Below are 55,438 nucleotides of genomic sequence, written 5' to 3'. Positions count from 1 at the left end.
TCGCGCAGGCTGCGGCGGATGGCGGATTTCGCCCGCCCGGTCTGCACTATTTCCAGCCACGCCGCCTGCGGGCGCTGGCCGGCGGCGGTGATGATCTCGACCAGCTGACCGTTCTTGAGCCGCGTCCAGAGCGGCACGCGGATGCCATCGACCTTCGCGCCGACCGTGGAATTTCCGATCCGCGTGTGGATCGCATAGGCGAAGTCGATCGGGGTTGCCCCCTTGGGAAGCTGGATCACATCGCCCTTGGGGGTGAAGATGAAGACCTGGTCGGAATACATCTCGAGCTTCACATGTTCGAGAAACTCGTCGTGATCCTCGCCACCCAGCCGTTCGTTCAGCTGCGCGATCCACTCGGCCGGGTCGACCGCAAAGGGGTTGGTCGAGCGCACGCCGTCGCGATAGGCCCAATGCGCGGCGACCCCGGCCTCGGCCACCTCATGCATCTGGCGGGTGCGGATCTGCACCTCGACCCGCTTGCCGTCGCGCCCGGTCACCGTGGTATGGATCGAGCGATAGCCGTTGGCCTTGGGCTGGCTGATATAATCCTTGAACCGCCCCGGCACTGCCCGCCAGCGACGATGGATCAGGCCAAGCGCGCGGTAGCATTCGCTTTCCGTGCCGACGATCACCCGGAAGCCGTAGATATCCGACAGCCGCGAGAAGGTGAGCTGCTTTTCCTGCATCTTGCGCCAGACGCTGAACGGGCGCTTGGCGCGGCCATAGACATTGGCCTCGATCCCCTCGCGGTCGAGCTCGGTGCGGATATCGGCGGTGATCTTGGCGATCACATCGCCGGATTCCTTCTGCAGCGTCAGGAAGCGCCGTATGATGGAATTGCGGGCCTCGGGATTGATGACCTTGAAGGCCAGATCCTCCAGCTCCTCGCGCATCCACTGCATCCCCATGCGCCCGGCGAGAGGTGCATAGATATCCATCGTCTCGCGCGCCTTTTTGGCCTGTTTCTCGGGCCGCATGGCGCGGATCGTGCGCATATTGTGCAGACGGTCGGCCAGTTTCACCAGGATCACGCGAAGATCGCGCGTCATCGCCATGAAAAGCTTGCGAAAATTCTCGGCCTGCTTCGAGTGGCTGCCCGAGAGCTGGAGATTGGTCAGCTTGGTGACGCCATCGACCAGATCGGCAATGTCGCGGCCGAATTTCTCGGCCACCTCGGACCAGGTCGAACGGGTATCCTCGATCGTGTCGTGCAGAAGCGCCGTCACCAGCGTTGCATCGTCGAGCCGCATCTCGGTGAGAATGGCGGCGACGGCAACAGGATGGGTGAAATAGGGTTCGCCGGAATGACGGAACTGGCCATCATGCATCCGCTGACCATAGCTGAAGGCCCGGCGGATCAGATCTTCGTCGGTGCGCGGATTATAGTTGCGGATCAGCGCGAGAAGGTCTTCGACGTCGAATTTTTCCACTCGAAGACCCCGTTACTGTCAGCCGCGCTCGTTCGCTTCCAGCATCATCCGCAGCATCTTTTCTTCGGATTCTTCGTCGGCGGGCTTGGGACGCTCGACCTCGGCCCCGAGGATCAGCGCCATCGCATCCTCTTCGGGCTCGTCAACCTCGATCTGGGTCTGATTGCCCTCGATCATGCGCTCTCGCAGCTCGTCGACCTGCTGGGTTTCATCCGCGATTTCGCGCAGGGCGACGACGGGGTTCTTGTCGTTGTCACGCTCGACGGTGAGCGGGCTGCCGGTTGCGATCTCGCGGGCGCGATGGGCCGAGAGCATCACCAGGTCGAAGCGGTTTGGAACCTTGTCAACGCAGTCTTCGACGGTCACGCGAGCCATGAATCACCTATCGGTTCGAATCAGTTACAGAGGCGGAAAACGCTTTGTGATCAGAAGGGCCACCAATGTCAAGCAAAAGCCCGGATTTCGGCGCGTGCAGCGGCGGGCAGGGCGGCCAGCATCTGTCGCACCGTCAGCCCGCTGCGCGGATGCCGCCAGCCGGGCGCGATATCGGCCAGCGGGACCAGCACGAAACCGCGATCCTGAATGCGCGGATGCGGCAGGATCATCCGATCCGGCGTTTCAACCCGCTGTCGCTCGGGCGAAAGACGCCTCCATTTGTCAAATGTCTGTGTGTCAGGAGTTACCATTTCGCCTCTCGCGAGCAAATCGAGATCGATTCCACGCGCGCTCCAACGCCCGTTTTCCCGCGTCCGGCCAAGCCGCGCCTCGATCGAATGAAGATTTTCCAGCAAATCGGCAGGATCGATGCAGCTCTGTAAGCCAGCGCAACAATTGACAAATTCCGGACCGCTACCGGCCGGAAAGGCAGGGGTCCTGTAAAAACGTGAGACGGATTTAAGCTGGACGCCGTCAATGGCCGATATCAACCTAATGGCGAATCGAATTGTCTGCTCCGGCGAACCTGCCAAAGAAGACAAGTTTGCCCCAAGAGCGATGAGCGATAATTTGGTCGGCATTCTGGTTTCGACTGTCGTTTCCAGCAGTTGCAATTATCATTTGACGCACCGCAAGAGGCGTGTCGAGGAGATTACGTGTTCTATAAAGACGATCGGCTGGCGCTGTTCATTGATGGTGCTAATCTTTACGCCGCCGCCAAGTCCCTCGGGTTTGACATTGATTACAAGCTGTTACGGCAGGAATTTGAGCGCCGCGGAAAGCTGCTTCGCGCTTATTACTACACCGCGTTGCTGGAGAATGAAGAATATTCTCCCATCCGTCCGCTTGTCGACTGGCTGCAATATAACGGCTTCGCCCTCGTGACGAAGGCCGCAAAGGAATACACCGATGCCGTCGGGCGCCGGAAGATCAAGGGCAACATGGATATCGAGCTGACCGTGGACGCGATGGAACTCGCGCCGCGGTTGGATCACGCCGTGCTGTTCTCGGGCGACGGGGATTTCCGCCCGCTCGTCGATGCGTTGCAGCGTCAGGGGGTGCGGGTGTCGGTGGTGTCGACCACGCGCAGCCAGCCGCCCATGATCGCCGACGAGCTTCGCCGTCAGGCCGATAATTTCATCGAGCTGGATGCGCTGCGCGAGGTGATCGGCCGACCTCCGCGCGAATATGCGCCGCGCGAGGAGCAGACCGTAGAAACCTGAGAACGCACAGAAATCGGCGTTTCAGGGGCCGGATGCGGGCCGGCCCCTTCGTGTTCAGCCTTCGGGCGACAGGCGGTAAAGCCCGCCATCATCTTCGTCCGTCACCACCCACAGCGTGCCGTCCGGTGCTTCCTGTACGTCGCGGATGCGGCCGATGCCGGGTTCGAAACGTTCTTCCCCGGTAACGCGGTCGCCCTCGATGGTCAGCCGTACCAAGGCAGGCGGGTTCATTGCCCCGATCAGCAGATCGCCCTGCCAGCCGCTGAACAGATTGCCCTGATAGAATTCGGCCCCCGACGGCGCGATCACCGGGTCCCAGTAATAGATCGGCTCGGCGAAGCCCTCTTTCGAGGACTCGCCGCTGCCGACCCGCGTGCCGTCGTAATTATAGCCGTAAGAGACGGTGGGCCAGCCGTAATTCTCACCCGATTGCGGCTTGTTGACCTCGTCGCCGCCAAGCGGGCCATGCTCGATGGTCCAAAGCTCGCCGTTGCCGTCCAGCGTCGCCGCCTGCACGTTGCGCAGCCCGCTGGCATAGATCTCGGGCAGCGCCTGCTGTCCGTCGGAATAGGGGTTATCCGAGGGAATATTCCCGTCCGGCGTGATGCGGATCAGCTTGCCCAGATGGTTCTGCATATCCTGCGCCGTGTCGCGGATCGGCACGTCGGAACGCTCGCCAAGGGTGATGAACAGCGTCCCGTCGGGCGCCGGCACGATGCGACTGCCAAAATGCTTGTCGCCGTCATAGGTCGGTGTCTGGCGGAAAATCACCTGCACATCGCTGACCGACATGCCGTCCTCGGCCAGCACCATGCGCGCGACCGAGGTGCCATTGCCGCCATCGCGCGGTTCAGCATAGCTGAGGAAAATAACACGGTTATCCGCGAAATCCGGCGAGAGCGCCACGTCCAGAAGACCGCCCTGGCCGCCGGCCGAAACCTCCGGGATGCCCGTGACGTCATGCACCTCGCTGCCGGTATAATATTTCAGCCGCCCGGGCCGTTCGGTGATCAATGCGCCGCCATCGGGCAGCAGCTCGACCGCCCAGGGATGGACGAGACCCTGCACGACAGGTTCGGATTTCAGGGTGATGCCGCTGTCCATCGCCTCGGCCCGCGTCTGCTCGGGGAAGGCGGGCTGGAAATCGGTGTTCGGCTCGCCCTGTGGCCAGGGCGCGGCAGAGGCGCCGCTGGCGATCAGAACAGCGGTGGCGGTGGTGAGGATTGGATGGGTCACGTCACAACTCCTTTTCGTTGGCGTTCCTGATCACAACGCAGGGCCCGCGCTACGGGTCCACTGGATTTTCCCGCGTCGGCAGGTTACGTCCCGCCTATGGACAACGCGCTTCCCCCCCTGACCCTCTATCTTGCCGCGCCTCGCGGCTTTTGCGCCGGTGTGGACCGGGCGATCAAGATCGTCGAGATGGCGCTGCAGAAATGGGGCGCGCCGGTCTATGTGCGTCACGAAATCGTGCATAACAAATTCGTGGTCGACAGCCTGCGCGAGAAGGGCGCGGTCTTTGTCGAAGAGCTGGATGAATGCCCCGATGACCGCCCGGTCATCTTTTCGGCTCATGGCGTGCCGAAGGCCGTCCCAGCCGAGGCGCAGCGGCGCGAGATGATCTATGTCGATGCGACCTGTCCGCTGGTCAGCAAGGTCCATGTCGAGGCCGAGCGCCACCATGCCGACGGGCTGCAAATGGTGATGATCGGCCATGCCGGCCACCCCGAGGTGCTTGGTACGATGGGCCAGTTGCCGCCCGGCGAGGTTCTGCTGGTCGAAACCGTCGAGGACGTGGCCGGGATCGAACCGCGCGATCCCGAGCGGCTGGCTTTCATCACCCAGACCACGCTTTCGGTCGATGACACCGCGGCCATCGTCCGGGCGCTTCAGGCGCGGTTCCCCTCGATCATCGGGCCGGCCAAGGAAGACATCTGCTATGCCACCACCAACCGTCAGGCGGCGGTCAAGGAAGTCGCGCCCAGGATCGACGCGCTGTTGGTGATCGGGGCGCCGAACTCGTCCAACTCGCGCCGTCTGGTCGAAGTCGGAAAGGCGGCGGGCTGCGACTATGCCCAGCTGGTCATGCGCGCCGACCAGATCGACTGGCGGGCGATGGAAGGGGTCCGCTCGGTCGGCGTCACCGCCGGGGCGAGCGCGCCGGAAGTGCTGGTGAACGAGGTGATCGACGCCTTCCGCGACCGCTTCGATGTCGACGTGCAGATCGTTGAAACCGCGCAGGAAAATGTCGAATTCAAGGTGCCCCGCATTCTGCGTCAACCTGGCTGAGCCGCCGGACCGGGGGCGCGTCGCCCCCCGGAGCCCCCAGAGGATATTTGCGTCAGGATGAAGCGATGAAACTCTATTCGATGCCGTCCTCCGGCAATTCCTACAAGGTGCGGCTGTTGCTCTCGTTGCTGGGCCGCGAGATCGAGATCGTCGATGTCGAGGACAGCTCGACCGAGATCCTCGAGGCGAAGGCGCAGGGGCGGCTGCCCTTTGGCAAGGCTCCGGTGCTGGAGCTGGAGGGCGGGCGGCTGTTGCCCGAATCGAATGCGATCCTCTGCTATCTGGGTGAGGGAAGCGCGTTCATGCCCGAGGATGGGTTTGCCCGTGCCCAGATGCTGGGCTGGATGTTCTGGGAACAGAACGCGCATGAGGGTGTCATCGCCGTGCGTGCCGCGTTGCAAAGCTATAAGAACCGCCGCCATCTGGCCACGCCCGAACGGATGGCCGAGTTGCTGGAGCGAGGCCACGCGCTGTTGCAGGTCATGGAGGACCGGCTTTCGGCGCATGACTGGCTGGCGGGCGATGCGGTGAGCCTCGCCGATCTCTGTCTTTACGGCTACACCCATAGCGCAGGAAGCAAGGGCGGGTTTGACATGGCGCGGTTTCCCGGCATCAATCGCTGGATTGCGCGCGTCGCCGCGCTGCCGGGTTATAAGGGGCTTGCCGCATGAGCCGGGACGATCTGCTGACCGCCTCCTTCACCTGCCGCGCCGCGGCGCGGGGCTGAGCCGTAGGAGACCGAGCCGATGCAAATTCCCGCCATCCCCCTGATTCTCGGCCTTGCCGGCACGCTGCCCTTTCTCGGCGCGGCGCTTTCGTTGTGGCTGGGGACGCGGCTCGTGCCCTTCTCGCCCGCGCCGGTTTCGGTGGCGATCATCTATGGCCAGATCATCCTGTCCTTCATGTCGGGCGTCATCTGGGGATTCGCCGCCAAGGCCAGTGGCGCGCGGGCGATGGTGGGCTATGTGCTGTCGGTGATCCCGGCGCTCTGGGTGCTGTTCACCGCTTGGGCGGACCCGGCGGAAGTGATCTGGTCCCTGATGGCAGGCTTTGCCGCGCTGTTGCTGATCGACGCGCTGTTCTGGTCCTGGGGGCTCGCGCCCCGCTGGTGGATGCGGCTGCGCCTGCTGCTGAGCGGCATCGTCATTGCGGCGCTGATCGTGGTGCTGCTGCATGTCTGATCTCTATGCCTGGACCGACGGCGCCTGTTCGGGCAATCCCGGCCCCGGAGGCTGGGGCGTGCTGATGCGCGCAATGCGCGGCGACGAGGTGGTGAAAGAGCGCGAGCTTAAGGGCGGCGAGCCGGACACCACCAATAACCGGATGGAGCTGATGGCCGCGATCGCCGCGCTCGAGGCGCTGACAAGGCCATCGGACATCACCATCACCACCGATTCGGCCTATGTGAAGAACGGCGTGACCGGCTGGATCCACGGCTGGAAGAAGAACGGCTGGAAGACGGCCGCGAAGAAGCCGGTGAAGAATGTCGATCTGTGGCAGAGGCTGGATGCCGCGCAGACACGGCATCGGGTCCGCTGGGAATGGATCAAGGGCCATGCCGGCCATGCCGAGAACGAACGCGCCGACGAGCTGGCGCGCGCCGGGATGAAGCCTTTCAAACCGCGCGAAAGCGCCGGTGACGCGGCGTCGGGCTAGTCGTTTTTTTTCATCATCTCGGCCAGCCCGGCAAAGGGTTTTGGCCGTTCGTCCTCTGCATCGTCATCGTCGGTCGCGGTGTCGGGAAGCTCGGCGCCCGCGGCACGCGGATGCGTCGGAAGCGTCAGCGACAACGCCTCGATGGCGATCGCGCCGAGGTCGATCGACTGTCCGAGAGGTTCGATCGTGTCGTCGCCCATCTCGATCTCGTCTTCCTCCGGCGCGGTCACATGGGGCGAAAAGATCAGCGCGACCTCCTCGGAGATCTCGCTTTGCACCGGCTCCAGCGTGACCACGCAGGGCTGAACCACGGTGGCGCTGAGCGTGCCGTTCAACGCCCATTCGTCCGCGCCCGAGGCACGTATCGCGCCGGTGAACCGCATCCGGGGCAGTTCCAGCAATTCCAGCCTGCCGGCGATGCGGTTGCGGGCGTCGGCGTCGGGTTCGAGATCGAACGCATTGTCGCGGCTTGGCGACAGATGCGCCACCCGCAGCCTTTCCGAAAGAGGGTTGCGCATATCACGGGCCTTTCCAATGGATTGAGACCACGGGCAGTGATCTTCTTGAGCGGGCTGTCCGAGTTTGCTAAGCCATGCGAGCGGCGTCAACCGGCGGCGCGTGTCAAGCGGGAAAGACCAGTTATGAAATTGTTGATCCGCAGCATGTTTGTGTTCACGACGCTGCTCATCACCGCTTGTTCCCCGGTCTATCGGAATCACGGCTATATCCCGCCCGCCGAGGATCTGGCGCTCGTCCAGCCCGGTCAGACAAGCCGGCTCGAACTGGACAGCCTGATCGGGCGGCCCACCGCCGAAGGGCTGCTGCAAGGCTCCGGCTGGTACTACGTCGGCTCGCGCTGGCGTCACTATGGTCCGCTTCAGCCGCAGGAGATCAGCCGCGAAGTCGTGGCGATCAGCTTTGCTCCTGACGGTGTCGTCACCAATGTCGAACGGTTTGGGCTCGAAGACGGGCGCGTTGTGGTGCTGTCGCGCCGCGTGACAGATTCGAATGTCACTTCGGTGGGGCTGATCCGCCAGATCGTCGGCAATATCGGCAATTTCAACCCCGGATCGGTTCTCGACTGATCCGCCCGGCACGGCGTTCGCACGGCGCCGCAGCCGCCGCGACCGCCGACAGGAGCCCGCCATGCCCGCCCCGCGCCAGATGCCGCCCCGTGATGAGGATGACGGCGCGCTGCGCATCTCGCGCCGCCCGGTGCCGGTGCCGACGATTTTGACCACTTTCGCCGTGGCGCTGACGTTGGCGCTGCTGTGGAAATTATCCTTCGTGCTGTTGATGGGCTTCGCCGCGATCCTTCTCGGCATCGCTCTGCGCAAGACCGCGAATTATCTGATGCGTTATCTGCACCTCTCGTCAGGCGTGGCGGTGCTTGTGGTCCTGGCCGTTGCGCTGCTGGCCTTCGGATTGCTGGCAATGATTGCCGGGCCGCAGATCACCCAGCAGATGCGCCAGCTTTTCGCCGCCATTCCGCAGGCCTGGTCGCAGGTGATGGACTGGCTCAACAGCTCGGCCATCGGAAATTTCCTGCTCGAACGCGCCCCGCCCCCTGCCGATGCCGCCATCGAAGGCGGGCAGGGCGGCAGCCCGGCTGGCGGTGCAGGCTCTGGCTCTGGCAGCAGCGGCATGGGCCCTTTCGCCGGCTCGGTGATGAGCGTCTTCGGAGTGCTGCGGGGCACCGTGAACGCAGTGATCGGCGGCATCGCCAATTTGGTGCTGATCATCACCGTGGCGATTTTTCTGGCGCTGCACCCTCAGCCCTATATCCATGGCTTGCTGCGCCTGGTGCCCATCGTCCATCGCGACCACGCCGCCGAGATCCTGCGCGAGATCGGCGACAAGCTGTGGAGCTGGCTCGCCGGGCAGTCGCTGGACATGCTGATCGTCGCCGTTCTGACCGGCGGCGGGCTGTGGCTGCTTGATATTCCGCTGGCGCTCGTGCTCGGCATCATTGCCGGGCTGACCAACGCCATCCCCTTTATCGGCCCGTTTCTCTCGGGCGTGCCGGCGGTGCTGTTCTCGCTGACCCAGGGGCCGCGCGATGCGTTCTATGTGCTGCTGCTCTTCATCGCCATTCAGCAGCTTGAGGGTAATGTCATCATGCCGCTGATCCAGCGGCGCGCGGCGGGGCTGCCGCCGGTGATGACGATTTTCGGCGTGATCGTGTTCGGCGTGCTGTTCGGCCTGCCGGGCATCCTTGTCGCCGCGCCGCTGATGGTGGTGGCGATGGTGCTGGTACAGCGGCTCTATATCGAGGGCGTGCTCGGCGACGATCTGCCCGATCACGTGCCGGACGACAAGCCGGAGGACGGCGACGGCGCGGCGCAGGGCTAAAACCGCGCCGCGCCCGCGCCTCGTCAGGTTTCGATCTCGTTGGCGACCTGACCGTAAGCCAGCAACGCGAACAGCCCGGTGCCACCGGCGATATTGCCCGCCAATGTCGCGAACAGCACCGCCGCCGCATGGCCCGCGCCCAGCTTGCCCGCCAGCATCAGCAAGAACAGCTCGCCCGATCCGGCGATGACATGGGTGAACCCGCCCATCGCGATCAAATAGGTGAACATCATGATGACGAAGATCGCCGAGGCTCGTGCCGAAGGCAGCATCCACACGATAGCCGCGACGAAAAATCCGGCGGGGATGCCGCGCACAAAGGAGTCATAGGCGCTCAGCTCGCCGTAATGCTCCGAGATCGCGATCATGCCCTCGACATATTCCGGCGGCACCACCCCGACCCGATAGGCGAGCAGGACCGAAGCGAAGGTGCCGGCCATATTGGCAAGGAAAACCACGCTCCACAGCCGCGCCGTGCACCACAGCATCTCGCCCGAGCGCCGCGACAGAAGCGGCAGGATCGCGGTCAGCGTGTTCTCGGTGAACAGCTGCAAGCGCCCGAGGATCACCAGCACGAAGCCGACCGTATAACCCCAGTTCTCGATCGCCGCGCGATAGGCGTGGCCGGCAAAGGTGGTGTGCAGAATTCCTTCGGCAAGAACCGAGGCAGAAATCCCGATCCCGGCCGCGACCCCTGACCACCAGAGCGACATGGCCGGGCGGTTCAGCTCTTCCAACCCCTCTTCATGAACGACCAGATAAACCGAGACGGCGCTCAGCGCGTGGCTTTGCTCGGCATCCTCCTTTTCGTCCGAGCTGACCTCCAGATCAGCGCCGGTGTCCTCCTCGGTATCATGCTGCGGCATCGGCCCCACTCCTTCTTGTCAGGCGTCGATGCTAGCCTGCGGCAAAACCGGATGCATCAGCAATCGCCCCGCTCCGCGATCCACGCCTCAAGGCGCCACTCGTCGCAGCGACGGCGACGCGGGGATTGTCCTCTGGCCGTGATAAAATGCCGGGGGAGGCGCGTGTTCGAGACGTTCCGCGACATTCTCCTGTTGCGCCATCGTCACATGATGAGATTATGAATCGACCGACAACCGGGCCGTCCGGGCCGCGAGGTAAGGAAATGATGCTGAGCAAGGGTCGCTACCGCGTCCGTCTGGCAGAGAGTGCGGATGATCTGCGCGCCGCGCAGCGCCTTCGCTGGCTGGCCTTCATCGGCAAGCGCGGCGCTGCGGATGACGGGGCGTCGGTCGATGCGGATGGCTTCGACGCGGCCTGCCGCCACGTGCTGATCGAGGATCAGCGCAGCGGACAACTTCTGGCGACCTTCCGCTTCATGTTTCTTGAAAGCGGGGCCGAGATCGGTCGCAGCTACGCGGCCAGCCATTACGATCTGGAACGTCTGCGCGATTTTTCCGGCCCCATGGTCGAGATGGGCCGCTTCTGTCTTCATCCCGAACATGCCGATCCCGATCTGCTCCGCGTCGCCTGGGGCGCGATGACACGATTCGTCGACGAGAACGGGATCGAGCTGCTGTTTGGCTGTTCCTCTTTCACCGGCACCGACACGCAAGGCTATGCCGATACCTTCGCCTTGCTGAAAGAGCGCCACCTCGCGCCGCGCCGCTGGCTGCCGCGCGTCAAGGCGCCAAAGGTGTTCCGCTTCGCCCGCGCGCTGCGCCGTCAAAAGCCCGATCTGAAACGCGCGCAGGCAGGGCTGCCGCCGCTTCTGCGCAGCTATCTGATGATGGGTGGCTGGGTCAGCGATCACGCCGTGGTCGATGACGAACTCGGCACGCTGCATGTCTTCACCGGCCTCGAAATCGCCACTATCCCGGCTGGCCGCCAGAAGCTCCTGCGCGGCGTGGCGGGGTAGGGAAGCGCGGGTTTCATCCCCGGCCGTCCCGCGACGGCCCTAGACTTTCAGACCGCGCCGAAACGCCCTTATCGGCGCCGTGATCCGCCAGGATTTGCTGGTTTCCATATCCTTGATCTGCCGCTTCAGCTGTTCGACGCGCTGTTGCTGGGATTTAAGCTGTTCTGCCTGGGTTTTCGCAAGCTCGTCGCGCGCTTTGAGAGACTCCTCGAGCGCAGAGATCCGATCCGGCTTGGCTTCCATATCCTGGATCTGCCGCTTCAGTTCTTCGATGCGTTGTTGCAGAGACGAGAGTTGCTTTCCCTGGGTTGTCTCACGCTCGTCGCGCGCTTTAAGAGACCCCTCAAGGGCGGAGATCTGCTCCAGCTTGGCTTCCAGCATCTTCGTCAGCGCCGCGGTCTCGTCAAACCGGGTTTTCCGCTCACGTTCCGCTGCTTCCTGATGGCGGAGGAGCTGCGGCTCGGTCTGTTCCAGCTTGAGCGCAAACGAGCTGACTTCCTTCTCCTTAGCGAACAGGTCAAGCTGTGACCGCGCGAGCTTGGCGGCTCTTGCATCATATGCCAATCTGAGCGTGCTCAGCTCGGCGTTAAGCTCTTTCGCCCGCGTATCGGCCGCTTTAAGCCGCGTTTCGATCGGCTGCAGCCGCGCCGTGGCGCGCCGCGCTTGAAAAGACAGCGAGGCTGCCTGACCCAGACGGCGCAACAGGCACTGCATGTCGCCTGCGAGACGCCCGTTCTCGGAAAGATCCTCGAGCATTTTCAGCGATGCGGGCAAGCCGTCGCCCTTGCCGAGGATCACCATGCCCGACCCGGTATCGACCCAAACGCCGCTTTTCCCCGTCACTGAACGATCGGCACCATGCAGCAGCAACGCCCCATCAGGCGCAAGCCGCTCGCGTAATGTCGAGATCAGCGCGCTGATATCGTTCTCACTGTCGAACTCCGTGAGATCGGCAAAGATCAGATTTTGCGATTCGGCCCCGAGACCTGCCGCCGCTTCCTCCAGCACTTCGCAATCCGTTATCACCGCGATCTCGGGATAGGTGGCTGCCTGCCGTTCAATGCCGACGGGGACAGTGCCTGACCAGACCCCGAACCCCTCGCAAACCCCGCCCGTCCCGCTGCGATCAACAGACTGACAAATGGCGAATGTTGCCGTCCCCGCGCCGACACCCAGCACCACGCTGCGCGCGGGGCGCAAACGGTCTACGATCCAGAAAATCAGAGGAACATGCAGCGCGACGGTTTCGTCGCCGATGAATAGCGGGCTCCATAGCAGGGAGGGGGGCAGGGCCCCAGCGGCGTCCGGCTCAGTTGCGACTGTCTTTTCATCCATCTGGTTCAACCTTCGAAATTCTCTGGCGTGGAGAACAGCTTTGCCAATGCAAATTCTTGTTGGTGCGCGTCAACAATCAGCAGCTTGTCCGTTCCATCGCCGCAAGGCGTGTCTTTTTGCGCAATCACGTGGTCCATCGTCGCGCCCCGCAGAATGATGCGGTCGGGTGCCAGCGCGTCCACCACGCGGGCGCCGGTCGCCACAGTCACCTCCGGTCCGAAAGAGACCAGATCCGGGCTCTCCAGCCCGACCGATTCCAGGGCGCTGCGCAGCTCGTCGAAAAGCTCCATCGGCATGGCGACGAAACGTGCTGGCCAATGCAGCCTATCGATGCGTTTCTGCATCGCATAGGCCGCGTCTTCACCGCTCAGCAGCAGCACGACCAAGCAATTGCGCTGACATGCGCAAAGCATTGCGATATCGGCAGAATCGACATGGACCGTGAGGTTCCGATCCGCCAGCGCCGAGCGCAGTGCCCCAAGGTCGCCAGCGGCGAAATTCAGTGGCGAAAATTCGGGCTTCTGTTCGGCGCGCGCGATGACGTCCGAGGCATGACAGAGCGATTCGAAGAAAAGCTCCTCTGTCTGATCGGATTGCATATCATGTTGGGCCACGGCCCGTGCCGGCTGTGTCGATCCGCCGGTGATCGGATCGTCCATGATCCCCTCATCGACCAGCTGCCGGTTGCCGGCCTCGATGATATCAAGATGATGTTCCGAAAGCTCGATCCTGATCGGCTGCGCCGTGACTTCGGACAGCAGCCGCTTGCCCGACAGCCGCATAAGATGCTCGATTTCCAGCCGGTCGGCGACGCTGCATCCGTCCTGAAGGAGAAGGTTCAGAACACGCTTTGTCTCGACAAGCTGGTGTGACTTTTCCCGTTGATTGGCGTGCATGGCTGCGGCGAGATCGGGGTCCGTGACAGGCAATCCCAGCTCGTCGAGAAAGCGGAGCACCAGCGGCTTTTCATGGTGGTCGAAAACGATCGCCCGCAGCTTTTCTGCGTTGAAAATTGTTCCCAATTCCCGCAGCCGCTTCGGATAGTTCAGGAAACCGCGCGACAAGGACTCGTCGACGAAGGCGGCCAGCGTCATGGGCGACGAGCGAAAGCCGCTCATGATGTTTTCTGTATAGCGCGATCTCAGCCAGTCCTGCTGGCTTCTGAGCACCGCGATGATCTCGACATCCCAGTCTTCGAAATATTCTGCCGCGGCCAGAAGCGTTTTCTCGGGGACGTCGGAGAAGATGTTTTCGACGCTGAGCAAAACCGTCGCGTTCTGATCTTGCGCCAGTTCCGATTCGAATTCGGACGTGTCGCCAGTTCTTATCTGCGACAAAAGCCTAAGGTGGCCCGGCGTGCGATCTTGATCGTAGGGGTTCTGTCGCGCCATGCCGCTCTTTGGAAACAACACGGCGTGTCCGCGTAACGCCTCTCGCTGCGACTCCAGATAATTCTGGATAGAGGTGCTGCCGGCCTTTGTCTGACCGACATGCAGGATAAGACGACGGCGCTGGCTCATGACCGGACGACCCGGCGCTTGGGGAAATCAGGACGCATCCAGCCGCGCCTCATCACAGATCAGTTCCGGTTCCTGCAACGGCTTCTCGACCTCTCCTCCGAATTCCTCTGCCAGCGGACCCGAGAAGAAATGCTTCATCACGAGATCGACGCCGAACATGTTCACATTACGCAAATCAGGCTCGAAGAACATACCGCGCGCAGGATGGGAGGAGATGACCTCGAATGAGGGGAAATAATGGATGCCGTCGTAATCCTCGCTCAACTCGCCGGCAACCGATCGCAGAATGGATTTCGACTGGATGGTCGCGACAAGCACATGGTTCTGTGTCGCTGTGGCGGCAAGCGGCACCGGAGAAACGGTCAGCAGCATACGCGCAGCGGGGTTCACGCTGCGCAGCCGGTCCCAGAATTCCAGCATGTCGCGGCTGACCTCGTGGTGGCGCAGATTATGCAGCCGGTAATCCTCAGGCCGATAGGTCCCGGCGATGGTGCCGGGCGCGACCGGGAACATCGTCCCATCAGAGACCGACTCCCATCCCTCGGTCAGCCCCATCGTGAACACGAACACATCGAGCTCGGCGAACATGCGCCGCACGGCCTCCAGATGGCGGTTGCGCATTTGCAGAACGTCTTCGGGGGATTCCTGCCCGACCGGGTCCAGACCGGGGCGCAGCGCATCGAAGAAGCGGCCATCCTTTTCCCAGACCCGTTCGCCCGGAATGCGCTGGCCATGCGCCTCATCGAAAAGCTGCACGAGCTGGCGCGAGGTGTAGATATTGCCGTAGCGGCACGAGAAGACGCCATAGCCCCAGCGCCGCGCCTCGGTCTCGTTGGCGAAGACGGGCGGCGCCGGTTCCATATCCATGAACGCGGCGCCGCGGCGGGCGAGGTTATTGCCGATATGCTGCGCAAAGCAGCTGCCTGCGGTCGCCACGCGATCCGCACGCTTCAGCGCCATCGGCTCCCAGAGGTTTTCCATATCCGCATAGTGGCGCGTCCCGACAGAGGCGCGCCAGAAGGCTTTCTCGGGCTGGATCTTATAGGGATTCTTCGGTGCTTCAGCCATTGCTGGCCTCCTTCTTCGCGCCGCGCAGTGTATGGTCGCGCAGCAGTTTGCCGAACGCGATATCAGATTCTGAAAAGCTTACCGACTTCAGATCTTTTCCGCGCAACCTCGCCGGGGGCGGGGCGCTGCCGGGATGGAGGCGGTATTTCGTCTCGATCAGCTCCACCGCATCCCAGGACGGCGCGGCCACGGCGGCGCGCAGCCACGGAGAGAAGACCGACCAGACGGGGCCATGACCGGTGCGCCCGGGATAGGTGCACTCGAAAACGACACGCTTTCGGTCGGCAGCACTCTCGATCCCGGCGATGAATGGCGTGCAATGATTGAACATATGGAAGGTATCAGTCGGATTCTGGCAATAGATCACGTAATTGGGCACATTTTTCGCATAGAGTGCGCAGACATCTGTCACGATCTTTTCGTCTAGCGCCGAAATGTCTTTTGCAGTGGGCCAGCAACTCTCTAGGTATCTTGCGATATGTCTAGGATAATATTTCTCGAGGTTCGTCTGTGCGTTTCCGACCAATGCAAGACTGCCCGGATGTATCCACGAATAGTAGAGGGCTGCAAAGCCTCCGCCGGACGATCCAAAGTAAATAACTTTTCTGACGCCGAGGACCTCTGCAGCTTCGCGGAAAAGCTCTCCAAGCAGTGCCTGCGCGTCAAATCGGTGATCGCCAGCATACCAAGCCATGCTGAGTTCTTCGCCCAGCTCCAATGAAGGGTCGGAGATCATGAGTTGATGGGCATGGTTCTCCACCTCAGGTATCGGGTCAGTATATACAGGTAATTTGCGGAGCTTACGGTCTATCGCACCATGAAAACCGATCAATAATGTGTCTGCACCCTCTGCTTTCGTGAGCTTTAGATTTATATCGACCCCACCCAATTCTATAATCTGTCGGCCCGTCGCATTCATGAGTTCGGATGCCGTTTTAATACGTGAAGCGGGTTTCATGATATTCTCTCGTCAACTTTGACTGTAGATTGTCTGGTTACTTCAGTTTTATCTTCGCGGGTCGGAAACTGGACTCGAGTAGCGTCGAACTGGGTGCTATAAGCAATGTCGAGACGCAGCCCGTCGGCAAGCGGAGTCGCAGGGCGTAGAAACTCATCAGCATCTATACTCCAGGTATGCAAGCCGGGCCGCGCATATCTGACGGCGACATGATCATATGGATCGCACGAGTAAACCGATACTCCAAGTTCATTTGCATCGTTGTAGAAGGCCGTGTCGACAGCGCGCGGCAGATCCTGAAAGCGTAGATCACCAAGCTTTGAACGTGACCAGAAGATCGTGCTCCCAAAAGCCCGGTGAGTGAGGTTGTTACTTTTGGTGGGCTTAAACCGCAGCGCCAGCAGGTCTCTTTCCTCGACATAGCAGTAGGCGCGCGCGCGCCCGACGACGCCGACAGTCACATTGCCGCAGAACTTCAGTGCCGCCGCCGAACTGCGGATATAATCGGGGCCGTAGAAATCATCATCGTCGATCTTTGCCACCAGATCGGTCTTGCAATGGTCGAGCGCGAGGTTCAGCGCCTCGCCCAGCGTCGCCTCGGGATCGGGCAGGGAAAGCAGCTTGAAATTGGCAAGCTCTCCGAACGCGTCATTGATCTGATCGGGATCGTGGCCCGGCCCATGCGCGACATAGATCACATGAAGCTTCCGATAGCTCTGCTCGCATAGTTGACGCGCGATATGTTTAAGAAATCCTGGCCGTTTCGAGCAGCATATGGCTGTCACATCCTCCTGCACCGAGTCATCGAGATCGGTGACCGAAGCATAGTTGCGCCAGACCTGATGCGCGGGCACAACGACTTCGCTGGGGGTCTGGAAGGGGCGCTCTTTGTGCAATGGCGGCGGAAACGCCATGCGAAGCCGTCCGTCCAGACCCTGATGCCATTTCCGCCACGCGGTTGCATAATCGCGACGGACCTGCGACGGACCTGTCTCACGGTCGACCCCGAGTGTCGGATGATTGGTCAGGCTCCCCTCTCCGCTGATGCAGAGCATCGAGATCACGGGCAGACTACGGAACTCATCGCCGATTGCCGTGGTTATCCGGCCCATCAGCTCGCTGTCGGCGCCGAAACGAACACAGTCCCAGCCGCCGAGATGCGTGCGCAGGAACCGCGTTTCTATCAGACATGAAATGGGCGCGTGCCGTGACACGCCATCATCCGAGAAATAGGACAATCGCGTAAACCTGTCGATCATCCCGTCCGGCAGCAGACGCAGCATCCAGGCTACGCTCGCGCGGGGTGGGCTGTCCTCGGCCAGCACGGCGTTCAGGTGATGTTCCAGCCGCTGCGGATGCGCCCAGTCATCCGCGTCGTGGCCGGTGATCCAATCGCCCTTCGCCTTCGTCATGGCGAGGTTCTTCGATACATAGGGGCCGACATTGATCTTGTTGCGCAGGATCTTCACGCGGCTGTCGCTCGCCGCGATGCGCTGCATTTCGGCCCAGGTGCCGTCCTCGCTTGCATCGTCAACGATCAACAGCTCCAGATTGCCCCATGTCTGGCACAGGATCGAGGCGGCGGCTGCGGCAATCGTATCCTCTGCGTTCCAGGCCGGCATGATGACCGAAACCAGAGGCCCGCCGTTCACCCGCGGCAGGGCGTCGGTCGAAAACCGGTCGAGCAGCGTCTTGCCCTTGCGTAACCTCACCGGCGCAGCGCCGTGATGGGCGAGGAACCCGTTCATCCGCGCCAGCCACCCGGCCTCGTCTCCGGCGCTGAGGGCCTGGTTGGCGCGCAGCGTCTCGATGCTGTAGCGCAGCGCCTCAGGGACATGACGTTCAGCAAAGCGTATGCCAAGTCCGTAACCCTGCTCGCGACAGATCTTCTCTGCGGTCATCAGCTCGGACCCGGTTGCGGGGGCGGGCAGCGACTGCATTTCCAGAAGCTCCATATCGCCCTCATAGCGCGGGCTCGGCGCGCGCCGCATTGCTACGCCGTATTCTCGGAAGTGATGCGCCGGATCCATCCCGATGGCCGCGACATCCGGATAAGTCCGGCGATACCAGTCACGGTCGAGCTGGCCATTCGCCAGCGTCCAGTCTGCAATTCTCTGGTATCTGTCAGTCATCTTTGTCGCTTTTGCTTGGGAAGATCTGGCGGCCGGCCTCTACCCCGATCTCGGCGGGAGGAACGACCATTTCGGCCGGGGCCGGAAAGGCGCGGGACGCGGCAAAACCGTCGATCCGCAGCCCGGCGGGCTGGGCCTGCTCATGCCATTGCCGATAGGCGCTGACGTAAGTCTCCCGCAGGGAGGAGCCGGCCTGCCTCGTCCGCAGACCGTAGACAGGGTGGTTGGTCAGCCCGCCGGCGCGGTCGAGGCACAGCATCCCGATTTCGTCATGATCCCGATACGCCTCGCCGAGCAGGCAGCGCGCGCGCGAGAGCATCTCGCCATCGGCCCCGAAGCGGACAGGATCATAATTGCAGAGCTGCCCGACCATGAATTCGCGCTCGAACATGCAGGAGATGAATGAGCGTCGCCTGATCCCATCGGGCGAATGATGCGCGCTGGTCGGAATGATATTGGCAAAGCGTCCCTCGGGCGACATGCGCAGCATCATCGTCGTGCCGGCCTTGATCTCGCCTCCGGTTTTTAGGAAGTGGGTCACATGGCGTTCGATACGCTGAGGATGCGACCAGTCATCCGCATCCTGCCCGGTGACATACGCCCCCCTTGCCTCGCGAAGTGCGAAATTCTTGCAAACATATGGTCCGAGATTTCGCGAATTGCGGTGAATCCGCACCCGGTCATCCTCGGCCGCGAGGTTTTGCAGCACCCGCCATGTGCCATCGCTGCTCGCATCATCAACGATCAGAAGCTCAAGATTCGTCCAGCTCTGCTGTAGGATCGAATTCGCTGCTGCGCGGATATGGGCTTCGGCATTCCAGGCGGGCATGATGATGCTGACCAGAGGTCCGCCCGAGATGTTTCGGATCGAACGGGTCGCAAGCTGCTGAAAAAGGCTCCTGGCGCTGCGCAGCATGACGGGCGCGATCGGGAACTGAGCGAGATAGAGATTAAGCTGCGTGAGCCATTCCGAACGGCTTCCGCGGTCGAGCGCAGCATTCGCGGCCATTATCCGCAATGGGCCATCGGCCCGCTCGCCCAGATGGCGGCGGCTCTGCCGGACTGCATCTTCGAGCCGGCCATTCTCGGCCAGCGCCTGCGCGCCCATCATGACGCGCGGCTTCGCTGGGGCCAGCGTGGCGTTCTTCAACCTTTGTTCCAGGGCGGTCGGCCCGTCTGCTGTCAGCCGGGGAACGGCAAGCTGCATGAATGTCTCGCTGAAATCCGGACCGGGATCGCGGCGCAGCGCGATACCGATGGTCAGGAAATGATCCAGCGGTGTCATACCCGCTTCTGCGACATCAGGATATTGCGCCCTATACCAGTCCGGGTCGAAGAGACCGGCCTCGATCAGCGCTTCCCGTGTGAGGTCTGTCTCGGTTGTCATGGGGTCCGGGCCGGATTAAAGCCTCAGGTCGCTATCCTGCTTGGCGAATGCGGCCTTCATGTCGAAAAAGATACCGCCTGGCTTGGCAAGGCTTTTCAGCGCAGCGCCGCCGTCGCGCGTGTATTCGTCATGCATCACCGCCAGCACGACAGCCTCGTAGCCTGCCTGCCCATCGGGCTCGGACAGGGCCACGCCATATTCTTCGATGATCTCGTCGGGATCTGCATGAGGGTCCGCGATCACCGGCTCGACACCCCATTCGCGCAGCGCCGCGGCCAGGTCGAAGACCTTGGTGTTGCGGACATCCGGGCAATTTTCCTTGAAGGTCGCCCCAAGGATCAGAACCTTCGCCCTGCTGATGCGAATATCCTTTTCGATCATGGAACGGATCAGCCGGCGCGCGGCCTCACGCGGCATCCCGTCGTTGATCTCACGGGAAAGCCTGATGATGTCCGGGATATGCCCCGCACGGGCCGAGCGATGCAGCAGGTAATAGGGATCGACCCCGATGCAATGCCCGCCGACAAGGCCGGGTTTAAGTTTCATGAAGTTCCATTTCGTCGCCGCTGCATCGATCACCTCTGAAGTGTCGATCCCGAGCCGCGCGAACACCATCGACAGCTCGTTGATCAGGGCGATATTCACATCACGTTGTGTATTTTCGATGACTTTCGCCGCTTCGGCGACCTTGATCGAACTGGCGCGATAGGTTCCGGCGGTGATGATCGAGCGATAAAGCGCGTCGACGAACTCTGCCGTCTCCTCATTTGATCCCGAAGTCACCTTGACGATCTTGGTCAGCGGACGCGCCTTGTCGCCCGGATTGATCCGCTCGGGGCTGTAGCCTACGAAAAAATCGCTGTTGAAGCGCAAGCCGGAGTTCTTCTCGATCACCGGCACGCAATCATCTTCGGTCGCCCCCGGATAAACGGTCGATTCATAGATCACCACATCGCCCGTGCCGATCACCCGCCCGACCGTGTCGGAGGCGGCGAGCAGCGGCGTCAGATCCGGCTGGTGATTGTCGTCGATGGGGGTCGGGACCGTGACGATATAGACGTTGCAGTCGCGCAGCTCATCGAGCGAGTTGGTAAAATTCAGCTCTCTCGCGACGCTCAGATCCGCGACCTCGCCGGTGCGATCCTTGCCCTGACGAAGTTCTTCTATCCTTTTGGTAGAAATATCGAACCCAACGGTTTGATATTTTGCGGAAAACTCCACGGCGAGCGGCAGGCCGACATATCCAAGCCCGATTACCGCGACCTTTGCCTGGGTGACATCAGGCAGAGCCGCGATGTTAATACCTTTAATTTCCATGAAAATCCCGCCAAAAATCTTGTTGAGCAGGGTTTAAAAAAGTTTAAAGAGTGGCGCAACCGAAAAACAGGCGGAAACAACCACAAAGCGACCGCCCCCAAGACGGGCGCCGTGAGCGAATGCACCATGCGGCTTTCGGCAAAGCGTTGAATCCGCCTCGGGGGCTGAATGGGGCCGCTGCTGCCCGCCAGGGCGGAAGGCGCCATCGGACACGAAAAATAGCGGCGGAAGCCGCCCTTGCGTTTCAGTCTGAACGGCCGGTCTGGCGCGGGATCAGAACCCGAAATTCAGCGTCCGCACGATGCCCAGCCGGACCGAGGGCTGGCTTTCGTCCAGCACGATCGGGCTGTCGGCGGCGTCGCCGATGATGCGGGAATACTTGACCTCGCCCAGAAGTGCGGTTGCGGGGCTGAGGTCATAGCGCGCTTCCAGCTTGGCCGCGGCCGAATTGATGCCGCCGCCCGGCGTATAGACGCTGTAATCGGTGCGCCCGGCCTCGTCCTCGGTGACACCGAAATAGGTCTCGTTATAGCTGTCGTCGCCGTAGCCCGCCTCCAGCCCGGCCCACATGGTCAGCCGGTCCGAAGCGTCGATGCGGTATTCTGCGCCGAACTCGCCCGCGACGCCCTTATGGCCGCCGAACCCCTTTCGGGCGCTGACATAGGCGCGGGTCGGGCCATTGCGATAGGTCGCCTGCAGCCCCAGCTCATAGGCGCGGTCGATCTTGTCCAGCCCGTCCAGCCTTTCGTCGTCATCGCTGTCACGCTCGCCCAGATAGTCGAAGCTCGGCGTGATCGAGAATCCCTGCCGGTCGTCCGAGCTGTTTCCGTTCAGCCGCAGATTGCGGAAGATCAGCCACGGCGCGGCCTCGTGATCGTCCGAGCCGGGATAGGTCGGGCGATATTCTGCCCCGATCCCCACATCCATCGACACCGACTGCGCCGGATTGATGACCACCTCCTGCGCCAGAACCGGCGAGGCTGTGAGGGTGGCGAGCAGCGGAAGAATGATTTTCATGGGTCGGTCCCGGCCAGAGGGGCGCTTTGCAGCGTGTCCCTCCGATGTGCCAAGCGCGGTGACGGAAATCAAGCCATCAGATGTCAGTCGCTGGCACCGTCGCCCCGCCGTGACCGCGACGACACAGCCCGGCGCCGACGCAGCCGCCCGGACGGCGGAAATCAGCCGGTTTCGGCACGCTCCAGCCGCTCCATGGCGGCCATCCAGAGCGCCTCGGCGCGGATCATCGCCTCGGAGGCCTCGGCATGTTTGCGGCCCCATTTCTCGACCTCGGCTGCGTCGTCGTAAATGCCCGGATCGGCCATTTTCTCGCCGATCTTGTCCAGCATCTCGGTCAGCTTCTCGACCCGCGCTTCGGCCTTGCGCGCCTCGGCCCGCAGGTCGAGGATCTCGTCGCGGCCCGGCCGTTTCGCTTTCGGCGCAGGCAGAGATTTTTCAGGCCTGTCCTCCGTCGTTTGCAGCAACATGGCCCGGTAATCGTCCAGATCGCCCTGCCACGGCGAGACCATGCCCTGATCGACCAGCCACAGCCGGTCCGCGACCAGCGACAGAAGATGCATGTCGTGGCTCACCAGCACCACCGCGCCGCTGTAATCGTTCAGCGCCTCGGTCAACGCCTCACGGGATTCGATGTCGAGATGGTTGGTCGGCTCGTCCAGCACCAGCAGATGCGGCGCGTCGATTGTGGCGATCAGCAGCGACAGCCGCGCCTTCTGACCGCCCGACAGTTGCCCTACGCGGGTCGCGGCCTGCGCCTCCATCAGCCCGAAACCCGCCAGCCGCGCACGCAGCTTCGAGGGTGCCTCATCCGGGCGCAGGCGGCGGACATGATCGAGCGGCGTTTCGTCCAGTACCAACTCATCGACCTGATGCTGGGCGAAATAGCCTATCCGCAGCTTGTTCGACCGGGTGATCTTGCCGGCCATCGGCGCCAGCCGTTCGGCCAGCAGCTTCGACAGCGTCGATTTGCCCTGGCCGTTCCGCCCCAACAGCGCGATCCGGTCGTCCTGATCCAGCCTTAGATTCAGCCGCCGCAGCACCTCGCGCTCGCCATAGCCGGTGCTGACCCCCTCCATCGCGATGATCGGCGGAGACAGCTGCTCGGGCGCGGGAAAGCTGAAACGATGGAACTTCGCCTCTTCGGGGGCGGTAATCGGCTCCATTTTCGCGATCATCTTGATCCGGGCCTGCGCCTGCTTGGCCTTGGTCGCCTTGGCCCTGAACCGGTCCACGAAGCTTTGCAGATGCGCGCGGCGGGCATCCTGCTTCTTCGCCTCGGCCGCCTGAAGCGCGCGGCGCTCGGCGCGCAGCTTGGCGAATTGGTCGTAGCCGCCGGTATACAGGGCCAGCTTGCGGTCCTCGACATGCAGGATATGCCCCACCGCCCGGTTCAGCAGCCCGCGATCATGGCTGATGACGATCACCGTATGCGGATAGCGCGCCAGATAGTTTTCCAGCCACAACGCGCCTTCGAGGTCCAGATAGTTGGTCGGCTCGTCCAGCAACAGAAGGTCGGGCTGCGAAAACAGCACCCCCGCCAGCGCGATCCGCATCCGCCACCCGCCCGAGAAATCCGCGCTCGGCCGTTGCTGGTCGGCATCGCTGAACCCGAGCCCCTTGAGGATGGTCGAGGCGCGCGCTTCGGCGGACCAGGCGTCGATATCCACCAGCCGTGTCTGGATCTCGGCAATGCGCGTCGCGTCGACCGCCGCCTCGGCCTCCGTCATCAGCCGGGCGCGCTCGGTGTCGGCGTCCAGAACCGTGTCGAGAACGCTGCGCTGCGTCGCCGGAGCCTCCTGCGCGACGCCGCCGATCCGGGATCGCGAGGGCAGGGAGATCGCGCCGCCATCCAGCGACAACTCGCCCCGAATCAGTCGGAACAGCGTCGTTTTGCCCGCGCCATTTGGCCCGACCAGCCCGACCTTGTGGCCGGCAGGCACGACCGCGCTCGCCGACTCGAAAAGCGGACGGCCGGCGATGGAATAGGAAATATCGTCGATGCGAAGCATGGCGCACGCCATGACCCAGCAAGCCAGTTGCGTCAATGGGAATTGGCACCTATCAGGAAGGATCTGACCCATCGGATCCCGACGCGCCACATGACCGAACTCGGCAAGACCGGCCATCGCTGCCGGTTCCTGATCGTCACCCAGCCTCGCAGCGGCTCTTACCATCTGGCATCGCTTCTCGGCAGCGCGCCGGATGTGACCTGCCTCGGCGAGATCTACAAGCCGGACCGGGTCGAACTGCCGGCCGATCTCGGCGCGGCGATGGGCATTGCGCCATCCGAACCCGCGAAACGTGACGCCGATGTCGAGGCCTATCTCGGCAGGCTGCTCGCCCTTTGCGACACGCCGGTTTTCGGCTTCAAGGAATTTCCCAGCCGGTTGCGCGACACCGGAATCGGTGCCTCGACGCTGCGCTCGCGGCGCTGGCAGAAGATATTTCTGATGCGCAACCCGCTGCGCAAATATCTCTCGCTGCATCGGGCGCGCGAAACCGGCAGCTTCACCAAGCGCAGCGGCGATACCCGGCCCCAGGACAATGCGGTGATCCGCTTCGACCCGGCCCAGTTCGAGGCGATGCTGGCGCAGGACAGGTTCTTCCGCGACAGCTTCCGACAGATGCAGGAACGCCGGCCCAAGCGGGTGACATCGGTCGATTACCGCGAGCTGAACGATCCCGCCGTGCTGGCCCGGCTGCTCGACTATATCAGCTCCGAAGGGGATGCCGCGGCGCTGAGCTCCAGCTATTTCCGCCAGAACACGATCCCGCTCGACGACAGCTTCGAGAACTTCGCCGAGATGCGCCGCTATATGCAGGATCACGGCCATGCCGCGCTGCTCGAGGATGCCGCGCATCCCAACGCCTGAGGCGTGGCGGCTGTGCATGGGCTGTGTGCGCCCCTGAAAGCTGTTGGTGCAGCCGCTGCCGGGCCGTGCGGGCGCTGCTGTCACGGGTTTTCAACCCACAAGCTGCGTGATACGAGCCGCCCAGATTTTCCGCGCGATGCTGTTTCGCGCCAAACCTTACGGAGTATCCCCATGGCTACCGAGCTGACGCTCTCGATCATCAAACCCGACGCGACCAAGCGCAATCTGACCGGCAAGATCATCTCGAAATTCGAGGATGCCGGCCTGCGCGTCGTCGCCTCCAAACGTATCCATCTTTCGCCCTCGCAGGCCGGTGCCTTCTATGCCGAACACAGCGAGCGCCCCTTCTATGCCGAGCTGTGCGAGTTCATGTCCTCCGAGCCCGTTGTCGTGCAGGTGCTGGCCGGTGACAACGCCATCGCCAAGAACCGCGAAGTGATGGGCGCCACCGATCCTGCCGAAGCCGCCGAAGGCACGATCCGCAAGGAATTCGCCATTTCGAAGGGCGAAAACTCGGTCCACGGCTCCGACAGCCCGGAATCGGCGGCGCGCGAAATCGCCTTCTTCTTCTCGGGCCTCGAACTGGTCGGCTGATCCTGCATCGCAGGTCTTGTGCGGGGGCGCGGTCCGGTTCGGGCCGCGCCCTTTCACATTGCCGCGCCGCACGGGCCGCGCTAGGACAGGGAAACACCGAATGAGGGGGCAAGATCATGCGTGCATTCGTTTTTCCGGGTCAGGGCGCTCAGGCCGTCGGCATGGGCCGGGAACTGGCCGAAGCCTATCCTGCCGCGATGGATGTCTTCCGTGAGGTGGACGAAGCGCTCGGCGAAAAGCTCTCGGCGCTGATCTGGGAAGGCGATGCCGATGATCTGACCCTCACCCGCAACGCGCAGCCCGCGCTGATGGCCACCTCGATGGCCGCGTTCCGGGCGCTTGAAAGCGAGGGGATCAACATCGCTCAGGCGGATTACGTTGCGGGGCATTCGCTGGGCGAATATTCCGCGCTCTGTGCCGCCGGTGCCCTCAGCCTTGCGGATACGGCACGGCTTCTGCGGCTGCGCGGGCAGGCGATGCAGGACGCGGTGCCGGTCGGGGTGGGTGCGATGGCGGCGATCCTCGGGCTGGATTTTGCCAGCGTCGAAGAAATCGCGCGCGAGGCCGCCGGGGACGAAGTCTGCCAGGCCGCCAACGATAACGATCCGGCGCAGGTGGTGATCTCGGGCCACAAGGACGCCGTGCAGCGCGCGGCGGATATGGCCAAGGAACGTGGCGCCAAGCGCGCGCTGATGCTGCCTGTCTCGGCCCCGTTCCACTGCGTGCTGATGCAGCCCGCCGCCGCCGCCATGTCCGATGCGCTTGCCGGGATCGAGATCCAGCCGCCCGCCGTGCCGGTCATCGCCAATGTCCGCGCCGAGCCGGTGATCGAGCCCGGTGCGATCCGCCGCCTTCTGGTCGAGCAGGTCACGGGTTCGGTCCGCTGGCGCGAATCGATCCAGTTTCTGGCCGAAGCGGGCGTCACCGAATTCTGGGAAATCGGGGCCGGCAAGGCACTGTCCGGCATGATCAAACGCATCGCCAAGGGCGCCGAGACCCGCGCCATCGGCGCTCCGGCGGATGTAACGGCGATCAAGGGCGCGTGATGCGGCCCATCGGCATTCTGGGCGGGATGTCATGGGTCTCGACGGCCCATTACTACGCGCGGCTGAACCAGATGGTGGCCGAGCGTATGGGCGGCCTGCATTCGGCGCGGATCCTGCTGCATTCGGTCGATTTCGCGCCTGTCGCGCAGATGCAGAAAGAAGCCGATTGGGAAGCCGCGGGAGAGCTGCTCGCCGATGCCGCGCGCGGGCTCGAGGCGGCGGGTGCCGGGCTTATCGTGATCGCAACCAATACGATGCATCATGTCGCCGGGCAGGTCGCCGCGGCGACTGCCCTGCCGCTGATCCACATCGCCGACGCCACCGCCGATGCGATCGGCGCTGCCGGGCTGAAACGTCCCGGCCTGATCGCCACCGCCTATACGATGGAGCAGCGCTTCTATCGCGACAGGCTCGAGGCGGCGGGTCTGGACCCGGTGATCCCAGGCGCATCCGCGCGAACCGAGATTCACCGCATCATCTTTGACGAGCTGGTTCGTAACGAGATCCGCGAGGACAGCCGCGCCCGCTTCGAGGCCGAAGCCGCGGCGCTGATCGAGGCCGGTGCCGACTGCATCATCTTCGGCTGCACCGAGGTCGGCATGCTTCTGAACCAGGACAATGTCGCGGCACCGGTCTTCGACACGGTCGAAATTCACTGCCGGGCGGCGCTGGAGGCCGCCTCATTCGAGACAGGAGAGACATATGTTTGATCTGACAGGGAAAAACGCTCTGATCACCGGGGCGTCCGGCGGCATCGGGGGCGCGGTCGCCGAGGCGCTGCACGCCGCAGGCGCGACCGTAGCGCTGTCGGGCACGCGCGAGGCGCCGCTGAACGAGCTGGCCGGGAAACTGGGCGAGCGCGCCCATGTCGTGACCGCCAATCTCGGTGATGCCGAGGCCGTCGAGGCGCTGCCGAAATCGGCCGCCGAGGCGATGGGCAGCGTCGATATTCTGGTGAACAATGCCGGGATCACCCGCGACAATATTTTTATGCGCATGTCGGACGAGGAATGGGCGCAGGTGATCGATGTGAACCTGACCTCCAGCTTCCGGCTGTGCCGCGCGGTGCTGCGCGGCATGATGAAAGCACGTTGGGGCCGCATCGTGAACATCACCTCGGTGGTCGGCACCACGGGCAATCCCGGGCAGGGCAATTATGCCGCCGCCAAGGCGGGCCTGGTCGGTATGTCGAAATCGCTCGCCTATGAGGTCGCCAGCCGCAACATCACCGTGAACTGCATTGCGCCGGGCTTCATCGCCACGGCGATGACCGACAAGCTGAATGACGATCAGAAGGGCAAGATCCTGAGCCAGATCCCCGCGGGGGCGATGGGCAAGCCCGAGGACATCGCCTCGGCCGCGCTTTATCTGGCCAGCCCCGAGGCCAACTATGTCACCGGTGCGACGCTGCATGTGAATGGCGGCATGGCGATGATCTGAGATTTCACGCGCTTCGAATCGGTTCCGGCGCGCAGGGCGGCATGATCGTGCCAGCATGGCATTTTCGGCAGATTTTGCGCCTTTGCAGCACGGAAAATCAGGCAAAAGCGGTTGCATGGACCCGACCGGCTGCTATATCCCGATTTGAGGCCAAGGGGTTCGCCCCGGCATCGCGGCCCGGCCGCAACCCCCAGGGCAGATGCCCGCGAACATGAGGAACAGACATGAGCGATATCGCTGATCGCGTGAAAAAAATCGTCGTCGAGCATCTCGGTGTGGATGAAGACAAGGTGGTCGACTCCGCCTCGTTCATCGACGATCTGGGTGCGGACAGCCTCGACACCGTCGAGCTGGTCATGGCGTTCGAAGAAGAATTCGGGATCGAGATCCCCGATGACGCCGCCGAAACCATCCAGACCTTCGGCGACGCCGTGAACTTCATCAAGGGCGCGGTCTGAACCGACCCTGATCTAAATTTTCGGAAAAAGCGGTGCCACAGGCGCCGCTTTTTTCGTTTGGCACATGGCGAGGCGGATGATGCGCGAGGCGTCAGGTTAGGTAAAATTGATGTAAAATCCGCAGGAAACACTCGACGATCTTGCTGATGTTCAAAGGTTAACGCTGGAATTTTGAATGATTATGGGCCACAAAAGGTTGTGGGAGATGCGTAAAGGGTGCGGCGATGCGGAATTACAGCGTTAATGAGGTCGGAAGCTATATATCCAAAGGGTACTGGGCGGAATTTGGGCAGACTGCCCCGAAGCTGAGTGAAACGATTACCGTTAATCTCTCGTCCCTGACGCCAGAAAACCAGTGGCTCGCGCGTGTCGCGCTCGCAGCCTGGTCAGAAGTCGGTTTTACATTCATCGAGACCTCGCCCAGCTATGCGGATCTGCTGCTGACCGACGATGCCAGCGGTGCGCAAACCAGCTGGACCCGCCCTTACGGTCTGCCGACCGCGAATGTGGGGCCGGACTTTACCCATTACTACGGATCGCATGTCGGCAGCTATACCTACCAAAGCTGGCTGCACGAGATTGGCCACGCATTGGGTCTTGGTCACACCGGGAACTACAATGGCATCGGTACCTATGGTGTGGACAACGACTTCGCCAATGATAGCTGGCAGATGTCGGTCATGTCCTATTTCTCGCAGGATGATAACACGTCGATCGATGCGGATTTCGCCTATGTGCTGACGCCAATGCCCGGCGACATCGCGGCGGTCGAGAAGCTTTATCCTGGCATGAAGTCGGACGCGAATACCGGTGACACCACGTATTTCTGGAACAGTAATGCGACCGGTTTTTACGGCTATATCATGCAGATCATCTATAACGTTTTTGGACGCAATCCCGTTACCCTGACACTCATTGACAGGGGCGGGCGCGACAAGCTCGACTTCAGTCGAGACGCCTACGGTGTGGACATCGATCTGACACCCGGTGCGGCGAGCACGGCCTTCGGCGTCACCGGAAGCATCGTGATCGAGCGCAAGACCCTCATCGAGAATGTCATCGGATCCTATCATGACGATAAGCTCGCCGGAAACTGGGCCGGCAACTTTATCTCGGGTCGGGGCGGCGACGATGTCATTCTGGGACGCGATGGCAACGATCTGCTGTTGGGCGGCGACGGAAATGACCGGATCGGCGGCGGCAATGGTAATGACAGGCTCCGCGGGGGGGCCGGGAACGACAAGCTTTCCGGCGATGCCGGTAATGACAGATTGCGCGGCGAAGCGGGCCGCGACAGGGTGGAAGGCAAAAAAGGCAACGATGAGCTGCACGGAAACAACGGCTCGGACAAGCTCATTGGCGGCAGCGGCAATGACAAGCTCTATGGCGGCAACCACAGCGATGTGCTGATAGGCGACTCAGGCAGGGACCGCGTTGACGGAGGCAAGCATGACGACAAGCTCGAAGGTGGAGGCGGCCACGATACGCTGCGCGGCGGTAATGGCGATGACCTGCTATATGGCGGCAACCATAATGATATTCTGATCGGTGGAGGCGGCAGCGATCGCTTATTCGGCGGTAAGCATGACGACCAACTCCGCGGCTATAGCGGGAATGACACGCTTGCGGGCCAGAAGGGGGATGACCGGGTTCTTGGCGGTGACGGTAATGACCGCATCATCTCTGAATCCGGTATCGATCGTGTCACCGGCGGTGCGGGCGCGGATGAATTCGTGTTCAAGGGCGGCATGCAAATCATCACAGATTTCCGTGACGATCTGGACGAATTGCTCATCGACCGTGGCGCGCTCGGCTATGGCGGGCTGAGCAAATCCCAGGTCATCTCTCGTGCCGAAGTCGATGACGGCGATACGATCATCGATCTGGGCAATGGCGACAAGATCAAGCTGCTTGGCGTCGATAACCCCAACGATCTCTACGACGATCTGATCTTCATCTGATCCGGACTTCGCCAGCGCAGGATTGATCGGTGGTGGCCCGGCTGGCTCGGCCCGCAAGCCGATCGGCTCAGCTTTCCTGGCGCTGAATGTCGCGCAACACGCGGGTGACGAGCGTGTCGGACAGCTCTGTCGCCGCTTCCGGCGTCAGCAGTTCGAGCCGGCCGGAGGCGCGCAGCGTGGCGACGCCCTGCACCGCGGCAAACAGGGCAGAGGCTTCGGCATGGGCCGCGCGGGGCGAGATACCGGGCGCCAGCTCCACGATTTCCGAGGCGGTCTGGTCGAGCAGAGTCGAGATAGCCTTGAGATACCAGTCGGGGAATTTCTCGGAGCGGCGCGGCCCGTCGAAAAGCGCCTTGAAAAGGGCCGGCTCGGCCTCGATCAGGTCAAGATAGCGGCGGGCGAGTGTGCGCAGCCGTTCGACCGGGCCGCCCTCCGGCAAATCGGCAAAAAGCGAAGAGATCCGCGCGAAATTATCGCGGTTCACTTGCCAGAGAACATCGGGAAGGCTTTCGAAAAGGTTATAGATCGTCCCAGGCGTATAACCGACCGCTTTCGCCAGCCGGCGCGCGGTCAGCGCCTCGGGGCCGTCCTTCAGGATGATCTCGCGTGCAACGTCAAGCGTCTGCCGACGCAGCTCATCGCGAGAGCGGCGGGCGCGGGGAAAGCTGCCTTCGGTTTCGGACCGATCGTCGGGAGTCATGTCTTTTGCGGCCTGCCTGATCGGGCTGAAACTGCGTTGCGGGAGTTGAACTTGACCCAGGGACAGAGGTTCGTCAACAGTCCAAGGACGGTGAACATTGTTCAGTCTTTGAAGCGCCATCGGCAGCGTGGCGGGTTTGCATCCATTGCGTTTCATGGCATCGCTGCGCGTGACGCCGATCCCCTCGATCGGCAGGCCTCGGAAGGAGACAGAACTTGACCCCCGCCGCAAGGATCGCCGCCGCGATTGAGATCCTCGACAAGGTGCTGGATGGCAGCCCGGCCGAGCCGGCGCTGCTCGGCTGGTCGCGGGCAAGCAGATTTGCCGGTTCGGGCGACCGCGCCGCCGTGCGCGATCTGGTGTTTGAAGCGCTGCGCCGCCGCGACAGCCTCGCCGCGATGGGCGGTGGGCTAAGCGGGCGCGGCGTAATGCTCGGGATGCTGCGCGCCGAAGGGCGGGACCCGGCGGAGGTGTTCTCCGGCATTCGCCACGCCCCTCAACCCCTCAGCGAGGCCGAGGCTGCATCGGGGCTCTCGGCCCGCGACGCTGAGGCGATTTGCGACATACCGGACTGGCTCTGGCCGGAATGGTCGGCCTCTCTTGGCGAGGGTGCGCGGCAGGTGGCGCGTGAAATGCAGATGCGCGCGCCGGTCTGGCTGAGGGTGAATGCGCGCAAGGCCGATCCCGAGACGGCACGGATCATGCTGCGCGATGACGGGATCGAAACCCTGCCAGATGCGCGGCTGCGTTACGCGCTGCGGGTAACGTCGGGCGAGCGCAAGGTCAGCCGCGCAGCCGCCTATCGTGACGGCATCGTCGAGTTGCAGGATTTGTCGCCGCAGCTTGCCTGTGCGTCGCTGACGCTGCGCGATGGCATGTCGGTGCTGGATTACTGCGCGGGCGGCGGCGGGAAGGCTCTGGCATTGCTGGCGCGCGCCGATCTTCGGCTCGACGCGCATGATGCGGCGCCCGAGCGCATGGGCGATCTGCCCGAGCGTGCGCGGCGAGCAGGGGTTTCGCTGAACATCGTGCCGCATGGGCGGCTCGGCTCCGCCTATGATCTGGTGGTCGCCGATGTGCCCTGTTGCGGGTCTGGCACCTGGCGGCGGAGCCCCGACGCGAAATGGCGCCTCAGCCGCAACCGGCTGGCAGAGCTGCGCGCGACACAGGCCGAGATCCTGCGTGAGACCGCTGCGCGGGTCGCGCCGGGCGGGGCGCTTGCCTATATGACCTGCTCGTTGCTCGACGCCGAGAATGGCGCGCAGATCGAGGCGTTTCTCGGCGCCGAGCCGGACTTCCTCGAGGAGACCCGCCGGAGATGGACACCGCTGAGTGGCTCGGACGGTTTCTTCCTGTCGGTGCTGCAGCGACGCGCCTGATAATATTAACCTTTTCTTAAGTCTTGTGCGATTATCGTGAGAGATACGCTGCAAGGGTCGCTTGATATGGGGAAGTTGCTGCAACGTTTGCCGCGACATGCCGGCTTCTGGGCGCCGCTGCTTGTCCTGCCGCTTTTGCTTGGTGAAATATGGCTGCACATTCAGGGGCATCGCCCGAATCCTGGCTCGGCCTGGTCGCTCGGGCTGACCATGGCGGTGCTTGGCTGGTATCTGCTGGGCGTCGGACTGGCACTCGCCCGGTTCCGCGAGGCCTGGCTGCGCCGGCGTGAACTGGCGACGCTCACCCCCGAGATCATGGCAAGCGATGACGCCGATTGGGTGGTCGACGCGGCCGGTCGGGTGCTGCGACAATCGCCCATCGCCGCCGATCTTGAGGGTGACCGGATAGGCGAGGGGCTCAGCGCCATCCTCTCGGGCCGGCTGGCCGATGCCGAAGGCGAGATCCGGCGACTTCTGAGCCATGCGCGTCGCCACGGGCTGGCGGTGCACAGCCTGCCCGGCGACGAGCGGATCGTGGTCGAACGGCGGGCGGGCAATCTTCTGCGCGTTCTGCTGCGCGGCGATGAGCGCCCGGTCGAGACCCCGCGCGAGACCCCGCTGCCGGATTACGATGCGCTGCCAATCGCGGTTCTGCGCCTTGCCCCGGACGGCACGGTCATGCGCGCCAACCGTGCGGCGCTGCCCTATTGCGGCGGCGATGCTGCGGGTCTGCATGTCTCGAAATTGCTGGATGGTCTCGGTCGGTCCTTTTCGGACTGGCTCGCCGAGGCGCGCAGCGCTCGTGCCCCGGGCCCGCCCGAGGTGCTGCGGGCGCCGCGCGCCGGTCAGGACCGCTTTATTCAGGTCTCGCTCCACGCCGAGCGCGAGGGCAGTGACACGCTGATCGCAGTGCTCTCGGATGCGCGCGCGCTCAAGACGCTCGAAGCGCAATTCGTGCAGAGCCAGAAGATGCAGGCGATCGGCCAGCTCGCAGGCGGGATTGCGCATGATTTCAACAATCTGCTGACCGCGATCAGCGGGCATTGCGACTTGCTGATGCTGCGCCACGACAAGGGCGATCCGGATTACGCCGATCTCGACCAGATCAGCCAGAACGCCAACCGCGCCGCCAATCTGGTCAGCCATCTGCTGGCCTTCTCGCGCAAGCAGACGCTCAAGCCGCAGACGCTGGATCTTCGTGAGACGATTGCGGATCTCTCGCATCTGCTGAACCGTCTGGTCGGCGACCGGATCCGTCTGGTGGTGCGCCACGACCCCAGGCTCGCGGCCGTTCGCGCCGATCGCAGCAAGATCGAACAGGTGCTGATGAATCTGGTTGTGAATGCGCGTGATGCGATGCCGGAGGGCGGGCAAGTCGACATCACCACGACCAACGTGGTCTTCGATACCGAGCAGCAACATGGCCGCTTCGCCGTGCCGGCGGGCAACTATGTCGAGGTGCGGATCGCCGATCAGGGATGCGGCATCCCGCCCGATCTCCTCGGCAAGATTTTTGAGCCTTTCTTCACCACCAAGCGCGTGGGCGAGGGCACCGGGCTGGGGCTGTCCACCGTTTACGGCATCGTCAAGCAGACTGGCGGCTACATCATCTGCGACAGCACCGAGGACACGGGAACGGTGTTTACCATCTATCTCCCCGTTCATACCGGCGCTGACGAGCCGTCCGATACAGGCGCAGAGCCTGCCGGCGCCGTCGGCCTCGCTGTCGCGGCTCCGCCGGAAGGCAAGGTGCTGTTGGTCGAGGACGAAGCCCCGGTCAGGGCCTTCGCTTCTCGGGCGCTGAAACTGCGCGGCTATCAGGTGATCGAGGCGGCTTCCGGGGAAGAGGCGCTGTCAATGCTGAGTGACGAAATGTTGACGGTGGATCTCTTCGTTTCGGACGTGGTCATGCCCGGTCTCGACGGGGTCAGCTGGGTGCGCCGCGCCCTGGCCGATCGCCCGAATACGCGGGTGATTTTCATGTCCGGCTATACAGAAGATGTGTTCGAGGACGGGCGCAACCCGATCGAGGGCGCGGCCTTCCTGCAAAAGCCCTTCTCGCTCGCCGATCTGCTGGCGGCGGTGGCAGCGAAGCTGGACGAGCCGGCTTAGCCAAGCCCCTCGTAAAGCGCGAAATCCGTGCCGAGCTCGGCACGCAAAGCTGCCTCGGTCGCGGCAGACAGGCTGACATCCGCGGCCGGTGGCACGTTGATCCGCGGCAGGCTGATCTCACAATCCAGCCACTCATCGAGGAAATGCGTAAAATCGCCGATACGCTCATAGCGGAAAATCCGGTCGACCGGCCTGCCGCCCGCGGTCAGGAACGACGATTGCGTGGCAATGCCCTGCGTCACCGATTTCGGCAGTTCGAGATAGCGGCGCACGAAATCTTCGAAGCCATGCTGCGGCTCGGCGGCATCCGGCGCGTCGCGAAGGTGGAAGCGATACCAGCTTCGCAGCCATTCGACAGGCTCGCGCATCAGCGCGACGGTGGTAAAGGCCTCGCCGCTTAATTCGGTCAGCCAGGGGTGAATATGCCGGTGAAACCGCGCCGCATTGGCATGCTTCAGCTCGGGCGGGCGCTGCACGGCCAGGCTAGCCAGCGGTTCAAGCGCCACCTCGATCGCGGTCGAGCCAGCCTTGGGCGTGGCAAGAAACACCAGCCTCTGCTCCCAGAAAATCAGCATATTCAGCCCCCTTCGATCTTCGGGCGACGGAGTAGGGGCTGCGCCGCCGCGTGTAAACCTCCGCTTAAGCATTTGGCCCTATCCAGAGCCTGGAACGCTTGCCAAGAATACGGCATTCGCGTATGAGAACATTAACAGAACATGACCGCGGCCCGGATTGAGGCGCGGTGAGCGTTCTGACATAAGGGCAAGGAGTGTAGGCAGGATGAGCGAAGTGAACATGGACAAGAGATCGGCCGACAAGCAGAAGGCCCTGGACAGCGCGCTTGCGCAGATCGAACGGCAGTTCGGCAAGGGCTCGATCATGAAGCTGGGTGCGGACAACCCCGTGGCCGAGATCGAGGCGACCTCGACCGGCTCTCTGGGTCTGGACATCGCGCTTGGCATTGGCGGTCTGCCCAAGGGCCGTATTATCGAGATTTACGGCCCTGAGAGCTCGGGCAAGACCACGCTGACGCTGCATGCGGTGGCCGAGGAACAGAAAAAGGGCGGGGTCTGCGCCTTTGTCGACGCGGAACATGCGCTCGATCCGCAATATGCGCGCAAGCTCGGCGTGAATCTGGACGAGCTGCTGATCTCGCAGCCCGACACGGGCGAGCAGGCGCTTGAAATCGTGGATACGCTGGTCCGTTCCGGCGCGGTCAATATGGTCGTGGTCGATTCGGTCGCGGCTCTGACCCCGAAATCCGAGATCGAGGGCGATATGGGCGACCATCAGGTCGGCGCTCAGGCCCGACTGATGAGTCAGGCGATGCGCAAGCTGACCGCGTCGATCGGGCGCTCGAACTGCATGGTGATCTTCATCAACCAGATCCGCATGAAGATCGGCGTGATGTTCGGCAGCCCGGAAACCACCTCGGGCGGCAATGCGCTGAAATTCTATGCCTCCGTGCGTCTGGATATCCGCCGCATCGGCTCGATCAAGGATCGTGACGAGGTGGTCGGCAACACCACCCGCGTCAAGGTGGTCAAGAACAAGGTCGCGCCGCCCTTCCGCCAGGTCGAATTCGACATCATGTATGGCGCCGGGATCTCGAAGATGGGCGAATTGATCGATCTCGGCGTGAAAGCGGGCGTGGTCGAGAAATCCGGCGCCTGGTATTCCTATGGCGATGAGCGGATCGGGCAGGGGCGCGAAAACGCCAAGCAATTCCTGCGCGATAACGAAGCGATGGCGCTTGAGATCGAGGATAAGATCCGCGCCAGCCACGGGCTGGAATTCGATGTGGCGCATGGCGAAGAGGATGTGCTCTCAGACGAGTAATCCCTGAGCGGCGCTTTTCGGAGCTGTGATCGCCATAGCGGAATGCCAGGAGGCCCGTCGTGATGCGGCGGGCTTCTTTTTGCGTTGGATTCGTCGTTACGTTCTGTTTCTGAGTGGCCGGTGGCGATCAGAGACTGCGTGTTGCGCTTTGGTAAGAGTTTTGATGCGCCCATCAGAAGCTCAGAAGCTCAGAAGCTCAGAAGCTCAGAAGCTCAGAAGCTCAGAAGCTCAGAAGCTCAGAAGCTCAGAAGCTCAGAAGCTCAGAAGCTGGAATTGGCACCGATCTTGCGAGACGGCACCGCGCGGCTATGCGGCCATGCGCCGCGCCTCGGCAGGCACTAAGGTTTCGCCGATGCAATTGATCGGCGGGCGAAAATCTGGCAATGCGATGACGTCAGGTCCGGCTGCCAGCGATCTCACGCCAGCTATGCTCCGGCCTTCGCTCCCAGGATGGACGCCGTGCAAGCGGCGCGACTGCTATAAGGGTATGACGGATGCGAGTTTTCTGGATGGCCGCGCTGCTGATCTCAGCGGCTCAGGGGGCGCAGGCCGATCTCGCCCGCGCTGAAAACGAGGTGCTCGGCCCGGCTTATGACGATCTGGCCAAGAGCGCCGCGCAACTGGACGTCGCGGCGCAAAGCGATTGCGGCATTGGGAATCTGCGCGAACCCTATCAGGCACTCTGGGACAGCTGGGCCCGGATCGGGTTTTTCCAGATCGGCCCGGTCGAGGAAGAGGGGCGGGCGCTCGGCATTGCCTTCTGGCCCGATCCCAAGCAATCCGGTCTGCGCACTCAGCAACAGCTGGTCGATCAGGAATCCGAGATCATCGTCGATCCCGAGGCATTCGGGACCATCTCGGTTGCCGCGCGCGGCCTGCCGGCGCTTGAACGGCTGATCTATCCGCCCGGCGTGACCGGCGATGAGGCGGTGCTTTGCGAGTTGCGCCGCGCGACGGCGGCAGACCTGGCCCGGGTGACGGCCGAGATCGACGCCGAGTGGGATGGTTTCGCCGATACGCTGCTGAGCGCCGGGGCCGAAGGCAATGATCGTTTCCTGACGCCGACCGAAGCGCAGCAGGCGGTTTATACCCAGCTGATGAGTGGGCTGGAACAGCTCGCCGATACGCGGCTCGGCCGGCCGCTCGGCACCGAGGACCAGCCCCGGCCGGAACGGGCAGAAGCGCGGGCAGCGGGGCGCAGCTTGCGCAATATCGTGCTGTCCCTGCAAGGGATGCGCGATTTGGCAGTGGCGATGCTGTCTGACGGTACGGTAATCGAGGCGGCCTTCAACGCGGTGATTGCCGAGGCCGAGACGCTGGATGACCCGGTTCTGGACGGGGTGGCCGAGCCAGAGGGCAGGGCGCGTATCCTGTCGCTTCAGACGGCGATCCGTGATCTGCGCGAGACCGCCGAGACCGAGATCGGCGCGGCGCTCGGGCTTGGCGTCGGGTTCAACTCGCGGGACGGGGATTGATGGCTGACCGGCGCAGCCTGCTGAAAGGGCTTGCCGCTGCCGCGATCCTGCCGGTGCGCGGTTGGGCGGCGGTCGGCGCGCCGGAATGGGTGGCGGCGGCGATGCGCCCGGACGGCAGCCATGCTTTGCATGGCATCGACGCGCAGGGCGCGATCCGCTTTGCCGTTCCCCTGCCGGATCGTGGCCATGCCGCCGCGGCCCATCCTTACCGTGCCGAGGTGGTGGGCTTTGCTCGCCGTCCGGGCAGGTTCGGGCTGGTGATCGACTGCCGCGACGGCGCGGTGCGCCACCGGCTGCGACCGCCCGAGGGGCGGCAGTTCAACGGGCACGGCGCGTTTTCGGCGGATGGGCGGCGGCTTTACACGTCGGAGGTGGTTGCCGAGGGTTCCGCCGGCCGGATCGGGATCTGGGATGTGCGGGCGGGCTATGCCCGTCTGGGCGAATGGGACAGCCGTGGCGTCGGTCCGCATGAGCTGAAAGTGATGGCGGATGGCCGGATCGTCGTTGCGAATGGCGGGATCGAGACCGACCCGGAGGATCGCAGCAAGCTGAACCTCGACCGGATGCGGCCCAATCTCGCGGTGATCGGAAGCGAGGGCGAGGCGTTGTCGGTCCGCGAACTTCCTGAAGAGCTGCACCGCAACTCCATCCGGCATCTGGCGCTGCTGAAGGGCGGCATCGGCTTTGCCATGCAATGGCAAGGCAGCGAGGCCGAGCCGGTGCCTCTGCTGGGTCTGGCGCAAGGCGATGCGCCGCTCAGCCTGCATGCGCCCGCCGAAGCGGATCGTTTCACGATGAAGGGTTATGCGGGCTCGATCGCCGCGACGGCAGAAGGGCAGATCGCGATCACCTCGCCGCGCGGCGGGGTGGTCATGTTCCATGATTCGGAGGGCGCGCATCTGGCGACGCTGCGCCGTGCCGATCTGTGCGGGGCCTCGACCCGACCGGGCGGTGGCTTTGCACTGACCGATGGCGGCGGCGCGGTCTGGGCCGCCGATGCGGACGGTCTGACCCTGCTGAGCCGTCACGCGCTCAGATGGGACAACCATCTCGTCCGGATCGCCGAGCCGGTTTAGGCCGGGCTGCGCGCCTCGCCCCCGTCATCGCCGAAGCGGGCGTCATCATCGTATTCGTCCTCGCCCTCGCCGACATATTTCGACGAGTTCCGGATCGATATATCGTCATGGCTTTCATCCATGACCACATCCGAGGGGATCTCACCGGCGAGCCATTCGCGAATTTCCTCGCGGGCTTCTTCGGTCTCGAGCTCTTCGATTTCGGCGATATAGCGCAGGAAAGCGCGCTGATCGCCGTCGATCTCGTCCAGCTCGCTTTCATCCGCACGCGGCCATTTGTCGATGATTGCCTCGTAGAAGGCGGGCCAGTTATCGGCGACGTGGTGCCATTTCATGTGCGGCTCCTTTCTGTGAAACCATCAGACCTCGCGGTCTTCTGGCACAAACTTCGCGTCACGCCGCCGGGTTCCCGTTACTCGCCCGCCTCCTCGCGCCACCATGTCTCGGGCAGGAAGCCGGGATAATCCCCATAGGCCGGGATGGTTTCGGGGAAGGCGAGCGTCGCGTCATGGGCCAGACGGCTGATCGGCGAGTATCCGGCGGGGATGACATAGCGTCCCGCGGTCAGGATCCGGTCGAGCGCATGGACCGCCGAGACGAAATTCTCACGCGAATCCGCGTTCAGCATTTCCGAGATCATCGCCTCGGCCGCAGGAGAGTTTATACCCATCCAGTTGCGTGTCCCCGGCTCGGTCACGCCCGCCGCGCCCCAGTAGAGAAGCTGTTCATTGCCCGGAGACAACGACAGCGCGCGGTCATACCAGCTCATGTCGAAATCGTAATTATTGGTGCGTTCGACATATTGCGCACTGTCCAGCATGGTGATCGTCACGTCTATGCCGTATTGGCGCAGCGCCTCGCTGAAGATCTCGGCAATCTGCCGCATCTCCGAGGCGCTCGACATGGAGCTGCCGGACTGGTTCAGCAGGATCTCGAAGGCGAAGACCGTGCCGTCTTCATTGGTCAGCGCGCCGTTCTGCACTGTCCAGCCGGCCTCTTGCAGCAGTTTCATCCCGCTGCGCATGGCGCGGCGGTCCATGGGCTGATCCGACCCATCCGGCAGGGTATAGCCCTCGATGGTGCCCGGCGGCAGCTCATCGGCGAAGGGTTCCAGCAGTTCCAGAACCCGGCCCTCCGCAGGCGCGCCGGGGGTCATGGCCAGCTCCGAATTGGCGAAATACGAGGTGATCCGCTCTTCCTGTCCGCCCGACAGCGTGGCGTTGATGAAGTTCCAGTTGAACGCCTCGATCATCGCCTGCCGCACCCGCCAATCCTCGAACAGCGGATTTCGGGTATTCATCACCAGACCCATGATGCCGGAGGGGCGTTCATTCGGGATCTCGGACTGCGTGACCTCACCCGATACGGCGCGCGGGAAGTCATAATCATTCTGCCAGATCGTCGGGTCGAGCTCGCGCCAGACATCGATGTCGCCGGCCTTGAAGGCCTCGAACATGGCGCTGCTGTCTCCGTAATAGTCATAGATGACGCTGTCGAAATTATGCAGCCCCTGATTGATCGGCAGATCCTTCCCCCACCAGTCGGGATTCTTGCGAAAGGTCAGGCTGCGGCCCGCATCGACATTCTCGATGACATAGGGGCCCGAACCGATCGGCACCTCCAGCCCGGATTCGGTGAAATCCTTGCCCTCCCACTGAGCCTTTTGCAGGATCGGGCGCATCCCCATCAGCAGGGCGAGCTCGCGATCCTCGGTGTTGAAGGTGAAGCGGATCTTGTTGTCGCCAGTCTGCTCCATTTTCTCGACCTTGGACCATGCCCCGCGATAGCGCGGATGGCCCTGCGTGCCGAGTGTCTCGTAGGACCACATCACATCCTCGATGGTCACCGGGCTGCCGTCCGAGAATGTCGCCTCGGGGCGAAGGGTGAATTCCACCCATGTCCGCTCGGGGTCGGTTTCCACCGATTCCGCCAGCAGTCCGTAAAGTGTGAAGGGCTCATCCATCGAGCGCAGCATCAGCGTTTCGGCCACTACGCCGGGCATGGTGAATACCGGCCAGGCCGGACTGCCCTTCAGCACCCAGGGCTTGAGGCTATCGAATGACCCCGATTCGCCCAGGCGAATCGATCCGCCCTGCGGCGCATCCGGATTGGCGTAAGGCAGGCTGGAGAACCCTTCCGGCAGAGCAGGTTCACCATACATCGCGATGCCGTGCTGCGGCTCGGCAAGGCTTGCCAGCGGCATCGCTGCAACAGTAGTAAAGGCGGCGAATCCAGCGATATAGGCTGCTCTGATCGCGGATTCGTTAGGATTTTTGAAGATTCGCATATTGTCGGCCGCTCCCGTTCGGCAAATGCCTGTTATTTCAACGCTCAGCCTATCCGAGTGCGTTTACCGTGACAAACAACAGCCTTGGACTCACGCGCAGTTTATCCTATACATGACTCACTGCTCGATAGGTTTCTTGCCTGTATGAAACCTGCCTCATGACTGGCGCCCGCCTTGTGCGGGCGCTTTTTTTATGGTCCGGTCCCGGCATCAACAAAATGGGGAAACTCGAATGTTCGAGAATGTTCTGAAGGGCAAGACAGCGGTCGTGACCGGGTCGAATTCCGGCATCGGTCTGGGCATCGCACGAGAGCTGGCAAAGGCAGGCGCGGATGTCGTGCTGAACAGCTATACGGATGACGAGGCCGATCACAAGCTGGCCGAAGAGATCGCGGCCGAATATGGCGTCACCGCCCGCTATGTCCAGGCGGATATGTCCAAGGGCGCTCAGTGCCGGGCGCTGATCGAAAAGGCGGGGGCCTGCGACATTCTGGTGAACAATGCAGGCATCCAGCATGTCGCGCCGATCCCGGAGTTTCCCGAAGGCAAATGGGACGCGATCATCGCCATCAACATGTCGTCGGCCTTTCACACCACCGCCGCCGCGCTGCCGATGATGCGCAAGGCCGGTTGGGGCCGCGTCATCAACATCGCCTCGGCCCATGGTTTGACTGCCTCGCCCTTCAAATCGGCCTATGTCGCGGCGAAGCATGGTGTCGTCGGGCTGACCAAGGTGACCGCTCTGGAAACCGCAGAGGAACCGATCACCGCCAATGCGATCTGCCCCGGCTATGTGCTGACCCCGCTTGTCGAGTCTCAGATTCCCGACACGATGAAGGAATATGATATGTCCCGCGAGGACGTGATCAAGAACGTGATGCTCAAGCGTCAGCCTTCGAAGGAGTTCGCCACGGTCGAGCAGATGGGCGGCACGGCGATTTTCCTCTGCACCGATGCAGCGGCGCAGATTACCGGCACCACAATCAGCGTCGATGGCGGCTGGACCGCGCTCTGATCGCAGGCCGGGCCGGTTCGCGGCCTGGCTGGAGAGATGGTCGAAGCGGCGGGCTGAAAAGAACCGCCGCTTCAAGATCCCCTGCCATCTGGGTGTCGGTGGCGATGATACGGAAGAAAGCGGCGATGATGCGCTGCAGCGATCGGGCAAACCCGAGGACTGATCCGGTCAGGCGGCGAGCTTTGCGCGCTGGGCGGCCATTTCGTCACTGAGAAAGCGCAGAACATCCTTGGTCGTGGGCCGGTTGCGTCGTGCATGAGGATAAACAGCCCAACAGCTTTTACGCCACGCCATCAGCCGTCATAGGTCTGGATCAGCGACCCCGCCGTCAGTTCGAGCCGGCAGAAGTGCGGATTCAGCCAGCGATGGCGACGGGATCTGCGTGCGATACCCTGACACGGCAGCTCGGAACATCCACGTTCTTGCGGGTGAAATCGGTGGTTCAGTTGTCGAGCAACCAGCTTCACCGCCGGTGCGGGACGTGCGTTCTTCACGGCGCTGTCGGCAAAAGTTTCACGCAGCCGCGGAAAAGCCTCGGATGTTGGTCCGTCAAAGCGGAGTCCACACCCGGTCAGTTCCAGCCCGTCGGGTTAGCGCAGAAAGAGCGGCGCGCCGGGACGGTCTTTCGGAAGCTTCATCTGATAGCGCGCCGCGGCCTTGCGCAGCATGCGGCGCCGGATCAGCTGATGCCGGGATGGTTCGCAAAATCGTGAGCGCGGCAGGAAAACGCCCGCAAGCCCATGCTGGCTTGCGGGCGGATCTTCGGCGCTGCTCAGGCTTCAGGACAGCGCCTTGGCAATCTCGTCGGGCGAGGCGCTGGTCAGATCCTTGGACAGCTCTTTCAGAAGCATCGACTCAAGCTCCTTGTGATAATGCTTGCGCATCACCCCGAGCGTGCTCGGATCGGCCACGACCACGACCTGATCGGCCTTGTGGCGCAGCACGATCTTGTTCAGCCGCTCGGCGAGCTGCTTGGCAAAGGTCGCCTCATCCTCATCCTTGGGCGAGCGCTCTTGCGGGGCATGGCCCTCCCCCTCATCGGCGAGATTCTTCGGGGTCAGGCGGTTGACCTCGGCCAGCTCCATCCCCTGCTTCGCGACATTGCGATAGAGGATGGCGTGATGACCATCGGCGACGACGACGAGTGCGTTATGATCCAGCATTATCTGCTCCTGTCATTTTATGACGAGGAAACGCCGCCGCCCGATCATTGTTCCTGACAGCCCTCGCAGAAGCGCCGGATCCTGCCGATGGCTTCGCGCAGCATGTCGTCGCTTGCGGCGTAGCTGACGCGGAAATGCGGCGACAGGCCGAAAGCCGCGCCGAAGACCACCGCCACGCCGGTTTCGTCCAACAGCGCCGCGGCAAAGGCCTCGTCATCGGTGATCCGCGTGCCGTTCGGCGAGACGCGGCCGATCAGATCGGCAATCGACGGATAGACATAGAATGCGCCCTGCGGCATCGGGCAGTCGATACCGGGGCATTCATTCAGGCCCTTCACCACCAGATCGCGCCGTCGCTGGAAGGCCGCGCGTGAGCTATCGATATAGTCCTGAGGCCCGGTCAGCGCCGCCAGTGCCGCGTGCTGGCTGATCGTGCAGGGATTCGAGGTCGATTGCGATTGCAGCTTGGCCATGGCCCGGATCAGCTCGCGCGGGCCGGCGCCGTAACCAATCCGCCAGCCGGTCATCGCATAGGCCTTGCTGACCCCGTTCATCGTCAATGTGCGCCCGATCAGCCCCGGCTCGATCTGGGCAGGAGTTACAAAGCGGAATCCGTCAAAGACGAGATGCTCATAGATGTCGTCGGCCAGCACCCAGACATGCGGATTCTCCATCAGCACATCGGTAATGGCCCGCATTTCATCAGCGGAGTAAGCGGCCCCCGTCGGGTTCGATGGCGAGTTCAGGATGAGCCATTTGGTCGCGGGCGTGATGGCCTGACGCAGCGCTTCCGGGCTGAGTCGGAATCCGCCATCGGCAGGGCAGGGCAGAACGACCGGCGTGCCGCCTGCGAGGCTGACGATATCGGGATAGCTGACCCAGTAGGGCGCGGGGATGATGACCTCATCGCCCGGATCCACCGTCGCCAGAAGCGCGTTGAACAGGATCTGTTTGCCGCCTGTTCCGACGCTGATCTGGTCGGTGTTGTACTCCAGCCCGTTATCGCGGGCGAATTTGTCTGCGATCGCCTGTTTCAGCTCGGCGATTCCATCGACCGCGGTATAGCGTGTCCGGCCCGCGTCGATGGCCGCCTTCGCCGCCTCGCGGATATGTTCGGGCGTGTCGAAATCCGGCTCGCCGGCGGAAAGCGCGATGATGTCGCGCCCCTCGGCGCGCAGCTCGGCGGCGCGGCCCGTCATGGCGACGGTAGGGGATGGCTTGATCCGGCTGACGGCGTCTGAAAGGAAGGCCACGGCACGCTCCTTGGATGTGATATCGTCCCGTCTTAGGCTGCGCGCGGTCCTGTCACAAGCGAGGCACGAAATGGAAAGCCAGGAAAACCGGCTGAAGAGACTTCGGATGCGGAGCTGGCGGCGCGGCATGAAAGAGATGGACCTGATTCTCGGCCCTTTCGCGGACAGCCAGCTGGCGAATCTGCCGCCCGAGATGCTGGAACGCTACGAGGCGATGCTGAACGAGAACGATCAGGATCTGTATCGCTGGATCGTGGCGCGGCTGAAAGGCGAGCCCGCCGGGCCCGAGACGCTGTCAGAGCTGCTTGACGTGATTTCGGCCAACGCCTTCGGGCGTTTTGCCGAAGATACGGAACATTTTACGAATAAGCCGCGGAAAACGCAGGCAGATTAACCGCCGATTCGGGTTTTTGCGTCATCGTCTCAGGGAATGAGAGGATGACGACATGACCGCATTGCAGGCCAGACAGGATCACGAACCAGACCCGCGACAGGTCGAGGCGTATTTTCTCTGTCTCCAGATGCTGGAACGGCTGCACCGGCTGATGCTGGATCTCATCAAGGATGATTTCGAGCGGGTGGGCCGCTGCGATCTGACCCCGGTTCAGGCGCTGCTGCTGTATAATCTGGGTGAGGCAGAGGTGTCGGCGGGCGAGCTTCGCTCTCGTGGCATGTATCAGGGCTCGAACGTATCCTATAATCTCAAGAAGCTTGTCGGGATGGGCTATGTGCATCACGAACGCAGCGATCAGGACCGGCGCTCGGTGCGCGTCCGCCTCAGCGAGCGAGGGCAGGAGATCCGCGATCAGATTGGCGAGCTGTTCGCCCGACATGCCCATGATCTGGTGGTGTCGGGGGTGCTCGACGATCCGCCGCTGGAACAGGTGACCCTGCAATGGCGGCGGATCGAGCGCTATTGGTCGGAACAGATCCGCTATATCTACTGACCCGCTGACGGCGTGACGCCCTCACTGCCGCCCTCAGCATGGCCACATGCAACACCATCGCTGCCCGGCCCCGCCGCGATCAGCGCGGCGAGGATGGCGGGCGAAGGCGCAATTGCGGATGCGCCGCGTAGGGCAGCGGGCCCGTTGCGACCGGATCGGGCCTACCAGTGCCCGGTATTTTCCATGCTGGCCCAAGGCTCCTGCGGATCGAGATTGCCGTCCTGCAAGAGCTCGATCGAGATGTTGTCAGGGCTGCGGACAAAGGCCATATGACCGTCGCGGGGCGGGCGGTTGATGGTCACGCCGGCATCCATCAGCTTCTGGCACATCTCGTAGATATTATCGACGCGATAGGCCAGATGCCCGAAATGGCGGCTGTCCGAGGGCAGCCCCTCATCGCCGTCCCAGTTATAGGTCAGCTCGACCGGGCATTCCTCCTGACCCGGAGGCGCCATGAAAACGAGGGTAAAGCGGCCCTGATCGTTTTCGATCCGCCTGGTTTCTTCCAGCCCGAGCAGGCGGAAGAACTCCATCGTCTTGTCCAGATCCTTCACGCGGACCATGGTGTGCAGATAACGCAGCGACATGATGACCTCCTTCAGATTGCGTTTCGCGGCACTCTGACACGCTCCGTGCCGGGCGGCAAACCGTCCTTTCACTGCGCCCGCCACCGCTGTAAGACGGTTCGGCAGTCAAGGCGGAGGCTCATGTGCAGCAATATCATCAGGCGCTGAGGACGATCCTCGAACAGGGCGAACGATCCAGCGACCGCACCGGTACCGGCACGATATCCTATTTCGGGATGCAGTGCCGTTATCCGCTGGCGGATGGTTTCCCGCTGGTGACCACGAAAAAGCTGCATCTGCGCTCGATCGTCCACGAGCTGCTCTGGTTCCTCGCCGGGGACACGAATATCGGCTACCTGAAGGATAACAAGGTCTCGATCTGGGATGAGTGGGCCGATGAGAACGGCGATCTCGGCCCGGTCTACGGCCATCAGTGGCGGCGCTTTCCGGCGCTCGAACCTGCCGGAGACAGCCGCGATGGCCGGCCGCTTTTCTTCGCCCGCTCGGTCGATCAGATCGCGGATCTGGTCGAGGCGATCCGCACCACCCCCGATAGCCGCCGGCTGATCGTATCGGCGTGGAACCCCGGCGACGTGCCCGACATGGCACTGCCGCCCTGTCACACGCTCTGGCAGGTCAGGATCATCGGGCAGAAGATGCATCTCCAGCTTTATCAGCGCTCGGCGGATATGTTCCTCGGCGTGCCGTTCAACATCGCATCCTATGCGCTGCTGCTGGCGATGCTGGCGCATGTCACCGGCTACGAGCCCGGCGATTTCGTCCACACGATGGGTGACGCGCATATCTATGCCAACCATCTCGATCAGGTGAACGAACAGCTCTCGCGCAGCCCGAAGCCGCTGCCGACGCTGAAGATCACGCGCGAGGTCGGCTCGATCTTCGATTTCCGCTTCGAAGATTTCGAGTTCCTGAATTACGATCCCGACCCGGCCATCAAGGCCCCGGTGGCGGTCTGATGCTGAGCCTCATCGTCGCGCGCGCCCGCAACGGCGCCATCGGCCGGGGCGGAGACATCCCCTGGCATATCCCCGAGGATCTCGCCTTCTTCAAGCGCGAGACGCTCGGCGGCGCGCTGATCATGGGTCGCCGCACCTGGGAAAGCCTGCCGGTCAAGCCGCTGAAAAGCCGTCTGAACCTGGTGGTGTCCGCCCGCCTCGACGACGCGGAACATGTAGTGCGCGACCTGGACAGCGCGTTCACCCGAGCGCGCGGGGCCGGTTACACAAGACTTTACGGTATCGGCGGCGCGCGAATCTATGCCGAGCTTCTGCCGCAGGCGGACCGGATGCTGATTTCCGAGGTCGATGTCACGGTCGAGGATGCCGACACCTTCTTCCCGGAATTCGATCCCGCCGAGTGGCATCAGGGCCTGACGCTGCGGCTTGCCGAGAGTTGCGTTCTGAAAGAATGGCTGCGCCGGCGTTAGGCTGCTGCCCGCACTGCCGCCAGCCAGTCGCGAATCGCGGCCAGGCTCTCGGCCTCGTCCAGCCACGGCACATGCGCCCGGTCCGGCACCTCGGCAAGGATCATGTCAGGACGGCGGCGCTGCATCTCTGCCGCGACCTCGGGCGATAAGAGATCCGAATTTGCGCCGCGGATCAGCGCGACCGGCACACCCGCCGTCGCCTCCCATAGCGGCCAGAGATCGGGCGACGTGCCCTCGAACGCCGCCAGAAACGCCTCGCGCAGGGCCGGATCGTATTTGATCCGCAGCCCGTCCGGCGTCGCTTCATAGTGCTTTCGCGCATCGCTCAGCCAGCGGCCCTCCGGCACGGATGCAAAGCCGGGCATGTTGGCAGGCAGCTTGGCGGCCAGATCCTCATGGGTCTTCGCGGCGGGGTTGCGCCCGACATAGTCGAAGATCCGTTCCAGCCCGGCCCGTTCGATCACCGGACCGACATCGTTCAGGCACAGCCCGGACAGACGGTCATGCGCGGTCGCGGCCAGCATCAGCCCGATCAGCCCGCCGCGCGAGGTGCCGAGCACCGCCGCGCGCTCGATCCCCAGATGGTCCAGCAGTTGCACGGCGTCCTGCGCCTCGCGCGGGACGGTATAGCTGGCAGCGCCGGTGTAATCCGACTCGCCGCGGCCACGATAATCCATGCGGATCACCCGGCAGCGCTCGAGATGCGGGGCCACATAGTCGAAATCCGCCATGTTCCGCGTGAGCCCGGCGAGGCAGAGAACCGGGAGCCCTTCGCCCGCGTCGGAATAGGCGATGCGCGCGCCGTCATCGGCGGTGAAGAAATCCGTCATGCAAGCTCCGTGAGATCGGAAAGGATACGCCCCGGCTGGCGGGGCAGGCGGTCGGTTGGCAGGCCGGCGCGGTTGACCCAGACCGTATCGAAGCCAAACCGGGTCGCGCCGTAAATATCCCAGCCATTGGAGGACACGAAGGTGACCGCGCCGGGGGCGCAGCCAAAGTGATCGGTGACGATGCCATAAGCCTCGGCAGCGGGTTTGAACCTGCCGGCGGTCTCGACCGACAGCAATGTGTCGAGCCGCTTGGCAAGCCCGGCCGAAGCCACCGCATCGCGCAGCATCTCGGGCGCGCCGTTGGAAAAGATCGCGGTGGCCGCCCCCTTTGCGCGCAGCCGGTCCAGCATATGCGGCACTTCGGGATAGGCGGGCAGGGCGCGATAGAGTTTCAGCAGGGTCACGGCCTGTGCTTTGCCGACCCCATGCCGCTCGGCGGCCCAGTCAAGCGCTTCTGCCGTAACCTGCCAGAAATCGACATGATCGCCGGTGATCGCGCGCAGCCAGCTATATTCAAGCTGCTTGCGCCGCCAATCCGCCGATAATGCAGCCCAGTTTTCATGCAGGGCCGGGTCCGTCTTCGCCGCCTCTCGGGCTGCGCCGTCCACATCGAACAGCGTGCCATAGGCGTCGAAGACGAAGATCATAGATTTTCGCTCTGCGGCATCCCGAGCACGTGATAGCCACCATCGACCATCACGATCTCGCCGGTGGTGGCATTGCCCCAATCGCTGGTCAGCCAGACGGCGGTGCCGCCGATCGCATCCAGCGTTGCATTGGCCCGCATCGGCGCGTTGGCGGCGGTGTGGCGGAACGTCTTGCGCGCCCCGCCGATCGCCGCGCCGGCCAGCGTCTTCATCGGGCCCGGGCTGATCGCATTGACGCGGATCCCGTCGGGGCCGAGATCATTGGCCAGATAGCGCACCGTCGCCTCAAGCGCGGCCTTGGCCACCCCCATGACATTATAGAACGGCGTCACCCGGTTCGAGCCGCCATAGGTCAGCGTCAGGATCGTGCCGCCCCCGCTCATCATCGGATGGGCGCGCCGTGCGACCTCGATCAGCGAGTAGCAGGAGATATCCAGCGAATTCTTGAAGTTCTGACGCGAGGTGTTCACGAAACGCCCGGTCAGTTCATCCTTGTTGGAATAGGCGATGGCGTGGACCAGAAAATCGAGACTGTCCCAACGCTCGGCAATCTTTGCGAAGGCGGCGTCGAGGCTGGCATCGTCGGTCACATCCACATCGACCAGCAGGTCCGAGCCGACCGACTCGGCCAATGGCTGCACGCGCTGCGCGAACATGTCGCCCTGATAGGAAAACGCCAGCTCGGCGCCCTGATCGGCCAGCGCCCTTGCGATCCCCCAGGCAATGGAACGGTCATTGGCGACCCCCATGACCAGACCGCGTTTGCCCTTCAGAAGATCGCCCATGTCACGTTCACTCCGAATATTTCGACATCACCAGCGTCGCGTTGGTTCCGCCGAAGCCGAAGCTGTTGGACAGGACCGAGTCGAATTCGACATTGTCGACACGCTGGGTTGCGATTTCCTCGGGTTTCAGGGCCGGGTCAAGCTCGTTCACATTCGCCGATGCCGCGATGAAGCCATTCTGCATCATCAGCAGCGAATAAATCGCCTCATGCACGCCGGTCGCGCCGAGGCTGTGGCCGGTCAGCGACTTGGTCGAGGCGATGGGCGGGGTGCTGCCCTCGCCGAAAATATTCCGCGTCGCCTGCACCTCGGAAATATCGCCCACCGGGGTCGAGGTGCCATGCGCGTTGATATAGCTGATCTGGCGGCCTTCGGGCAGGGTGGACAGCGCCACCCGCATCGAGCGCTCTCCGCCCTCGCCAGAGGGGGCGACCATGTCATGCCCGTCCGAGGTCGCGCCGTAGCCCGTGACCTCGGCATAGATCTTCGCGCCGCGCGCGCGGGCATGATCCAGCTCTTCCAGCACGACCACGCCGCCGCCGCCCGCGATGACGAAACCGTCGCGGCTGACATCGTAGGGGCGCGATGCCGTTTCCGGCGTGTCATTATATTTCGACGACATCGCCCCCATCGCGTCGAAGAGGCAGGAGAGCGTCCAGTCAAGTTCCTCGCCGCCTCCGGCAAAGACGATATCCTGCTTGCCCATCTGGATCTGCTCGACGCCATTGCCGATGCAATGCGCGCTCGTCGAACAGGCCGAGGTGATCGAATAATTCACCCCCTTGATCTTGAACGGCGTGGCCAGCGTTGCCGAGTTGGTCGAGGACATGCAGCGCGTCACCATGAACGGACCCATCCGCTTGGGGCTGCCCTTTTCGATCACGATCTGATGCGCATCGAAGAAATTCGAGGTGGACGGCCCGCCCGATCCCATCACCAGCCCGGTGCGCGGGTTCGAGACGTCGCTTTCCTCCAGCCCGGAATCGGCAATGGCCTGTTCCATTGCAATGAAGTTATAGGCCGCGCCGGGCCCCATGAAGCGCAGGTTGCGCTTGTCGATATGGTCTTCCAGCGTGATCTGAGGCTTGCCGTGCACCTGGCTGCGAAAGCCGTGCTCGGCATATTCCGGTGCAAAGACGATGCCCGACCGGCCTGCCTTCAGGCTCTCGGTGACTTCCGAGGCATTGTTTCCGATGGGCGAGACGATCCCCAGCCCGGTGATGACGACGCGGCGCATGCACGCTCCTCTTCCCGTTCGTTCATGGGGCTGACCCCGTTCGGGCCAGAAATAGTCCTGTGAGGCATATCACACAACCCCGCGCAGGGGATTGCGTTGTTTTCAACCCTTTTTTCCGGCGCTCTCGCGGTCCCGGCCAGAGCCATGCGCGCGGCGGTGCAGAAAGATGCTGCGATGCGAGTGCCAGCGCGCTTCGAATGTCGGGTCGGAGCCGTCAACGTCACGCAAATGGCGGAGCGCCTGCGCGAAACCCGCCAGCAACACCGCCTCGGCCAGAAGTTTCAGTATCTCTTCGGTCAGGCTGGCCAGATCCTGAACGATCGCCGCCCGCGCCGGGCCGAGCCCGAGCCAGCCACCCAGCTCGTCACCATTGCTCAATGCGTCGAATCCGGTCTGAAGCACGGTCAGCGCGAAGCCGGCGATCAGAAACCGGCTCAGCCCCGGGATCCGCGTCACCTCGCGGCGGTGAAAAAACAGGATTGCCACGCCGATCAGCCCGTAGGCCAAGATGATGAAATCGTCGATCCGGTCGGTCAGCGCGGTTTCGGTCAGCCCGGTGATGCTGTGCAGCGCCTGGTCAATCCCCTCATGGATCTGGAAACTCTCATCGAGGCAAAGAAAGGCAAAGGCCAGCGCCAGCAGCAGCCAGAGCGTCTCTGGCCGGCCGTCGCCCGCTCTCTGCTCGGATTTGCGGATCTGGTAAATGCGAAAGCTCGCCAGCCCGATCAGCGCCAGCATCAGCCCGGACAGCAGCGTCCCGGATTTCCCCTCGCCGAACTGGTCGGTAAGATCGCCCTCGGCCATGCCAAATATGGCTGCGATAAGAGCGAAGCAGAGTGCTGCGGAAACGGTCCGCCAGAGCGTGAAATGATGCAAGCCGGGCCTCCTGGTATTCTCAGGAGTTAACCTTTCGGTTCCGGCGCCGCTAGTCGAGCAGCAGGAAAAGTGACAAATTCATGTCAGCTTTCCGAGAGGGCGACCTTCATGTCCTTGACCTGATAAATCACCTCGCCATCGGCCTCAACGATGCCGTCGGCCACGCCCATGGTCAGGCGGCGAGTCTGCACGGCCTTGGTGAAATCGACCTTATAGGTCAGCATCTTGCGATCCGGGCGCACCATGCCGGTCAGCTTGACCTCGCCCACGCCAAGCGCATAGCCCCGCCCCTGCCAGCCGCGCCAGCCCAGATTGAAGCCGGTCAGCTGCCACAGCCCGTCCAGACCCAGGCAGCCGGGCATGATGGGGTTGCCGGGGAAATGGCATTCGAAGAACCACAGATCCGGATTGATGTCGAACTCGGCGGTGATATGGCCCTTGCCGTGTGCGCCGCCATCTTCCGAGACCTCGGTGATCCGGTCCATCATCAGCATTGGTGGCTCGGGCAGCTGCGCATTGCCGGGACCGAAGAGCTCGCCGCGGGCACATGCCAACAGCGCATCCTTATCGAATTTGGTTTGTTCCATCGCCATGCAGGGATCAGCCTTTCTTATCGGGCATTTGAGCGGATTTGACGCGAGGTCTACCACCTGCGCCGCTTGCCACGCAAGCAGCGGCTCAAAACCACTGGCCCGGCTCGATCAGCCCCAGATCCATAAGCTGCTGCGAATTCCACTCAAAGCGGCGGCTGTTTCGCCAGGCAAAACCGCTGATTTCATCGCGAGAGCCGGGGTTGCGGCTCAGCGCCTTGGCGACACGGAACGAGGCAATGGCGGCGGTCAGGTTGTGATGCCAAGGGCAGGAATAGGTGTTGTATTCCTCGATATTGAAGCGGTGATCGGGCAGCAGCCGCAGCCCCTCGGCGGTGCGGAACAGCGCGATGCGGTCGATGCGGCGGCGATCCTCGGGAATGAACTCCTCGAAGCGCCAGCGCAGCCCGCCGTGAAAATCCAGCTGGCGTTCGTGGAACCGCCCCTCTGCATCGCGACGACCGAGCGCGTAATAGCCGGTGGCGTCGAACATGCAGTGCTCCGGGCTGACCGCGTGCGGGAAACGCTCCAGATCCTCGGCATAAAGGTCGATGACATAGCTCAGCACCGCCGAGCGCCGCTCATGGGTGTGAAACTCTAGCATCTCGCCGATGCGCCGAGATTCCGAGAAGGGATAGAACAGATATTCGGCATTATAGCCGTAATAGATCCATGTTCCCGGCGGGACGGCATCATTCACCGCATTCACCGCCTCGACATGGGCATCGGGGCGGCGCGTGTCGAAGATCAGATTGCGCAGACCGGGTTGCGAAACAGAGGCCGGGAGCGGCTCGGGAGAGAGCGCCAGCGTCATCGCAAAACCGATCTCGGCGCAGCGGGCAAGAGTCGAGGGGATTTCGATCTCATCCTCGCAGAGAATGATCGCGATGGGGCCCTTGCGGATCTCTGCCGGGCGCGCGCGGAGATATCCGGTGAGTGTCGGAGGGGTCACAACAGCGCCTCGATGCGGGAGATGTAGACGTCAGGGTCGATGGATTCCGCGTCGGCGTCGTCGAGTGCGGGGTCTTCGCCGCCGCGTGTGATGGTGACCGGTCCCGCATCTGCGGTCTCATGGTCGGCAGGGGCGGCGTTTGACAAAGCGTCGGCACTCGCCGCAGCGGCGAGACCGGCCTCGGCTTCGTCGAGCACCGACAGAATGTCATCGCGCAGCCCGTCGCGAATCCGCGCTTCCAGCCCCGTCCCCGGAGCAGGAAGGCTCGCGAGCCTGTCGCGGATCGTCGCAGGTGCGAAATTCCCGTCGCTCAGCAGCGGCGAGATGGCGTCGCTGATCTGCGCGGAGGCTGCCTCGCGGGCTTTCGCCTCGGCGCGTGCGGTCGCTTCGGCCCGGGCGCGGGCATCGGCGGCAGAAATCGTCGCCTCGGCCACCCGCTCGATCTCGATGGCCATGGCGCTGCCGGTCTCTTCCGGCAAGGGTTCATCGACCGGGGCAGGGGTAGGCTTCGGCGCAGCCGCTGCTTCCGCCACCTCGTCGGCGTCTTGCTCGGCAGGGCCGTCCTGCGCGGGCAATTCCTGCTGTGACGCGCTGTCTTCGGCCGGGAGGGCGGGCTCATCCATCTTCGTTCCGGTCTCCACGGGTGGCGCGTCATCCGGCGTCGAAGCCTGCTCGCCCGCGCCCGGCAGCCAGCGCTGCGACCCTGCCAGCAACTCATCCCGATTGTTCCAGCCCCACCAGCCGATGCTCAGCACGGCCACGGCGGCGATGATCGCGGCGATTATCCTGCTCATGCGCGGTCTTCCATCTTCTGCCTGCCTCTTGCCATATCGCCCGATGCGCGGAAACCCCGCAGAATGGAACGAAATCGCGTCATATCCGGTTGAATAGCCGCTGGCATCTGCCTATTTTGCCTGCCATTCAATTGCTACGATATAAGGAATCCGACAATAGCCCGTCGTCCACATAATGCGCCGCCCCCAAACCGTGACTCTGGCCCCCGTGTCAATGAACGAATCCGTGTCGCCGAAATCCGCCTGATCGGGGCGGAGGGTGAGAATATCGGCGTCGTCACGCCCGCCCGCGGGCTTGAACTGGCACAGGATGCCGGTCTGGATCTGGTCGAAATTTCGCCGAATGCCTCGCCGCCGGTCTGCAAGATCATGGATCTCGGCAAGTTCAAATACGAACAGCAGAAGCGCGAGGCCGAGGCCCGGAAGAAACAGAAGGTCATCGACATCAAGGAAGTGAAGTTCCGTCCGGGGACCGACACGCACGACTATGATGTAAAGATGCGTAATGTGATGAAATTCCTCGAGGCCGGGGACAAGGTGAAGGTCACGCTCCGCTTCCGGGGCCGCGAGATGGCACATCAGGATCTTGGGCTGGAATTGCTGAACCGGGTCCGCGACGATGTCGGCGAGGCGGGGAAGGTCGAGAACATGCCGAAGCTGGAAGGCCGGCAGATGGTGATGATGATCGCGCCGCGCTAAGCCGGTGTGACTGGAAAGGGGGCCGCCTTTGGGCGGCCTTTTTAACGCGATGACCCCAGAAATCCTGATCCTGAAAGATGACGGCGCCGATCCGGCGTTACCCCTGCCTGCCTATGAAACCGCAGGCGCGGCAGGCGCCGATCTGCGTGCCGATCTTGGCGGGGGTGAGGTAACGCTCGCGCCCTTGGAACGCCGGCTGATCCCCACCGGGCTGAAGATGCAGATACCTCCGGGATATGAGGTGCAGGTGAGGGCGCGTTCAGGCGCTGCGCTGCGCGATGGGCTGGCTCTGGTGAACGGTGTGGGGACGATCGACGCGGATTATCGCGGCCCGGTGGGGGTGATCGCGATCAATCTTTCGGATCAGCCGCTGACCATCCGTCACGGAGATCGCGT

General features: G+C 63.0%; 57 protein-coding genes (2 of these 57 running past the window's edge). 27 read left to right on the top strand and 30 right to left on the bottom strand.

Translation table 11 applies throughout. The annotated features are described in order from the left end of the window. The 3 genes from PAF18_RS08295 to folK all read right to left on the bottom strand — a co-directional run. Nucleotides 1–1,430: the 5' portion of a RelA/SpoT family protein gene (locus PAF18_RS08295; RefSeq protein WP_271115287.1), read on the bottom strand. It extends 697 nt beyond the left edge of the window; 1,430 of the gene's 2,127 nt are visible here — the first part of the coding sequence; the start codon lies at nt 1,428–1,430; the stop codon falls past the left edge of the window. A gap of 18 nt (nt 1,431–1,448) precedes the next feature. Then, nucleotides 1,449–1,805 carry a DNA-directed RNA polymerase subunit omega gene (gene rpoZ, locus PAF18_RS08290; protein WP_271115286.1) on the bottom strand — a complete coding sequence of 119 codons (357 nt, stop codon included), beginning with the start codon at nt 1,803–1,805 and terminating at the stop codon, nt 1,449–1,451. Between the two features lie 68 nt (nt 1,806–1,873). Next, complete coding sequence (gene folK / locus PAF18_RS08285; protein WP_271115285.1) at nt 1,874–2,446, bottom strand: 2-amino-4-hydroxy-6-hydroxymethyldihydropteridine diphosphokinase; 573 nt, start codon at nt 2,444–2,446, stop codon at nt 1,874–1,876. Nucleotides 2,447–2,521: 75 nt separating this feature from the next. On the opposite strand from folK, the gene PAF18_RS08280 reads away from it, so the two are divergent. Continuing rightward, nucleotides 2,522–3,088: a LabA-like NYN domain-containing protein gene (locus PAF18_RS08280; protein WP_271115284.1), complete on the top strand. Its 567-nt coding sequence runs from the start codon at nt 2,522–2,524 to the stop codon at nt 3,086–3,088. Nucleotides 3,089–3,142: 54 nt separating this feature from the next. Here the strand turns inward: PAF18_RS08280 and PAF18_RS08275 are convergent, their stop codons facing one another. Beyond that, entirely contained in the window at nt 3,143–4,324 is a 1,182-nt protein-coding gene (locus tag PAF18_RS08275; protein WP_271115283.1) for a PQQ-dependent sugar dehydrogenase, read from the bottom strand. Between the two features lie 96 nt (nt 4,325–4,420). Here PAF18_RS08275 and ispH point away from each other — a divergent pair, with 96 nt between their 5' ends. The 4 genes from ispH to rnhA all read left to right on the top strand — a co-directional run bounded on the left by ispH (nt 4,421) and on the right by rnhA (nt 7,033). Further along, complete coding sequence (gene ispH / locus PAF18_RS08270; RefSeq protein WP_271115282.1) at nt 4,421–5,377, top strand: 4-hydroxy-3-methylbut-2-enyl diphosphate reductase; 957 nt, start codon at nt 4,421–4,423, stop codon at nt 5,375–5,377. Nucleotides 5,378–5,442: 65 nt separating this feature from the next. Then, complete coding sequence (locus tag PAF18_RS08265; RefSeq protein ID WP_271115281.1) at nt 5,443–6,048, top strand: glutathione S-transferase family protein; 606 nt, start codon at nt 5,443–5,445, stop codon at nt 6,046–6,048. Nucleotides 6,049–6,123: 75 nt separating this feature from the next. Next, on the top strand, nt 6,124–6,558 hold the full coding sequence (locus PAF18_RS08260) for a DUF3429 domain-containing protein (protein ID WP_271115280.1): 435 nt from the start codon (nt 6,124–6,126) through the stop codon (nt 6,556–6,558). Next, the gene (rnhA, locus tag PAF18_RS08255) at nt 6,551–7,033 is read left to right on the top strand and encodes a ribonuclease HI (RefSeq protein WP_271115279.1); all 483 of its coding nucleotides are present in this window, start codon (nt 6,551–6,553) and stop codon (nt 7,031–7,033) included. Before PAF18_RS08260 ends, rnhA begins: the two co-directional genes overlap by 8 nt. Here rnhA and PAF18_RS08250 read toward each other — a convergent pair. Further along, the gene (locus PAF18_RS08250) at nt 7,030–7,551 is read right to left on the bottom strand and encodes a YceD family protein (protein WP_271115278.1); all 522 of its coding nucleotides are present in this window, start codon (nt 7,549–7,551) and stop codon (nt 7,030–7,032) included. The two genes, rnhA and PAF18_RS08250, sit on opposite strands and share 4 nt — an antisense overlap. 123 nt (nt 7,552–7,674) lie before the next feature. Between PAF18_RS08250 and PAF18_RS08245 the strand changes: the two genes are divergently transcribed. Continuing rightward, on the top strand, nt 7,675–8,118 hold the full coding sequence (locus PAF18_RS08245; protein ID WP_271115277.1) for an outer membrane protein assembly factor BamE: 444 nt from the start codon (nt 7,675–7,677) through the stop codon (nt 8,116–8,118). A 61-nt stretch (nt 8,119–8,179) separates the two neighbouring features. Further along, entirely contained in the window at nt 8,180–9,385 is a 1,206-nt protein-coding gene (locus PAF18_RS08240) for an AI-2E family transporter (RefSeq protein ID WP_271115276.1), read from the top strand. 23 nt (nt 9,386–9,408) lie between these two features. On the opposite strand, the gene PAF18_RS08235 is transcribed toward PAF18_RS08240, so the two are convergent. After that, nucleotides 9,409–10,251: a formate/nitrite transporter family protein gene (locus PAF18_RS08235; RefSeq protein ID WP_271115275.1), complete on the bottom strand. Its 843-nt coding sequence runs from the start codon at nt 10,249–10,251 to the stop codon at nt 9,409–9,411. 263 nt (nt 10,252–10,514) lie between these two features. On the opposite strand from PAF18_RS08235, the gene PAF18_RS08230 reads away from it, so the two are divergent. Beyond that, complete coding sequence (locus PAF18_RS08230; RefSeq protein ID WP_271115274.1) at nt 10,515–11,267, top strand: GNAT family N-acetyltransferase; 753 nt, start codon at nt 10,515–10,517, stop codon at nt 11,265–11,267. A 39-nt stretch (nt 11,268–11,306) separates the two neighbouring features. Here the strand turns inward: PAF18_RS08230 and PAF18_RS08225 are convergent, their stop codons facing one another. The 9 genes from PAF18_RS08225 to PAF18_RS08185 form a co-directional block, all read right to left on the bottom strand. Then, on the bottom strand, nt 11,307–12,137 hold the full coding sequence (locus PAF18_RS08225) for a coiled-coil domain-containing protein (protein WP_271115273.1): 831 nt from the start codon (nt 12,135–12,137) through the stop codon (nt 11,307–11,309). Between the two features lie 470 nt (nt 12,138–12,607). Then, nucleotides 12,608–14,122, bottom strand: coding sequence for a hypothetical protein (locus PAF18_RS08220; protein ID WP_271115272.1), 1,515 nt, complete (start codon nt 14,120–14,122; stop codon nt 12,608–12,610). Between the two features lie 27 nt (nt 14,123–14,149). Then, nucleotides 14,150–15,190, bottom strand: a complete 1,041-nt coding sequence (locus PAF18_RS08215) for a GSCFA domain-containing protein (protein ID WP_271115271.1) — start codon at nt 15,188–15,190, stop codon at nt 14,150–14,152. Beyond that, nucleotides 15,183–16,148: a hypothetical protein gene (locus PAF18_RS08210; protein ID WP_271115270.1), complete on the bottom strand. Its 966-nt coding sequence runs from the start codon at nt 16,146–16,148 to the stop codon at nt 15,183–15,185. Before PAF18_RS08210 ends, PAF18_RS08215 begins: the two co-directional genes overlap by 8 nt. Then, nucleotides 16,145–18,280 carry a glycosyltransferase family 2 protein gene (locus PAF18_RS08205; RefSeq protein WP_271115269.1) on the bottom strand — a complete coding sequence of 712 codons (2,136 nt, stop codon included), beginning with the start codon at nt 18,278–18,280 and terminating at the stop codon, nt 16,145–16,147. The genes PAF18_RS08210 and PAF18_RS08205 overlap by 4 nt, the downstream gene beginning before the upstream one ends. Next, on the bottom strand, nt 18,273–19,667 hold the full coding sequence (locus PAF18_RS08200; RefSeq protein WP_271115268.1) for a glycosyltransferase family 2 protein: 1,395 nt from the start codon (nt 19,665–19,667) through the stop codon (nt 18,273–18,275). Before PAF18_RS08200 ends, PAF18_RS08205 begins: the two co-directional genes overlap by 8 nt. Nucleotides 19,668–19,682: 15 nt before the next feature. Beyond that, nucleotides 19,683–20,984, bottom strand: a complete 1,302-nt coding sequence (locus tag PAF18_RS08195) for a nucleotide sugar dehydrogenase (protein ID WP_271115267.1) — start codon at nt 20,982–20,984, stop codon at nt 19,683–19,685. A gap of 273 nt (nt 20,985–21,257) precedes the next feature. Beyond that, entirely contained in the window at nt 21,258–22,001 is a 744-nt protein-coding gene (locus tag PAF18_RS08190; RefSeq protein ID WP_271115266.1) for a MipA/OmpV family protein, read from the bottom strand. 161 nt (nt 22,002–22,162) lie between these two features. Continuing rightward, nucleotides 22,163–24,010 (bottom strand): ABC-F family ATP-binding cassette domain-containing protein, encoded by a 1,848-nt coding sequence (locus tag PAF18_RS08185; RefSeq protein WP_271115265.1) that lies wholly within the window; start codon nt 24,008–24,010, stop codon nt 22,163–22,165. Nucleotides 24,011–24,100: 90 nt separating this feature from the next. Here PAF18_RS08185 and PAF18_RS08180 point away from each other — a divergent pair, with 90 nt between their 5' ends. The 7 genes from PAF18_RS08180 (at nt 24,101) to PAF18_RS08150 (ending at nt 30,373) form a co-directional block, all read left to right on the top strand. Further along, the gene (locus PAF18_RS08180) at nt 24,101–24,874 is read left to right on the top strand and encodes a hypothetical protein (protein WP_271115264.1); all 774 of its coding nucleotides are present in this window, start codon (nt 24,101–24,103) and stop codon (nt 24,872–24,874) included. 171 nt (nt 24,875–25,045) lie between these two features. Beyond that, complete coding sequence (gene ndk, locus PAF18_RS08175; RefSeq protein ID WP_271115263.1) at nt 25,046–25,468, top strand: nucleoside-diphosphate kinase; 423 nt, start codon at nt 25,046–25,048, stop codon at nt 25,466–25,468. A gap of 116 nt (nt 25,469–25,584) precedes the next feature. Next, nucleotides 25,585–26,514, top strand: a complete 930-nt coding sequence (gene fabD / locus PAF18_RS08170; RefSeq protein ID WP_271115262.1) for an ACP S-malonyltransferase — start codon at nt 25,585–25,587, stop codon at nt 26,512–26,514. Then, the gene (locus tag PAF18_RS08165) at nt 26,514–27,224 is read left to right on the top strand and encodes an aspartate/glutamate racemase family protein (protein WP_271115261.1); all 711 of its coding nucleotides are present in this window, start codon (nt 26,514–26,516) and stop codon (nt 27,222–27,224) included. Before fabD ends, PAF18_RS08165 begins: the two co-directional genes overlap by 1 nt. Further along, nucleotides 27,217–27,954, top strand: a complete 738-nt coding sequence (gene fabG, locus PAF18_RS08160; RefSeq protein WP_271115260.1) for a 3-oxoacyl-ACP reductase FabG — start codon at nt 27,217–27,219, stop codon at nt 27,952–27,954. The genes PAF18_RS08165 and fabG overlap by 8 nt, the downstream gene beginning before the upstream one ends. A 224-nt stretch (nt 27,955–28,178) precedes the next feature. Beyond that, nucleotides 28,179–28,412 carry an acyl carrier protein gene (locus PAF18_RS08155; RefSeq protein ID WP_271115259.1) on the top strand — a complete coding sequence of 78 codons (234 nt, stop codon included), beginning with the start codon at nt 28,179–28,181 and terminating at the stop codon, nt 28,410–28,412. A 224-nt stretch (nt 28,413–28,636) separates the two neighbouring features. Next, nucleotides 28,637–30,373 (top strand): M10 family metallopeptidase, encoded by a 1,737-nt coding sequence (locus PAF18_RS08150; RefSeq protein ID WP_271115258.1) that lies wholly within the window; start codon nt 28,637–28,639, stop codon nt 30,371–30,373. A gap of 67 nt (nt 30,374–30,440) precedes the next feature. On the opposite strand, the gene PAF18_RS08145 is transcribed toward PAF18_RS08150, so the two are convergent. Continuing rightward, a complete protein-coding gene (locus PAF18_RS08145) occupies nt 30,441–31,073 on the bottom strand; it encodes a TetR/AcrR family transcriptional regulator (protein ID WP_271115257.1) in 633 nt (210 codons plus the stop codon). Nucleotides 31,074–31,288: 215 nt separating this feature from the next. On the opposite strand from PAF18_RS08145, the gene PAF18_RS08140 reads away from it, so the two are divergent. Both PAF18_RS08140 and PAF18_RS08135 read left to right on the top strand, forming a co-directional pair. Continuing rightward, nucleotides 31,289–32,452, top strand: coding sequence for an RsmB/NOP family class I SAM-dependent RNA methyltransferase (locus tag PAF18_RS08140; RefSeq protein WP_271115256.1), 1,164 nt, complete (start codon nt 31,289–31,291; stop codon nt 32,450–32,452). Between the two features lie 66 nt (nt 32,453–32,518). Then, nucleotides 32,519–34,564, top strand: a complete 2,046-nt coding sequence (locus PAF18_RS08135) for an ATP-binding protein (protein WP_271115255.1) — start codon at nt 32,519–32,521, stop codon at nt 34,562–34,564. Here the strand turns inward: PAF18_RS08135 and PAF18_RS08130 are convergent. Continuing rightward, nucleotides 34,561–35,139: a hypothetical protein gene (locus tag PAF18_RS08130; protein WP_271115254.1), complete on the bottom strand. Its 579-nt coding sequence runs from the start codon at nt 35,137–35,139 to the stop codon at nt 34,561–34,563. The two genes, PAF18_RS08135 and PAF18_RS08130, sit on opposite strands and share 4 nt — an antisense overlap. Nucleotides 35,140–35,344: 205 nt before the next feature. Here PAF18_RS08130 and recA point away from each other — a divergent pair, with 205 nt between their 5' ends. The 3 genes from recA to PAF18_RS08115 all read left to right on the top strand — a co-directional run bounded on the left by recA (nt 35,345) and on the right by PAF18_RS08115 (nt 38,954). Further along, entirely contained in the window at nt 35,345–36,403 is a 1,059-nt protein-coding gene (gene recA / locus PAF18_RS08125; protein WP_271115253.1) for a recombinase RecA, read from the top strand. A gap of 494 nt (nt 36,404–36,897) precedes the next feature. Further along, nucleotides 36,898–37,878 carry an imelysin family protein gene (locus PAF18_RS08120; RefSeq protein ID WP_271115252.1) on the top strand — a complete coding sequence of 327 codons (981 nt, stop codon included), beginning with the start codon at nt 36,898–36,900 and terminating at the stop codon, nt 37,876–37,878. Then, nucleotides 37,878–38,954: a DUF1513 domain-containing protein gene (locus tag PAF18_RS08115; protein WP_271115251.1), complete on the top strand. Its 1,077-nt coding sequence runs from the start codon at nt 37,878–37,880 to the stop codon at nt 38,952–38,954. Before PAF18_RS08120 ends, PAF18_RS08115 begins: the two co-directional genes overlap by 1 nt. On the opposite strand, the gene PAF18_RS08110 is transcribed toward PAF18_RS08115, so the two are convergent. Both PAF18_RS08110 and PAF18_RS08105 read right to left on the bottom strand, forming a co-directional pair. After that, complete coding sequence (locus PAF18_RS08110) at nt 38,951–39,289, bottom strand: hypothetical protein (RefSeq protein ID WP_271115250.1); 339 nt, start codon at nt 39,287–39,289, stop codon at nt 38,951–38,953. The genes PAF18_RS08115 and PAF18_RS08110 overlap by 4 nt on opposite strands. A gap of 77 nt (nt 39,290–39,366) precedes the next feature. After that, a complete protein-coding gene (locus PAF18_RS08105) occupies nt 39,367–41,241 on the bottom strand; it encodes an extracellular solute-binding protein (RefSeq protein ID WP_434802206.1) in 1,875 nt (624 codons plus the stop codon). 232 nt (nt 41,242–41,473) lie between these two features. Here PAF18_RS08105 and PAF18_RS08100 point away from each other — a divergent pair, with 232 nt between their 5' ends. Then, the gene (locus tag PAF18_RS08100; protein ID WP_271115248.1) at nt 41,474–42,256 is read left to right on the top strand and encodes a 3-hydroxybutyrate dehydrogenase; all 783 of its coding nucleotides are present in this window, start codon (nt 41,474–41,476) and stop codon (nt 42,254–42,256) included. A gap of 779 nt (nt 42,257–43,035) precedes the next feature. Here the strand turns inward: PAF18_RS08100 and PAF18_RS08095 are convergent. After that, nucleotides 43,036–43,419: a host attachment family protein gene (locus tag PAF18_RS08095; RefSeq protein ID WP_271115247.1), complete on the bottom strand. Its 384-nt coding sequence runs from the start codon at nt 43,417–43,419 to the stop codon at nt 43,036–43,038. Nucleotides 43,420–43,463: 44 nt separating this feature from the next. Next, nucleotides 43,464–44,672 carry a pyridoxal phosphate-dependent aminotransferase gene (locus PAF18_RS08090; RefSeq protein WP_271115246.1) on the bottom strand — a complete coding sequence of 403 codons (1,209 nt, stop codon included), beginning with the start codon at nt 44,670–44,672 and terminating at the stop codon, nt 43,464–43,466. A gap of 106 nt (nt 44,673–44,778) precedes the next feature. Between PAF18_RS08090 and PAF18_RS08085 the strand changes: the two genes are divergently transcribed. Beyond that, complete coding sequence (locus PAF18_RS08085; protein WP_353620643.1) at nt 44,779–45,066, top strand: succinate dehydrogenase assembly factor 2; 288 nt, start codon at nt 44,779–44,781, stop codon at nt 45,064–45,066. A 52-nt stretch (nt 45,067–45,118) separates the two neighbouring features. Beyond that, nucleotides 45,119–45,619 (top strand): MarR family winged helix-turn-helix transcriptional regulator, encoded by a 501-nt coding sequence (locus PAF18_RS08080; protein WP_434802205.1) that lies wholly within the window; start codon nt 45,119–45,121, stop codon nt 45,617–45,619. Between the two features lie 161 nt (nt 45,620–45,780). Here PAF18_RS08080 and PAF18_RS08075 read toward each other — a convergent pair whose 3' ends face one another. Then, on the bottom strand, nt 45,781–46,206 hold the full coding sequence (locus PAF18_RS08075; RefSeq protein ID WP_271115244.1) for a VOC family protein: 426 nt from the start codon (nt 46,204–46,206) through the stop codon (nt 45,781–45,783). Between the two features lie 122 nt (nt 46,207–46,328). Between PAF18_RS08075 and PAF18_RS08070 the strand changes: the two genes are divergently transcribed. Next, nucleotides 46,329–47,162: a thymidylate synthase gene (locus PAF18_RS08070; RefSeq protein WP_271115243.1), complete on the top strand. Its 834-nt coding sequence runs from the start codon at nt 46,329–46,331 to the stop codon at nt 47,160–47,162. Further along, entirely contained in the window at nt 47,162–47,632 is a 471-nt protein-coding gene (locus PAF18_RS08065) for a dihydrofolate reductase (RefSeq protein WP_271115242.1), read from the top strand. The genes PAF18_RS08070 and PAF18_RS08065 overlap by 1 nt, the downstream gene beginning before the upstream one ends. On the opposite strand, the gene PAF18_RS08060 is transcribed toward PAF18_RS08065, so the two are convergent. The 8 genes from PAF18_RS08060 to PAF18_RS08025 form a co-directional block, all read right to left on the bottom strand. Continuing rightward, nucleotides 47,629–48,462 carry an alpha/beta fold hydrolase gene (locus PAF18_RS08060; protein WP_271115241.1) on the bottom strand — a complete coding sequence of 278 codons (834 nt, stop codon included), beginning with the start codon at nt 48,460–48,462 and terminating at the stop codon, nt 47,629–47,631. The two genes, PAF18_RS08065 and PAF18_RS08060, sit on opposite strands and share 4 nt — an antisense overlap. Continuing rightward, a complete protein-coding gene (locus tag PAF18_RS08055) occupies nt 48,459–49,109 on the bottom strand; it encodes a haloacid dehalogenase type II (RefSeq protein ID WP_271115240.1) in 651 nt (216 codons plus the stop codon). Before PAF18_RS08055 ends, PAF18_RS08060 begins: the two co-directional genes overlap by 4 nt. Further along, the gene (locus PAF18_RS08050; RefSeq protein WP_271115239.1) at nt 49,106–49,894 is read right to left on the bottom strand and encodes an enoyl-ACP reductase FabI; all 789 of its coding nucleotides are present in this window, start codon (nt 49,892–49,894) and stop codon (nt 49,106–49,108) included. Before PAF18_RS08050 ends, PAF18_RS08055 begins: the two co-directional genes overlap by 4 nt. Nucleotides 49,895–49,901: 7 nt before the next feature. Next, nucleotides 49,902–51,131 (bottom strand): beta-ketoacyl-ACP synthase I, encoded by a 1,230-nt coding sequence (gene fabB, locus PAF18_RS08045; protein WP_271115238.1) that lies wholly within the window; start codon nt 51,129–51,131, stop codon nt 49,902–49,904. 102 nt (nt 51,132–51,233) lie between these two features. Next, nucleotides 51,234–51,935, bottom strand: a complete 702-nt coding sequence (locus tag PAF18_RS08040) for a DUF8692 domain-containing protein (RefSeq protein ID WP_271115237.1) — start codon at nt 51,933–51,935, stop codon at nt 51,234–51,236. Between the two features lie 155 nt (nt 51,936–52,090). After that, a complete protein-coding gene (gene fabA, locus PAF18_RS08035) occupies nt 52,091–52,600 on the bottom strand; it encodes a bifunctional 3-hydroxydecanoyl-ACP dehydratase/trans-2-decenoyl-ACP isomerase (RefSeq protein ID WP_271115236.1) in 510 nt (169 codons plus the stop codon). Nucleotides 52,601–52,685: 85 nt separating this feature from the next. Next, nucleotides 52,686–53,549, bottom strand: a complete 864-nt coding sequence (locus PAF18_RS08030) for a hypothetical protein (RefSeq protein ID WP_271115235.1) — start codon at nt 53,547–53,549, stop codon at nt 52,686–52,688. Next, nucleotides 53,546–54,343: a hypothetical protein gene (locus tag PAF18_RS08025; RefSeq protein WP_271115234.1), complete on the bottom strand. Its 798-nt coding sequence runs from the start codon at nt 54,341–54,343 to the stop codon at nt 53,546–53,548. The genes PAF18_RS08030 and PAF18_RS08025 overlap by 4 nt, the downstream gene beginning before the upstream one ends. Before the next feature lie 93 nt (nt 54,344–54,436). Between PAF18_RS08025 and infC the strand changes: the two genes are divergently transcribed. Both infC and dut read left to right on the top strand, forming a co-directional pair. Continuing rightward, nucleotides 54,437–55,042 (top strand): translation initiation factor IF-3, encoded by a 606-nt coding sequence (gene infC, locus PAF18_RS08020; RefSeq protein WP_434802253.1) that lies wholly within the window; start codon nt 54,437–54,439, stop codon nt 55,040–55,042. A gap of 49 nt (nt 55,043–55,091) precedes the next feature. Further along, on the top strand, nt 55,092–55,438 hold the 5' portion of the coding sequence (dut, locus tag PAF18_RS08015; RefSeq protein ID WP_271115233.1) for a dUTP diphosphatase. Its footprint extends 109 nt past the window's final position; only the first 347 of its 456 coding nucleotides appear in the window; it begins with the start codon at nt 55,092–55,094; its stop codon lies beyond the right edge, outside the window.

Source organism: Paracoccus sediminicola (assembly GCF_027912835.1).
Taxonomy (GTDB): domain Bacteria; phylum Pseudomonadota; class Alphaproteobacteria; order Rhodobacterales; family Rhodobacteraceae; genus Paracoccus; species Paracoccus sediminicola.
This window is presented reverse-complemented; position numbering and strand designations above follow the sequence as displayed.

Excerpts from the sequence above, each read along its gene's own strand:
- PAF18_RS08105 (WP_434802206.1), bottom strand. The coding sequence starts at position 41,241 with ATGCGAATCTTCAAAAATCCTAACGAATCCGCGATCAGAGCAGCCTAT.
- PAF18_RS08130 (WP_271115254.1), bottom strand. The coding sequence starts at position 35,139 with ATGCTGATTTTCTGGGAGCAGAGGCTGGTGTTTCTTGCCACGCCCAAG.
- PAF18_RS08200 (WP_271115268.1), bottom strand. The coding sequence starts at position 19,667 with ATGACAACCGAGACAGACCTCACACGGGAAGCGCTGATCGAGGCCGGT.
- fabD (WP_271115262.1), top strand. The coding sequence starts at position 25,585 with ATGCGTGCATTCGTTTTTCCGGGTCAGGGCGCTCAGGCCGTCGGCATG.
- ndk (WP_271115263.1), top strand. The coding sequence starts at position 25,046 with ATGGCTACCGAGCTGACGCTCTCGATCATCAAACCCGACGCGACCAAG.
- PAF18_RS08050 (WP_271115239.1), bottom strand. The coding sequence starts at position 49,894 with ATGGGCGATCTTCTGAAGGGCAAACGCGGTCTGGTCATGGGGGTCGCC.
- PAF18_RS08100 (WP_271115248.1), top strand. The coding sequence starts at position 41,474 with ATGTTCGAGAATGTTCTGAAGGGCAAGACAGCGGTCGTGACCGGGTCG.
- PAF18_RS08155 (WP_271115259.1), top strand. The coding sequence starts at position 28,179 with ATGAGCGATATCGCTGATCGCGTGAAAAAAATCGTCGTCGAGCATCTC.
- fabG (WP_271115260.1), top strand. The coding sequence starts at position 27,217 with ATGTTTGATCTGACAGGGAAAAACGCTCTGATCACCGGGGCGTCCGGC.
- PAF18_RS08055 (WP_271115240.1), bottom strand. The coding sequence starts at position 49,109 with ATGATCTTCGTCTTCGACGCCTATGGCACGCTGTTCGATGTGGACGGC.
- ispH (WP_271115282.1), top strand. The coding sequence starts at position 4,421 with ATGGACAACGCGCTTCCCCCCCTGACCCTCTATCTTGCCGCGCCTCGC.
- PAF18_RS08040 (WP_271115237.1), bottom strand. The coding sequence starts at position 51,935 with ATGGCCGAGGGCGATCTTACCGACCAGTTCGGCGAGGGGAAATCCGGG.
- PAF18_RS08095 (WP_271115247.1), bottom strand. The coding sequence starts at position 43,419 with ATGCTGGATCATAACGCACTCGTCGTCGTCGCCGATGGTCATCACGCC.
- PAF18_RS08165 (WP_271115261.1), top strand. The coding sequence starts at position 26,514 with ATGCGGCCCATCGGCATTCTGGGCGGGATGTCATGGGTCTCGACGGCC.
- PAF18_RS08260 (WP_271115280.1), top strand. The coding sequence starts at position 6,124 with ATGCAAATTCCCGCCATCCCCCTGATTCTCGGCCTTGCCGGCACGCTG.
- PAF18_RS08235 (WP_271115275.1), bottom strand. The coding sequence starts at position 10,251 with ATGCCGCAGCATGATACCGAGGAGGACACCGGCGCTGATCTGGAGGTC.
- folK (WP_271115285.1), bottom strand. The coding sequence starts at position 2,446 with ATGCCGACCAAATTATCGCTCATCGCTCTTGGGGCAAACTTGTCTTCT.
- PAF18_RS08150 (WP_271115258.1), top strand. The coding sequence starts at position 28,637 with ATGCGGAATTACAGCGTTAATGAGGTCGGAAGCTATATATCCAAAGGG.
- PAF18_RS08025 (WP_271115234.1), bottom strand. The coding sequence starts at position 54,343 with ATGAGCAGGATAATCGCCGCGATCATCGCCGCCGTGGCCGTGCTGAGC.
- rpoZ (WP_271115286.1), bottom strand. The coding sequence starts at position 1,805 with ATGGCTCGCGTGACCGTCGAAGACTGCGTTGACAAGGTTCCAAACCGC.
- PAF18_RS08240 (WP_271115276.1), top strand. The coding sequence starts at position 8,180 with ATGCCCGCCCCGCGCCAGATGCCGCCCCGTGATGAGGATGACGGCGCG.
- PAF18_RS08245 (WP_271115277.1), top strand. The coding sequence starts at position 7,675 with ATGAAATTGTTGATCCGCAGCATGTTTGTGTTCACGACGCTGCTCATC.
- fabB (WP_271115238.1), bottom strand. The coding sequence starts at position 51,131 with ATGCGCCGCGTCGTCATCACCGGGCTGGGGATCGTCTCGCCCATCGGA.
- PAF18_RS08180 (WP_271115264.1), top strand. The coding sequence starts at position 24,101 with ATGACCGAACTCGGCAAGACCGGCCATCGCTGCCGGTTCCTGATCGTC.
- PAF18_RS08215 (WP_271115271.1), bottom strand. The coding sequence starts at position 15,190 with ATGGCTGAAGCACCGAAGAATCCCTATAAGATCCAGCCCGAGAAAGCC.
- PAF18_RS08060 (WP_271115241.1), bottom strand. The coding sequence starts at position 48,462 with ATGACGGATTTCTTCACCGCCGATGACGGCGCGCGCATCGCCTATTCC.
- fabA (WP_271115236.1), bottom strand. The coding sequence starts at position 52,600 with ATGGCGATGGAACAAACCAAATTCGATAAGGATGCGCTGTTGGCATGT.
- PAF18_RS08220 (WP_271115272.1), bottom strand. The coding sequence starts at position 14,122 with ATGAGCCAGCGCCGTCGTCTTATCCTGCATGTCGGTCAGACAAAGGCC.
- PAF18_RS08185 (WP_271115265.1), bottom strand. The coding sequence starts at position 24,010 with ATGCTTCGCATCGACGATATTTCCTATTCCATCGCCGGCCGTCCGCTT.
- PAF18_RS08135 (WP_271115255.1), top strand. The coding sequence starts at position 32,519 with ATGGGGAAGTTGCTGCAACGTTTGCCGCGACATGCCGGCTTCTGGGCG.
- PAF18_RS08195 (WP_271115267.1), bottom strand. The coding sequence starts at position 20,984 with ATGGAAATTAAAGGTATTAACATCGCGGCTCTGCCTGATGTCACCCAG.
- PAF18_RS08190 (WP_271115266.1), bottom strand. The coding sequence starts at position 22,001 with ATGAAAATCATTCTTCCGCTGCTCGCCACCCTCACAGCCTCGCCGGTT.
- PAF18_RS08065 (WP_271115242.1), top strand. The coding sequence starts at position 47,162 with ATGCTGAGCCTCATCGTCGCGCGCGCCCGCAACGGCGCCATCGGCCGG.
- rnhA (WP_271115279.1), top strand. The coding sequence starts at position 6,551 with ATGTCTGATCTCTATGCCTGGACCGACGGCGCCTGTTCGGGCAATCCC.
- PAF18_RS08120 (WP_271115252.1), top strand. The coding sequence starts at position 36,898 with ATGCGAGTTTTCTGGATGGCCGCGCTGCTGATCTCAGCGGCTCAGGGG.
- PAF18_RS08205 (WP_271115269.1), bottom strand. The coding sequence starts at position 18,280 with ATGACTGACAGATACCAGAGAATTGCAGACTGGACGCTGGCGAATGGC.
- PAF18_RS08145 (WP_271115257.1), bottom strand. The coding sequence starts at position 31,073 with ATGACTCCCGACGATCGGTCCGAAACCGAAGGCAGCTTTCCCCGCGCC.
- PAF18_RS08075 (WP_271115244.1), bottom strand. The coding sequence starts at position 46,206 with ATGTCGCTGCGTTATCTGCACACCATGGTCCGCGTGAAGGATCTGGAC.
- PAF18_RS08080 (WP_434802205.1), top strand. The coding sequence starts at position 45,119 with ATGACCGCATTGCAGGCCAGACAGGATCACGAACCAGACCCGCGACAG.
- PAF18_RS08085 (WP_353620643.1), top strand. The coding sequence starts at position 44,779 with ATGCGGAGCTGGCGGCGCGGCATGAAAGAGATGGACCTGATTCTCGGC.
- PAF18_RS08265 (WP_271115281.1), top strand. The coding sequence starts at position 5,443 with ATGAAACTCTATTCGATGCCGTCCTCCGGCAATTCCTACAAGGTGCGG.
- PAF18_RS08230 (WP_271115274.1), top strand. The coding sequence starts at position 10,515 with ATGATGCTGAGCAAGGGTCGCTACCGCGTCCGTCTGGCAGAGAGTGCG.
- PAF18_RS08110 (WP_271115250.1), bottom strand. The coding sequence starts at position 39,289 with ATGAAATGGCACCACGTCGCCGATAACTGGCCCGCCTTCTACGAGGCA.
- recA (WP_271115253.1), top strand. The coding sequence starts at position 35,345 with ATGAGCGAAGTGAACATGGACAAGAGATCGGCCGACAAGCAGAAGGCC.
- PAF18_RS08115 (WP_271115251.1), top strand. The coding sequence starts at position 37,878 with ATGGCTGACCGGCGCAGCCTGCTGAAAGGGCTTGCCGCTGCCGCGATC.
- PAF18_RS08250 (WP_271115278.1), bottom strand. The coding sequence starts at position 7,551 with ATGCGCAACCCTCTTTCGGAAAGGCTGCGGGTGGCGCATCTGTCGCCA.
- PAF18_RS08210 (WP_271115270.1), bottom strand. The coding sequence starts at position 16,148 with ATGAAACCCGCTTCACGTATTAAAACGGCATCCGAACTCATGAATGCG.